Below are 49,951 nucleotides of genomic sequence, written 5' to 3'. Positions count from 1 at the left end.
TTTTTGCAACTTTTAAATTTTTATTGCAACAATATTTTTAATCGAACATTGAAAATTACTTTTTGAGGGTTGACTAATTAATTGAAGTCTATCAGCAAGTTGCTTCGCATACAGCATAGGTTATTTATAGAATCATTTTTCAATTTGTCGTGCCTTGCAGCAGTTTTTCAATTGCTGGCAACCGGCTCTTTATTACCTTTGCAACATTGTTGGTACAACACACCAATGTTATTCTTACAATTTAAGCAATGGAAATAACAGTTACTACTGCAAAACAACTTCGTTTAACAGAAGATGAATTTGCGCTTATTCAACAAAAACTTGGAAGAATCCCCAATTTTACAGAGCTCTGCTGCTTTAGTGCCATGTGGAGCGAACACTGCAGTTATAAAAACTCTATCAAATGGCTAAAAACACTGCCCAGAGAAGGAGGGAGGATGCTGGTTGCTGCCGGTGAAGAAAATGCAGGGTTAATGGATATGGGAAACGGATACGGCGTTGTATTCAAAATTGAAAGCCACAATCACCCCTCTGCTATTGAACCTTTTCAAGGTGCTGCAACAGGTGTTGGTGGAATACAGCGCGATATTTTTACAATGGGCGCCCGACCTATTGCTTCCTTAAACAGCCTTCGATTTGGGAATTTAAAAGATAAAAAAACGCAACGTTTGCTTTCAGGAGTCGTGAAAGGCATTGGCCATTATGGTAATTGTTTTGGCGTTCCTACAGTTGGGGGTGAAGTATATTTTGAAGATTGTTATCATACCAACCCATTGGTAAATGCCATGAGTGTTGGTATTATGAAGGCAGATAAAATGATTAGTGCTACTGCAAAAGGAACTGGTAATCCGGTGTTTTTTGTAGGTAGTGCTACCGGTAAAGATGGAATTGGTGGTGCCAGTTTTGCCAGTGCAGATATCACAGCCGATAGTACCGAAGAATTGCCGGCAGTGCAGGTAGGTGACCCCTTTCAGGAAAAAAAATTATTGGAAGCTTGTTTAGAAGTAATTGAAACAGGAGCCATTGTGGGTATGCAGGATATGGGGGCAGCCGGTATAATTTGCTCAACTTCAGAAATGAGTGCAAAAGGCGGAGTGGGTATGCGCATTGATTTAGAGAAAGTACCTACCCGGCAACAAAATATGAAAGCATGGGAATTACTTTTAAGCGAAAGCCAGGAACGTATGTTATTGGTAGTAGAAAAAGGAAGAGAAGCAGAGGTATTGGCCGTTTTTGATAAATGGGATTTAAGTGCCAGTAACATTGGTGAGGTAACCAATGACGGCTTATTGCAATTTTATTATCATGGAAAATTGGAAGCTGTAATTCCTGCAGAAGAACTTGTTTTAGGAGGCGGAGCCCCCCAATATACACGGGAATACAAAAAACCGGCTTATTTAAATAGAATACAAAGCTTTGACATTAAATCTATTAAAGATATAACAAATTTAAAATCTGTTGTTACTGAATTAATTCAAATACCCAATATTGCAAGTAAGAAATGGGTGGCCGAGCAATACGATAGTATGGTAGGTACTGCCAATGCCAGTACCAATGCACCCAGCGATGCTGCTGTAGTTTTAGCAAAAGGCACAGGGAAAGCGTTGGTCATGACGGTTGATTGTAATAGCAAATATGTATTTGCAGACCCTTATACAGGTTGTGCCATTGCTGTAGCAGAGGCTGCCAGAAATATTGTATGTTCCGGCGGCGAACCATTGGGGGTTACCAACTGCCTGAATTTTGGTAATCCTTATGATCCGGAAGTGTATTATCAGTTTGTAGAAGCCATTAAAGGTATGGGCGATGCATGCCGTGCATTTAATACGCCTGTAACAGGTGGTAATGTTAGTTTTTACAATCAGAACCCTGATGGTCCGGTTTATCCAACTCCTACTATTGGTATGGTTGGTGTGATTGATGATTTTAAAAACAGAATGACATTAGATTTTAAATCAGCGGATGATGTAATTGTTTTAGTTGGCAAACAGGTAAATGATATTGGTTCATCTGAATACTTGCATAAATTAAAAAAACACGAGTTCTCGAATGTTCCCTATTTTAATTTGGATGAAGAGTTGTTAATGCAGCAGTTTTTGTTGCAGTTAATTAAAAACCATTCCATTCAAAGTGCGCACGATATTAGTGAAGGCGGATTGATTACAACTTTGTTGGAAAAAGGATTTAACCGTTTACTCGGCTTTCAGGTAAGTGCAGAAGGATTTGAACACCTTCGTGCAGATGCGTTTTGGTTGGGTGAAGCACAGGGAAGAGCAGTGATTACTTGTTCTGCAACACAATGGCCGGGCATACAGCAATTGGCTCAACAATATAAAGTTCCCGTACATCAATTAGGTAAGGTAACTGCAGGCAACATTGCTGTAAACAATGAAGACTGGGGTGAGATTAACGAATGGAAAAATATATATGAAACTGCAATTCAAAAATTGATTCAATAATGGCAACAAAAATTTCAGCAAATAATCAGGATATTATTATTGTTACAGGAGCTGCCGGTTTTATTGGTTCTTGTTTGGTGCAGCAACTGAATGATACCGGTATTGAAAACATTGTAATGGTAGATGATTTTGGCGTGGAAACCAAGCGCCGGAATTGGGAATATAAAAAATTTATAGCAACTGTAGAAAGACTTTCTTTATTTGACTGGCTGGCAACACATCAACCTAACGTTGCCGCATTGCTGCATATTGGTGCAAGAACTGATACAACTGAGTTTGATTATGCTGTTCATGAAAAACTCAATGTACAATACTCAAAAGATGTTTGGAGTTACTGTACTGCACATAAAGTGCCCTTAATTTATGCTTCATCTGCTGCTACTTATGGGGATGGTAGTTTTGGTTACAATGATGACCACTCAGTTGTTGCGCAGTTAAAGCCCTTAAACCCATATGGCGTTAGCAAAAATGAATTTGATAAATGGGCATTGCATCAGGCATTTACTTTAGGTTCGCAGCCACCCTATTGGGCAGGATTGAAATTTTTTAATGTATATGGTCCGAATGAATACCATAAAGGAAGAATGGCCAGTGTTATTTTTCATGCCTTCCACCAAATTGCGCAACACAGTTTTGTAAAACTATTTAAAAGCCATCGGCCCGACTTTGAAGATGGTCAACAACTGCGAGATTTTATATATGTAAAAGATGTTGTTGCCGTAATTTTTTGGATGATGAAGCAGATGTTACAAAAAAAATGGTTGCCAACAAACAATGGACTTTACAACCTGGGCACTGGACAAGCCCGTAGTTTTTATGATTTAGCTGTTGCTACTTTTGATGGATTGGATAAAACAGCCGATATTAAGTTTATTAATATGCCGGAAGATATTAGGGATAAATACCAGTATTTTACCGAGGCCAATATGCAAAAACTTAGAAATATTGGTTATCAACAACCCTTTTATTCTTTAGAAAAGGGTGTGGATGATTATGTGCGCCATTATCTTAAACCACAAAAATTTTATTAGGCAACTTAAAATAATTCATAAGTATTTATCCTACTAATTTTTTATTTCAACATATAAATATGCAAATACAAGCAAAAATTGCAATTATAGGAGGTGGTAATCTGGGTTCTGCCATTGCAGAAGGGCTGCTGAACAGTGGCTTTATTTTGCCCGAGAACTTATGTATTACTAAACGAAATATTGAAACCCTTGGTTCTTTCAAAGAAAAAGGCGTGCATGTATTTTCAAACAATAGTGATGCAATTCATTTTGCCGACTACATCATCTTTGCTATAAAACCATTTCAAATACGAGAAGTATTACAACAACTGCAACCGCTTTTGCAACCCAATAAACATGTTCTAATTAGTGTGGCAACCGGCGTTTGGATTAAGGATATTCAGAAAATGGTTGGCAATCAGTTTACTATTTTCAGGGCTATGCCCAATACAGCCATTGCCATTCAGCAAAGTTTAACCTGTATCAGTGCCTTTCAGGCTTCTGCTGCACAAACGGCTTTTGTAACCGAATTATTTAATAAGCTGGGTAAAACAGTATTTATTGAAGAAAAATTGATGGATGCGGCTACAATATTGGGCGCTTGTGGTACAGCTTATGCCATGCGCTACATTCGTGCCAATATTCAGGGAGGGATTGAAATTGGTTTTAGCGCATCAGTTGCCTCATTAATAGCAGCACAAACAGTGAAAGGTGCTGCCGAATTATTATTGCAAAAAAATACACATCCTGAACAGGAAATAGATAAAGTAACTACACCAAAAGGTTGTACGATAGCCGGATTGAATGAAATGGAACACCAAGGCTTTAGCTCCTCGCTTATTAAAGGTATTGTTACAAGTTATAAAAAAATATTAGACGACATGTGAAGCGTTTTTACTATAAAAGGTATTTTATTAGGTTAGGCTTAACAACTAAATACTTAAACATATAGCCAGTTTAATTGTCTTATTTAAAAATAATCCTGTTTGCGTAAATTATATTATACTTCTCTATTGATTTTTATTTGGTGTATACAGGTTAATGCACAAACCATTTTTAATTCGGGGGCTGCAGTTCATTCTGTTTATACAGGTGTAGATAGCTTATTGGAAAGAGATTTGGTAGATGTTACGCATCATCTTTTTCATAAAAAAAATAAACTTTCAACAGATACCACACAAAAAAACGAACAACATCATAAATACAATTTGGCCATTGTACCTGCTGTTGGGTATACTTTACAAACTGGTTTTGCTGGAATATTAAGCGCTAATATTGGCTACTTCAATACCGGATCTAATAAAATATCCAGTATTACTACCAGTATAACTTACTCACAATACCAACAAACTATAGTGCCATTGGTATTAAATATATGGACAAAAAATGATAAATATAATATTGTATCTGATAACCGGTTTATTGATTATCCCTCCAGCATTTACGGTTTAGGGGGTAGAACAGACCCCAATAAAGGACACACGATTGATTTTGTTGGGTTAAAATTGCATGAAAGTATTTTAAGGTCGGTTGGTAAAAATATATATGCGGGTGTAGGATATTATTATGATCAGTTTTGGAATATCAAAGCAATTAATCTAGGTACAAGGCGTATTAATACAATTATAACTAAAGAGCTGGGTTACGATGAAATCGCATCCGGTCCGGTATTAAAGTTTTTATATGATAACCGGGAAAATCAAATCAATCCTACCCAGGGCTTATATGCCAATTTTGTATTAAGAAATAGTTTTACATTTTTGGATGGTGATCAAAATTTTAAGTCGGTATTAATCGATGTAAGAAAGTATCTTCCTTTCCCACATAAATATTCTAAAAATACATTGGCATTGTGGAGTTATAACTGGCTAACACTCTCCGGAACACCACCTTATTTATTATTGCCCAGTACCGGTTGGGACGATCAGTACAATACCGGAAGAGGGTACATACAAGGAAGGTTTCGCGGCAGAAACATGGTATATCTGGAAGGTGAATACCGCTATCGTATTTCTAGAAACGGATTAATTGGCGGTGTGGTTTTTGCCAATGTTGAAAATTTTTCCGGCGATCTCTCACAACAATATAATACCCTGTTACCTGGCTATGGGTTAGGTATTCGCGTTAAATTAAATAAACATTCCGGCACCAACCTTTGTGTAGATTATGGTTTTGGTAAGAATGGTTCAGGTGGTTTTTATGTAAATATTGGCGAAGTGTTTTAATTCCTACCTTTATTCCTTCAATGTAATTTTTCCTAAACAGGCTGTAAGCTTTATAAGCTTTGTATAGCAATTTGCAGTGTTGTTTTTGAATGATTGGCTCATTTTTTAATTGTAACCTTATGAAGTATCTCATCCTTAGTACAATGGTTGGAATGGTATTTTTTTTGACTGCCTGTAATAATTCTGCCACAGAACAACATGTTAAAACCGATAGTATGGCCTCCAAAAAAGACTGGTGGAAAGAAGTAGTAGTATACCAGATTTACCCACGAAGTTTTAAAGACAGTAATGGAGATGGAGTAGGCGATTTAAAAGGTATTATTTCTAAATTAGATTATATTAAAAGCTTAGGAATTGATGTGGTTTGGCTGAATCCAATATTTGAATCGCCCAATAAAGACAATGGCTATGATATTAGTAATTATGAAGCCATTATGAAAGATTTTGGAACCATGGCCGATTTTGATACCCTGTTACATGGCATGCATGAGCGGGGAATAAAGTTGGTATTGGATTTGGTGGCTAACCACAGCAGCAATCAAAACAAATGGTTTATTGAAGCACGCAAAAGTCGTAAAAACCCATATTATAATTATTACCATTGGTGGCCTGCAGAAAAAGGCAAACCGCCGTTCCGTCAGGGTTTTTTTGATATAAACGGCAGTGCATGGACTTTTAATCCGGCAACCAATTCTTATTACCTGCATTATTTTAGCCAATACCAACCCGATTTAAACTGGGAAAATCCAAAAGTGCGTGAAGAAATATTTGATATGATGAAGTTCTGGTTTAATAAAGGTATTGATGGCTTTAGAATGGATGTTATCCCATTCATATCGAAGGATACCAGTTTCCCGGTAATAACGCCTGAAATTTTAAAAGAAAAATACAATGGCGATTGGGCACAATACTATGCCAGTGGTCCCAATTTACATGAATATTTACACGAAATGAATGCACAGGTGCTGAGTAAATACACTGATATGTCGGTAGCCGAAGGTGCCGGCGTTACTTTAGAAACAGCGAACAAATTTGTTGATGCCGACAGACATGAATTAAATATGCTATATAATTTTGATGGGGTAAGTTATGGTTATGTACCCGGTAAATTTAAAACGCCGGAACCGGATGGATACAAACTTCCCGGATTTAAACAAATTTATACCCGTTGGGATAGTGTTTTTGCTACTAAAGGCTGGGGTACCATCTATTTGGGAAACCATGATCAACCCCGTATGGTAACGCGTTGGGGCAATGATAGTCCCGAATTTAGAGAGCCATCTTCTAAAATGCTCACCACATTTTTACTTTCTATGCGGGCTACTCCTTATTATTATTTTGGCGATGAGTTGGGCATGTGTAACATAAAATTCGATAAAATTGATGATTATCGAGATATTGAAACACTCAATATGTACCAGCAAATTAAAAATAAAGGCGGCAATTTGCAAGAATTTTTAAATGCACAAAAAATATCGGCAAGGGATAATGGTAGAACACCATTTCAATGGAGTAATGCACCCAATGCCGGTTTTACTACCGGTACGCCGTGGATTAAAGTAAACCCCAATTATGCAACCGTAAATGTGGAAGATGAGGCAAAAGAGCCTAATTCATGTTTGAATTACTTTAAGAAAATGGTGTTACTTCGTAAAACATATAAAGATGTTTTGGTGTACGGAAAATATCAATTATTAGATCCTGATAATCCAAAAATTTATGCTTACACAAGAGGTGATGGCGCTAATAAGGTTTTGGTTATTTTAAATTTTAGTAAAGACCATGTGGGTTGGGATATTCCTGAAGGCATGCAGGTAAAACCAACCCCGCTTATTAATAACTACAATTCTTTCTTGCCCGGCAAAACCATTTCAATGGAGCCTTATCAGGCAGTAATTGTTGGTTTACAATAAATACAAATCTATTCAATAAAAATATCCGGTAACTTCAAAAGCTGCCGGGTATTTTTATTTTGTTCTTCCTCAATAGCTATTAATGCAATTTTAAAAAAGCCAAAGCTTTTGCATTGGCATCATCTGTAGCTGCCTTATTATAGATGGGGTTAGATGGGTTGGCAAAACCATGTCCGGCATTGTATCTGTACACAGTTAATTTTTTTCCGGCAGCTTTCATGTTTTCTTCAAAGCGGGTAACTACTTCCGGATTAATACCCTGATCCTGATTGGCAAAGAAACCAATCACATCACAATTTAAACCTTTTAAGCGCTCAATATTGTTTTCGGGCCTGCCATAATACATTACACATCCTGCTGTCTGCTTCCCGGCTAATAATGCGGCTTGTAAACTCCAGCCACCACCAAAGCACCAGCCAATGGTATAAATTTTAGCATCCTTTCCTGCATAAGCTATAGCACCAGTTACAATTGCATCTAATCTGTCTGCATTGGCATTACGCATATACACCATCGCACTATCGGGTGTAGTGGCTACTTTTCCATCGTACATATCCGGCGCCAATACATTTACATCCCCTAATTCAGTATACAGTTTATCGGCTTCATTTTTAATATTATCATTTAAGCCCCACCATTCCTGAAAAACCAATACCCATTTTTTGGTTGGATTTTTTGCTTTAATCAAATAGCCGGAAGCCATTTTGCCGCCTGTAGTTGTATATTGAATGGTTTTGCCTAATGCTTTAAAATATTTTAATATGATGGGGTTGGGGTGCAATTTGCCAAAACCTGGTTTGGCTGCATCTAACTCAATTAATTGGCGGGTTTCTGCATTAAAACAACTAATGTAACATTCAGGAGTTAAAGGATCAGGTTCTTTTTGTTTAAAAGTTGCACTTAGTAAAACTGCAGCAACAAGTGCTGTGCCGGCAAGTAACATAAGTTTTTTCATAAATTTTTTTTGGTTTGTGAACGATGTACCAATTCATTCCGTTTTTATTGGCACGATTGGTATTCTTTAAAATTAAATAAAACTTCTTTTATTTAAATTTTGTTCGCTTGTTAACACAAAATACAATGAACTGTTTAATTTTTCTACAGCCATTTTTTAGAGAGAAAAAATTGCCGTAGGTTTGTGCGACCTCCAAGAGTTATCATTTCAACTTTTTTCAATTCTCTTAAGGTCTGTTGGTTACACAAAAGCCGGCTTTTGTTAATGAAAGGTGTAATTGTATTCATTTTTTATGTAATGTTATTTGCTGAAACGCTTTTTGTGCAGGTAAAAGTTTAAAACAACATCCATTTTTTATGGCCAAATATATATTTGTTACCGGAGGGGTAACAAGCAGTTTAGGAAAGGGTATTATTGCAGCCAGTCTTGCAAAACTTTTGCAGGCTCGTGGTTTTAGCGTAACTATCCAAAAATTCGATCCATACATCAATGTAGATCCCGGAACTTTAAACCCTTATGAACACGGCGAGTGTTTTGTTACCGAAGATGGTGCAGAAACCGATTTGGATTTAGGTCATTATGAGCGGTTTTTAAATATTTATACCTCACAAGCCAATAATGTTACAACGGGTAGAATTTATCAAACCGTTATTAATAAAGAAAGAGCCGGCGATTTTTTAGGAAAAACCGTACAGGTAGTACCACATATTACCGATGAAATAAAACGCAGAATGTTATTGTTGGGTAAGGATGGTAAGTTTGATATTGTAATTACCGAAATAGGTGGTACCGTGGGCGATATTGAAAGCCTGCCTTTTATTGAAACTGTACGTCAAATACAATGGGAACTACCTGAAGAAGATGTGGTGGTAGTTCATTTAACTTTAATACCCTATTTAAAAGCTGCAAAAGAACTGAAAACAAAACCAACACAACATAGCGTTAAAATGCTTAGTGAAACAGGTGTGCATCCAGATATTATTGTATGTAGAACGGAAGAAGCACTGAATGATGATATAAAACGCAAAATTGCTTTATTCTGTAATGTAAAAAAAGAAGCAGTAATTGAAGCCATGGATGCTGCTTCTATTTATGAAGTGCCACTGTTAATGCAAAGTGAGGAATTAGATGTGATATGTATGAATAAATTACAAATTACTTCTAAACAGGAACCTAAATTAGATGAATGGATTTCTTATATAGATAAAATAAAATATCCAAAAGGGAAAGTAACGATTGGGCTTATTGGCAAATATATTGAGTTACAAGATGCTTACAAATCCATTCTAGAAAGTTTTATACATGCCGGTGCAGCGAATGAAGTAAAAGTACAGGTTGTAAATGTGCATAGCGAACATATTACAAAAGAAAATGTAGCCGAAAAATTGGAGGGTCTGGATGGGCTGTTGGTTGCGCCAGGATTTGGTAATCGCGGTATTGATGGAAAAATTTTTGCCGTGCAATATGCCCGGGAAAATAAATTGCCATTTTTTGGTATTTGTTTAGGAATGCAAATGGCAGTGATAGAATATGCACGAAACGTATTGGGTGTTAAAGATGCACATTCGTTAGAAATGGAACCCAATACCCTTAATCCGGTTATTAATTTAATGGAAGATCAAAAACAAATTACCTCAAAAGGAGGTACCATGAGGCTGGGTGCGTATCCTTGTGCTATTAAAGAAGATACTTTGGCTTTTGATATTTATAAACAAACTTTAATTAGTGAAAGACATCGGCACCGTTATGAATTTAATAATGCTTACAAAGAAATTTTTGAGCAAAATGGTATGATTGCGAGTGGAATTAATCCTGAATCAGGGCTTGTAGAAATTGTGGAGTTACCGGCACATCCTTTCTTTATCGGTGTACAATACCACCCCGAATTAAAAAGTACTGTAGAGAAACCGGCACCACTATTTGTACATTTTGTAAAGGCGGTAAAAAAATATCATGAAGCAAAAAAACAATTGAAGTTAAATTCTCCAGCCATACAGGATGCATTGATATAAATATTCAATTTTTTTAAATACTTGAACGTGCAATATGTTAAATCATATTGTTCGTTTTTTTTGAGGAACATTTAAAATGATATTTGCTTTCAACGAATATCATTATATTGTTGTGTGAAAAAGAGTAGGATGAAATTGGTTAGATAAATTTATTTTATATGAAAACATTTTTTTTATTTTTTCTTTTCTTTATTTCATTCAATTTAATGGCACAGCCTCCTCAGGGCATTCATTGGAATAAAGCAGGAAACACAATTTTTACCGTGCAGGATAATAATATTGTGGCTACGCAATTCCCTGCCATGGAAAGCAGTACTTTAATCAGCGCTGCCGAATTAACTCCAACAGGTGCAACTGAACCACTTGCTGTTCGCAATTTTTTCTTTAGCAATGATGAAAAAAAATTGTTGATTTATACCAATTCTAAAAAAGTTTGGCGCTATGATACCAGAGGCGATTATTGGGTGTTGAATCTGATAAACAAAAAACTAACCAAATTAGGAAAAGGGAGGCCGGCATCTTCACTCATGTTTGCAAAATTTTCACCCGATGGCAATAAAGTGGCCTATGTTTGTGAACATAATATATATGTGGAAGATTTAAATACAAATGCTATTAAAGCCTTAACAACTGATGGTAATTATTTCTTAATCAATGGTACATTCGATTGGGCTTATGAAGAGGAATTTTTTTGCAGAGATGGTTTTCGTTGGAGCCCGGATGGTGCTAAAATTGCCTACTGGCAAATCAATGCAAAAAATACCAGAAATTATTTAATGATTAATAATACCGATTCAAGTTACCCTTTCATAAAACCCGTAGAATACCCCATTGCAGGTCAGGCACCTTCACCTTTTAAAATTGGTGTGGTTGAAATTGCCACAGCTAAAACAAAATGGATGCAGATTCCTACAGATCCTGTGTTGCAATCATATGTTCCTCGAATGGAATGGGCAAACAATAATGAAGAATTGATTTTGCAGCATTTAAACAGAAAACAAAATGTTTCTGATATTTTACTTTGCAATATAAAAACAGGCCAGCCCAAAACCATTTATCATGAAACCGATAGTGCGTGGATTGATATTTTGGCACTATGGGATGAAGATTATTCTTATGGCGGATGGGACTGGCTCAATAACGGTGATGCATTTTTGTGGGCCAGTGAGAAAGATGGATGGCGTCATTTATACAGTATTCGTAAAAATGGTAAATCAGAACTAAAAATTACAAATGGTAATTATGATGTAATGGGTATTAGCGCAATTGATCAAAAAAATGGATACGTCTATTTTTTGGCTTCCCCTTTCAATGCAACTCAAAAATATTTATACAGAACAAAATTAGATGGAACTGGAACGGCAGAGCGTTTATCGCCCGAAAACCAAAATGGTTTTCATGAATATGCAGTTTCACCAACAGCTCTTTTTGCTGAACATATTTTTTCGAACCATTATACACCTTTTGTACGCGAATGGATTTCATTACCCCATCATCAGGGTTTAGATGGTAATTTGGTGAATACTGCTATTGCACAGGCCAATCCTGCTAATTCTAATGTTCAATTTTTTAAGATAAAAAATAAAGATGGGATTGAGATGGATGGTTGGAAAGTGATGCCAGAACATTTTGATTCTACCAAAAAATATCCGGTTGTATTTTATGTATATACCGAACCCTGGGGTCAAAATGTAAAAGATGAATATGGCATTGCCCGTAATTTTTTGTATAATGGAAACATGTCAAAAGATGGTTATATATACATCTCCATCGACAATAGGGGTACTCCTGTGCCGAAAGGCCGTGAATGGCGGAAATGTATTTATAGAAAAATTGGCCGCTTAAATATCAGCGATCAGGCAGATGCTGCCAGCCAAATTTTACAATGGCCTTATGTTGATACTTCCCGAATTGCGGTATGGGGTTGGAGCGGGGGCGGTTCGGCTACTCAAAATTTAATGTTTCAGTATCCAAATATATATAAAACCGGTATTGCAGTAGCAGGCGTTGCCAGTCAGTTTACTTACGATAATATTTATCAGGAACGTTATATGGGTTTGCCACAGGAAGATAGCGCCGATTTTGTTGCCGGTTCTCCTATTACTTATGCAAAAAATCTACAGGGTCATTTGTTATTGATTCATGGTACAGGCGATGATAATGTACATTATCAAAATATGGAACTGCTTGTAAATAAATTGGTGAAATATGGTAAACAGTTTGATATGATGAGTTATCCCAACAGAACGCATAGTATTTCTGAAGAGCCTGGAACCAGAGAACACTTAATTCATTTGTATACCCGCTATTTGCAGCAGTATTGTCTTCCGGGGCCACGCTAAAAAGCAATAATTGTACAATTTTTAAATGGATATTATAAAATTGTAAATTTTGGTCATAATTGCCTGATCAATGAATATTTAGGGAATAGCCTAAGCGCATTCAGTTGTCAATCCCTACCTTTGCCGCTCAATATTTTTTCAATATGAATTTTGACAAGAATACGATTATTGGTTTTGGTTTGTTAGCAATTTTATTTATTGCGTTTTTTTGGATGAATAATCAGTCTCAGCAGGAAATGCTGAAACAGCAAAAACATGTGCAGGATTCTATTGCACGGGTCAATGCGCTTCGGCAAACCCAAGATCCGGAGACCATTGTAAAAGATTCATTGAAACAGGATTCATTGATTAAATTATCAACTGCAGGAAATTTTGCAACCGCAGCCATTGGCAAAACATCATTCGATACAGTTGAGAACGATGTTATGAAAATTGTATTCTCCAATAAAGGTGGAAGAATTGAATCTGTAATATTAAAAAATTACAAATCATACAACGGCCAACAGGTTATGTTGGGTTCAACGAATGACATTTTAGGTTATAATATCAATACCGGTAACAATAGCTCAGCCAACACCAATGATTTATATTTTACTCCATCTGCTATTATAAAAAATACTGATGGCACACAAACCATTCAATACACTTTAAGTGATGGTGCAGGACAAAGTATTGTACACAGTTTTGTGATTCAGCCTAATAATTACATGGTGAATTGGAATATTACTATGCAGGGAGCCAATCGTTTGTTAACGGGCAATGAAATGAATTTTATGTGGGTTGATCATGCTCAGCAAATGGAACGCTCTGCACACTATGAACGGATAACCAGTAATTTATGCTTTTATGAAGGTGGAAATTTTGATTATATATCTTCAAAAGAAACCCACCAATTCGAAAAACCGGTAAGCTGGTTTTCTAATGTACAACAATTTTTTAATGTAACATGGGTTGCAAAAAACGATTTTAGCGGGGGTGAAGTAAAGTGGAAGAGAGAAACGGATGACTCTTCAAAAACTTTATTTACCAGCACCGCTAACCTGCACATGAAAATACCTGCAGAGGCATCTGTAACAATTCCCATGCAATTGTATTATGGACCCAATGAATATGCCATATTAAAAAAAGAAGCCAAGGGCATGGACCAAATTGTTAACCTGGGTAGAAGTTTATATGCTTTTGTAAGACCTATTAACTTATATGTTATTATGCCTGTATTTAACTTCTTTGCCGGGTTTATTAGTAATTACGGATGGGTTATTTTCTTATTAACGCTTTTTATACGTTTAATCACTTCTCCATTAACCTATAGCAGTTATTTAAGTGGTGCAAAAATGAAAGTTTTAAAGCCTGAGTTAGATGCACTGAAACAAAAATTTGGAACAGACCAGCAGGGATTTGCAATGGAACAAATGAAGTTGTATCGGGAGGCAGGCGTAAACCCATTGGGAGGATGTATTCCGGCGCTGCTGCAAGTGCCCATATTCTTTGCATTGTATAGTTTTTTTAATTCTAACATTGCATTGCGTGGACAGCCATTTTTATGGAGTAAAGATTTATCCTCTTACGATGTAATAGCCCGGTTACCTTTTAGTTTACCTTTTAATTTTGGTGATCACATCAGTTTGTTTACCATTACGGCTGTATTAACCAGTTTCTTTATTTCCATTTATAATATGGCATCTACGCCAACGCAGGATAATCCGGCACTAAAATACATGCCATATATTTTTCCATTTATGATGTTGTTTTTCTTCAATGGCATGCCATCAGCTTTAACATGGTATTATACCGTTTCAAATACAGTTACTTTAATATTACAGTTCATCATTCAAAAAAGGATTATTGACCACGATAAAATTTTAGCAAAAATTGATCAAAAACGTAAATCGCCGAAAGCCAAAACAAAAAGTAAGTGGCAGGAACGGTATGAACAAATGATGGAATCGCAGAAAAAAGTGCAGGAATTAAAAGAAAGAACTCAAAAGAAAAAATAGTAAAAATTTCTGTTAAGATAGTTTTAGAGACTGTTTGCAATAAGCCTTACAGTCTCTTTTTAATTTGAGATAAGTTAAGAAAATTGGCTTATTAAAATTTGTATTCAATTTTTACTTGCAGCTTACCTGGTTGGTTTATGAGCTGAATTAACAGCTTCTTTAAGTAAATCATTGTAATTTGTAAGTACATTAGCTTTGCATTATTCATTAACGCTGTATCAAATACATTTTATTTAAATTGAAAATTATGAAACTAATTTTGGTGGCTTTATTTTTTCCATCAATTTACATTTTTTCGCAGCAACGTACTGTTGCTGAATGTACCATTTATTTTCAAAATGTAATTGATGTAAATCAGTCTGCTAACCCTTATTCTGCAGCAAACGAAGTGGTACATAAAACGGTATACATAAAAGGGAATAACAGTAGGGTAAATGTGGTTAGTCCATCTTATCAAATTTCTACTATTATTGATCAGTCAACCGGCAAAGTAGTAGTGTTAAGAAGTTTTGGAAATAACAAGTACATGACTGTATTAACCAAAACACAATGGGTGGCTGCCAATAAAAAGTTTGCAGGCATTCAATTTGTTCCTTTACCCGATACCAAAACCATATTGGGATATAATTGTAAAAAAGCACAACTTTTACTGCAAGATAGTTCTGTATATACACTATACTATGCAACCGCTATAGTTCCATCAGTAAAAGATTTTGAATATGAATTTAAAGATGTACCCGGATTTGTACTTGAGTATCAAGCAGAAGACAATAAAAAGAATAAAGTACATTTTATAGCAACAAAAATCAGTTTAGATCCTGTGTTACTTTCAGAATTTGAATTGCCCACCAAAGGGTATAGAATTATCAATTATTAGTTAGCTATTGGAGAAGGTGTTTTAAACTTGGGAACATGCACTTTAAATTTATAAGGAAAAACATAAGTCGTATTTCCACTTTTGTATTGCATGATTGAATTTACCTCGGCACCCGAAGCGTAATTCTGAGTTTTAAGAATATGTGTACCATTGTATTCTAAACCAGCCTTAATAAGTGAAAGGGAGAAAGTTTTATGGCTGTAATGGCTTAAGTTTTTTAAAGAATACTTACTGCTGTTTTTTGATTCATCTGTTGTGCCACTAAATGTAATAGCAGCAACAGCACATTTCGTAACAATAATGAATAGTGTTAGAAAAGCCAGTTTAGATATGAATCTGTTGTTAAACATTTATACAAAATTATACATTTTTTACAATTTTTAACAATTTTCTTTTTATTAATTGATTTTTAACAAATTTCTTTTCCAAAATAATGCCAAAATTGTAAAACTTTTACTGTACATTAGATAAACGTTACATCTATGAGAGATCCATCCTACCACGACGAAGACAGAGATTCATTAAGAGAACTGCTACAGCAGTATCAAAACTTAAAAACAGGTCGGGGCCATTCTTTTCTGGAAGAGGAGGCATTTGAAAAAATTGTGGATTACTATGACGAAAGGGATGATTTGAATGAAGCATTTAAAGCCGTTGAAACCGGCTTAGAACTGTATCCATACTCATCCCACCTGATGATTAAGAAAGCAGACTTGTTAATTGCCCGCAGAAAGTATGCCCAATCGCTTGAATTATTGGAAAAAGCGGAATTGTTTGATAGTACAGACATCAATTTATATATTCTAAAAACAGACGCGTATCTGGCACTAGATCAACAACCTAAAGCAGTAGAGCTTTTGGAAACAGCCCTTCATTTATTTGAAGGAGAGGAAAGAATTGATTTATTGTTTGAGTTGGCCGATGTTTATGATGATTATGAAGAGTTTGATAAAGTATTTGACTGTCTGCAGCTAATTTTGGAAGAAGACCCAAACAATGAAGAAGCACTGTATAAAATTTGTTTTTGGACAGATTTTACCGGAAGGAATGAAGAAAGTATCAAAATCCACCAAAAAATTATCGATAATTATCCATACAATGAAATTGCCTGGTTTAATTTGGCAGCAGCATTTCAGGGGCTGAAGTTGTATGAAAAAGCCATTGATGCTTATCAATATGCATTGGTGATTGATGAAAAGTTTGAATATGCATACAGAAATATGGGCGATGCATATTTACGCTTACACAAATACAAGGAAGCAATTGAAGCACTGGAAAAAGTATTGGAATTGTCTCGCCCGGAAGACGTAATTTATGAAGCCATTGGGCATTGTTACCATAAAATGGGTCATACTGCGCAAGCCCGGTTCAACTATAAAAAAGCGGTTCATCTCAATACAGATGATAGCAAGCTGCATTTTAAAATTGCCACCACCTATATGCAAGAAGGGCAATGGAATAATGCCATCAAACATTTAGAAAATGCACTGCGCATACAACGCAATGTGGCAGAATATAATTTGGCTATGGGTGAGTGTAAATTGCACCAGCAGCAATTTAAAGAAGCCTTGTTTTATTTTGGTTATGTAGTAAAACATAAACCCAAAAAAATAGCCGGTTGGGAGGCTTTAATTCGTTGTCTGTACATTGCCGGTTATTATGAAGAAGCTGCAGGGCAATGTTTACAGGCCATGAAAGCTGCAGAACAAAAGCCATTGTTTATATTTTATCAGGCAGCTTGTTCATTTGCGCTAAACAGAGGCAAGGAGGGACTTTTATACTTGGAGAGTGCTATGGAAAAAGCACCCAGGCAACTGAAAAAGTTGATTGAACTGGCCCCATCGTTATTACAAAACAGTAAGGTGATTGATATTATTGCCAGATACAAAAAAGGGAAAAGATTTTAACTATTCTATTCCAATTTTCAATAATTAAAGCAATTCACTTACCCGAATTGCTTTAATTTTGCGCCCAATTAATAACAGCCCCATGAATTATAATCTAACGCAAATCCCTGAAAGGATGAAAAAGCCCCGTAATCATGGTATTACCATGGTAATGGATAAAGGCCTCAGTATGAATGAAGTTGAAAATTTTTTAAGCGTCGCGGGTCCACATGTTGATATTGTAAAATTAGGTTTTGGTACTTCTGCAGTTACGCCCAATTTAAAAGAAAAAATTAATTTATACCATCAATACAACATGCCCATTTATTTTGGGGGTACTTTGTTTGAAGCTTTTTTAATACGCAATCAAATAGATGATTATATTGCTATTTGTAAGGAATATAATATCACTTATATGGAAGTGAGTGATGGCTCCATTACCATTCCTCACGCTGAAAAATGCGGATATATTGAAAAATTAACCAAATATGGAACCGTTTTAAGTGAAGTTGGAAGTAAAGATGCTACCAATATTATGGCGCCATATAAATGGATTGAATTGATGCGTGCAGAATTAGAAGCAGGCGCTTCTTATGTAATTGCCGAAGCCAGAGAAGCCGGTAATGTAGGTATTTACAGAGACAGTGGAGAAGTTAGGCAGGGTTTAGTTGCTGAAATATTAACACAAATACCTGAGGAAAAAATATTATGGGAAGCGCCACAAAAAGCACAGCAGTTGTATTTTCTTCAATTATTAGGCTGTAATGTGAACCTTGGTAACATTGCTCCCAATGAAGTAATACCATTAGAAGCCATGCGAATTGGCTTAAGAGGCGATACTTTTGATTTATATCGTAACAAGTAATTGAGTGCATTAAATTCAACATTCATTATGCGCATATTTGGTTTAATTGGTTATCCATTATCGCATTCTTTTTCAAAAAAATATTTTGATCAAAAATTTGCATCAGAAAATATTACTGATGCAAATTTTTTTCTGTATCCTATTGAAAAAATTGAAGGCATTACTGATTTATTAAAAGCAACACCCAATTTGAAAGGGTTGGCTATTACCATTCCCTACAAAAAACAAATTATTCCTTATCTGCATGAATTGAGTCCTGCAGTTCAAAAAATGAATGCCTGCAATTGTATTCATATTCAAAATGGTTTGCTGAGTGGCTTTAATACAGATGTTATCGGGTTTAAAAATTCTTTTCTCAAAAAGAAAGCGGCACATCATACCAAAGCAATGATTTTGGGAACCGGTGGAGCCGCGGCTGCTGTAGCATTTGTATTGGATGAACTGTGTATACCGTATATATATGTTTCAAGAAAACCATCTGCTGCCAATAACAGCATTCATTATTCTGAATTAGATGATGCTATGATGCAGAACTATACAATCATCATCAATACTACACCGTTAGGCACATTTCCGAATATTCAATTTTTTCCGCCCATACCATATCATTGTATCAATGAGCACCATTATTTGTTCGATTTAATTTATAATCCGGCAGAAACGATTTTTTTACAAAAAGGCAGAGAAAATGGTGCCATTACGCAAAATGGGTATGATATGCTGGTGATTCAGGCAGAAGAAAACTGGAAAATATGGAATGGTTAATGACTCAGTTTTTCCAATGCTTTTGAAGGAATTGGCGCTAACTTCTTCAGCGCATAATGATAACACAACATGCCGGTTTTAGCAGTACCTGCCAATATCCATTCGTTTGCATTTTTGATAGAAATTTTATAAAACAAATCAAAACCCATAGCATCAATTCCGGAAGTTGCTACATCAATCTGAATGGTATCGCCATAATGCAGTTCCTTTTTAAATTCAATGACTGCATCACGCATTATTAGTCCAACACCTTCCATATCTAGTTCACTATAGCCTAGTGATTGCAGGTATTCCATTCTTGCTTCCTGTAGTAATGCCAAAAATCGGTCATTACCTACATGTCCACCATAATTCATGTCGGTTACTCGTATTTTCATTTCTGTGGAAAATGGAAATACATCCGGCAGTTGCAGTTTAACTCTTTTCATGTTGAAGGCTTTCTAAAAAAGCAACCATTTTATCGATGGCTTTTTTACGGTGACTAAATTTATTTTTTTCTGCTATATTCATCTCCGCAAAACTATGGTTACTCCCCTTTGGAATAAATATGGGGTCATATCCAAAACCCTGAATTCCTTTAGGTGCAAGTGCAATGGTGCCTTCACAAATTCCTTCAAAATAATGCACATGATTATCCATTATTAAACAAATTACTGTTCTAAATCTGGCAGTGCGATCATTTTTGTTAGCCAATTCCTGCAACAGTTTTTCATTGTTTTTTTTATAGTCTCTTTCAATGCCTGCATATCGTGCACTTTTTACACCCGGAGCACCCTCTAAGCTATCTACTTCTAGTCCGGTATCTTCACTAAAACAGTTTTTGCGTGTCATCTCAAAAATGGTATGGGCCTTTTTATGCGCATTTTCTTCCAATGTATCGTAGGGTTCTTCAATTTCGATTGTTATATCTGCTTCAAGTAAGCTCATTACAAGGTAAGGGGCCGGTAAAACTTTTTGTATTTCTTCAACTTTATGTTGGTTGTTGGTGGCAAATAGGAGCGTTTGCATAAAAATTGACAGGTTATTTTAAGTTAAACAGGTTCTTCAAACTTAACCAAAGTTTTCTTTTTTCTTCTTTTGTAATAGCATCATCAGGTAAATAAGTGCTGAGGGGCTTTGCCGGTAAAAAACTGCAATTGCTATGCTTTTGCATTCGATAGGCAGGTACAACAAATGGTAAATCAAGGGTCTGCATATCTGCTAAAAACATGATGCAATAATTCGACTGTAATGTTTGCTGTAATGCTTTGAAAGTTTGTATTGTTGTATACTGATTTACGATTGCTACATCCCCTATATTCAGTTTGCAGGCTAAAAGTATATTACTTAAAAATTGCAGCCATTCTTCTCTAATAAAAGGAACGGTTTCATCCCATACTAAAATGGCAATTTTCTTTTTATTCTCTCCTAAAAATGGCAATACAGTTGCATTGTCTAAATTATTGTCTGCCTGAACTACCTGTTTTTTGTTGGGTTGTAGTGTTGTTGTTGCAGTTTTTTCTTTCAGATGCTCCTGAATGGGTGCATTTTGTGGTTGGTCATTTATATTTGGATTATCTATAATTACCAATGTATCTTTGTACATGGAAGCAATATAGTCTGCAGGTAACTGTATATCTTCAAATTTCATCGGAATTAATTTTAAATAAACACTTGTTAGTTTTTTGTTTCTTTGCACCAAAAATATAAAGATATGATAAAGGCATCAGGCTTTCCTGTTACAAAAGTTGTGCACAGTAGGTTAAGCAATTTAAGTTTAGAGAATATCCCATTTGGGAAATACTTTTCTGACCATATGTTTATGGCTACTTATAAAAATGGGGCATGGCAGGATCCGCAAATTATTCCATATCAATCATTACAAATGGAGCCCTCCCTGGCCGCCTTGCATTATGGCCAGGCTATATTTGAAGGCATTAAAGCCTACAAACATGCTTCCGGAGAAGCCTTTATTTTTAGGCCTTACGATAATTTTATACGATTTAATTTATCGGCCGAAAGAATGTGTATGCCGGAAGTTCCTGAATATATTTTTATAGATGGCATGCATCAGTTACTGGCTATTGATAAAGACTGGATTCCGGCAAAGGCGGAACATGCGTTATACATTCGGCCGGTTATGTTTTCTACAGATGTTACACTGGGCGTAAAGCCATCTGAAAGCTATACTTTCATTATTTTATTAAGTCCAACAGGCCCCTATTATGCCAAACCCATGAAAATATTTGTGGAAGAAACCTATACTCGTGCTGCCCGCGGTGGCGTTGGTTTTTCAAAAAATGCAGGCAACTATGCCGGTAGCATGATGGCTGCCAAAAAAGCCAATGAAATGGGGTATGATCAGGTACTTTGGACAGATGCTGTTGAACACAAATGGCTACAAGAAGTGGGCATGATGAATGTGGTTTTTGTTATTAATAATATTGCCATTACACCTTCGTTAGAAGAAGGTACCATACTAAATGGCGTTACTAGAAACAGTGTTTTGGTGTTGTTGCAAGAAATGGGTATACCGGTGGAAGAAAGAAAAATAAACATAGATGAAGTAACGGTAGCCTATAAAAATGGAACATTACAAGAAGTATTTGGAACAGGAACGGCAGCAACCATAGCCCTTATAAAAGAATTACGTTATAAAAATGAGCAAATGGTTTTTGATACCGACAATTGGAAAATTGCCCCGGCCATTCGTGAAAAACTCAATCAATTACGCTATGGAAAAGTGGCAGATACCCATGGCTGGCTGTATAAAATTTAGCTTTTTATGCTGCTAACGCCATCTTTTAAATAAATTTTATCTTTTAAGATTTTTCTTTTTGGAATTTACGACAAGGGCTATTACCTTTGCCGTCCTAAAAATTAAATAAAGTAGAATGCCTACTATACAACAATTAGTTAGAAAAGGCCGCGAAATTATCAGGGCTAAAAGTAAGTCAAGAGCATTAGACGCTTGTCCACAACGTCGTGGTGTTTGTACCCGTGTATACACTACAACACCTAAAAAGCCAAACTCAGCTTTACGTAAAGTGGCCAAAGTACGGTTAACAAATAAAATTGAGGTAATTGCTTATATACCCGGTGAAGGTCATAACCTACAGGAGCACTCTATCGTTTTAATCAGAGGTGGTCGTGTAAAAGATTTACCCGGTGTTCGTTACCATATTGTAAGGGGTAGTTTAGATACTGCCGGTGTTAAAGACAGAAAAAAGAGCCGCTCTAAATACGGTACAAAGAAAGAAAAAGCAAAAAAATAAATCAGTTAAACAGCTAATTTTTATATAACATGCGTAAAGCACAAGCCAAAAAATTACCTATAGCACCCGACGGTAGGTTTAATGATAAACTAGTAAGCCGTTTTATCAATAATATAATGTGGGATGGCAAAAAAAGTACTGCCATTAATATATTTTACGATGCCATCGATAAAGTGTCTAAAATGACCAATGAAGATGGTTATGAAGTTTGGAAAAGAGCTTTAGCTAATATTACTCCTGCTGTAGAAGTACGCAGCCGTAGAATTGGAGGTGCTACTTTTCAAATTCCTTCTGAAGTGCGCCCCGACAGAAAAATATCTTTAAGTATTAAATGGATGGTGCGCTACAGCCGCGAAAGAAACGGTAGAACCATGGCCGATAAACTGGCTAATGAAATTATTGCTGCCAGCAAAGGGGAAGGAGGTGCATTCAAAAAGAAAGAAGATGTGCATAGAATGGCCGAAGCCAACAAAGCTTTCTCACATTTCAAAGTGTAAATAAAAAATAACATAGAAAAAGGCTGCCTGTATCAGGTGGCCTTTTTTATTGGTAGAAGCTATAAGAAATGATATTGGTTGCTAATTTCTTGACATATAGTCATTATTCTCAATAAAAAACATAGTTTCATTCCTCGAATTGCTTTACAGTTAACCCATCAATTGCATATTTGAGCAACTAATCATTAAATCTTTGATTAAAATCTTGTAGAAATTCCTAAATCCCTACCTTTGCCGCCTGAAAAAAAATAAACAATCACTTTATGGCGGATTTGAAATTTCAACGCAATTTTGGTATTGCCGCTCACATTGATGCCGGTAAAACCACAACTACCGAGCGTATCCTACGGTATACCGGTATGATACATAAAATTGGTGAGGTGCACGATGGCGCTGCCACTACCGACTGGATGGAACAAGAAAAAGAAAGGGGTATTACCATTACCTCAGCAGCAGTAAGCTGTCAATGGAATTTTCCAACCGTATTAGGTAAAGTTACCCCTGAAACAAAAAAATATTATTTTAATATTATTGATACTCCCGGACACGTTGACTTTACTGTAGAAGTAGAACGTTCAATGCGAGTATTAGATGGGTTGATTGCCTTGTTTTCGGCTGTGGATGGTGTAGAGCCACAATCAGAAACCGTATGGCGCCAGGCCAATCGTTACAAAGTACCTCGTATTGGTTTTGTCAATAAAATGGATCGTTCTGGTGCCGATTTCTTAAATGTGGTAAAACAGGTAAGAGAAATGCTCGGAGCCAAAGCTGTACCATTACAATTACCCATTGGGGCAGAAGATAATTTTAGAGGGGTTGTAGATTTAATTAAAATGAAAGGCATTGTATGGCATGCTGAAACAGAGGGAATGACTTTTGATGAAATTCCGGTGCCCGAAGATATGTTGGAAGAAGTAAATTTCTGGAGACAAAACTTAGTTGAAGCGGTTGCAGAATACGATGATCATTTAATGGAAAAATTCTTTGATGATCCGAATACCATTAGCGAAGATGAGGTTCATGAAGCCATTCGTAAAGCTACTATCGATTTAAGTATAGTGCCCATGATGTGTGGTTCTTCTTTCAAAAACAAAGGCGTACAAACCGCATTAGATGCCGTTTGTAGATATTTGCCTTCTCCTGTTGATATTGAAGCGGTAACAGGTATTAATCCTGATACCGGCTTAGAGGTAAGCCGTAAACCCGATGCCAAAGAGCCCTTTGCAGCCCTGGCTTTCAAAATTATGACTGATCCATTCGTAGGTCGTTTGGCTTTCTTCCGCTGTTATAGTGGCCATTTAGATGCCGGCAGCTATGTATTAAACGTAAGAAGCGGTAAAAAAGAGCGTATCAGCCGTATTATGAAGATGTTTGCCAACAAGCAAAACCCAATCGATTTTATTGAAGCGGGCGATATTGCTGCTGCAGTTGGTTTCAAAGAAATTAAAACCGGAGATACACTTTGTGATGAAGCGCATCCAATTGTACTGGAAAATATGTTTATTCCTGAGCCAGTTATTGCCATTGCCATTGAGCCTAAAACACAAGCCGATGTGGACAAAATGGGTATGGCCATTGCCAAATTGGTAGAAGAAGATCCTACTTTGCGTGTAAACACAGATGAAGATACCGGGCAAACCATTTTGCGTGGCATGGGAGAATTGCATTTGGAAATTATTCTTGACAGGATGCGCCGCGAATTTAAAGTAGAAGTAAATCAGGGTGCACCACAGGTAGCATACAAAGAAGCCTTCCAGGCAACCATTCAACATCGCGAAATATTGAAAAAACAAACCGGTGGTCGCGGTAAATTTGCCGATATTCAATTTGAAATTGGCCCCGCCGATGAAGAATGGTTAAAAGAAAATGAAGGAAAGAATTTCCAATTTGTAAACGATATATTCGGAGGTTCTATTCCCCGTGAATTTGTACCTGCTATCCAAAAAGGTTTTGAAACAGCAATGGGAACCGGTGTATTGGCAGGATATCCGGTTAATAACATGAAAATCAGAGTTTTTGATGGTAGTTATCATGACGTGGATTCAGATTCTATGTCGTTTGAACTATGTGCTAAGTCCGGATTCCGTGAAGCAGCCAAAAAAGCCAAACCGGTATTATTAGAACCCATTATGAAAGTGGAAGTATTAACTCCAGATCAGTACATGGGTGATGTAACCGGCGACTTAAACCGCAGAAGAGGAATGTTGGAAGGAATGGATAACCGTAACAATTTACAGGTAATTAAAGCCAAAGTTCCATTGAGTGAAATGTTTGGTTATGTAACCCAATTACGTTCTTTATCTTCAGGTCGTGCTACTTCCACCATGGAATTTTCTCATTATGCACCTGCTCCAAATAACGTAGCAGAAGAAGTAATGGCCAAAAATAAAGGGAAAGTAAAAGTAGAAGATTAGGATGTAGAACAAGTAAATACATCATAAAGAGCCACATTTTAAAGCGTGTGGCTCTTTTTTTTAGCAGCATTTATCCTAACAAAAAAATATTTCGCTTTTCTTATAAATATTTTTAAAAAAACTTTCTTTTTTCTTGCCCATTTAAACCTGTAGCCATACCTTTGCAACCCAATCGGAAAATTGGGTAAAGATTATGTCTCAAAGAATCAGAATAAAATTACAATCATACGATCACAATCTGGTAGATAAATCTGCCGAGAAAATTGTGAAAACTGTTCGTAGTACTGGTGCCGTTGTAACCGGACCTATTCCTTTGCCTACGCATAAAAGAATTTTTACTGTTTTGCGTTCACCCCACGTGAATAAAAAAAGCAGAGAGCAATTCCAGTTGTGTACGCATAAGCGGTTATTAGATATTTATACATCATCATCCAGAACGGTTGATGCTTTGAGCAAATTAGATTTACCTTCCGGTGTTGAAGTGGAAATCAAAGCTTGATAAAGTTGATTAAGTAGGCTATCTCCCAATCGTTATTGAAAAAGGAGCTCTGGCTTTTGAATATAAAATTTGACATATAAACAGGCCCTTCGAGGTTTGTTTACTTCCGGTACTTCCATCGTCTTTGAAGTGTATATTTCAAAGAGCAGGCAAAACCACCGGGTTTTGGTGGCAAAAGGGAAAAGGTCGGCAGCAAACAAGGATTGAATTTTGCTTCATGGCAAAATGTCCTCTACACCTTAGCGGGGCAAAAACCGCAAAACATGAAAGGTATTATTGGAAAAAAAATTGGAATGACCAGCATTTTTGCCCAAGATGGCAAACAGGTGGCATGTACCATTATTGAGGCAGGTCCTTGTGTAGTAACACAAGTGAAAACCAAAGAAACAGACGGTTATGAAGCTTTGCAATTAGGCTTCACCGATAAAAAAGAAAAACACTCCACTAAGTCTGAGTTAAATCATTTCGTAAAAGCTCAAACTGCTCCCAAAAGATTTATAAAAGAATTTCGCAACTATACCATTGAAAAAGCATTAGGCGAAACCATTACACTCGATATTTTTTCTGAAGGTGATGCTGTTGAAGTAATTGGCACCACAAAAGGAAAAGGTTTTCAGGGTGTTGTGAAACGTCATGGTTTTAGTGGTGTTGGTGAAGCTTCTCATGGTCAACATGACCGTTCAAGAGCCCCCGGTTCAATCGGTGGTTCATCTTATCCTTCAAGAGTTTTTAAAGGAATGAGAATGGCAGGTCGAATGGGTAATGACCATGTAAAAATGAAAGGATTGAAAATAGTAAAAATATTCCCTGAGAAAAATTATCTGTTAATCAGTGGTTCAGTACCGGGTCATAACGGTTCTATAGTTTATATCCAGAAGTAGTCACCTATAATTCACACAAATCATGCAATTAGAAATATTAAATATAAAAGGCGAAAAAACAGGCAGAACGGTTGAATTACCGGAAGATATTTTTGGTATTGAACCCAATGACCATGTTATTTATTTGGCTGTTAAACAACATTTAGCTGCTCAACGTCAGGGTACACATAAGGTAAAAACACGTGCTGAGGTACATGGTGCCAGCCGTAAATTACACAAACAAAAAGGTACCGGTGGTTCTCGTAAAGGTAATATCCGTAACCCTTTGTACAAAGGTGGTGGTACTATTTTTGGACCTAAACCACACGCTTATACTTTCAAATTAAACCGTAAAGTAAAAGATTTGGCAAAAATTTCTGCCCTTAGTTATAAAGCAAAAGAAAATGCCATTATTGTAGTAGAAGATATTGCAATGGATGCACCTAAAACAAAGGAAATTACCAATATCATGCGTGCTTTGCAGGTAGCTGAAAAGAAAGCAATTATTGTTTTGCCTGAGTATAATGATAATGTGTATTTAAGTTCCAGAAATATCCCGAATATTACCAGTACATTATTGGCAGATATCAATACCTATGATGTAATGAATGCAGATGTTTTGGTAATAACAGAAAATGCAGCGAAGATATTTGCAGAAAACGAAATGGTAGAAGCATAATTTACAAACGTTTCAAAAGAAATAGAATGAAACCAACTGATATTTTAATTAAGCCTATTTTATCTGAAAAGGCAAATGTCCAACAGGAAAAGTTACGCCGTTATACTTTTAAAGTAGTTCGTGCAGCAAATAAACTTCAAATAAAACAGGCAATTGAATCCTTTTATGGCATTACCGTAGTGGATGTTAACACTGTAGTAGTTCCAGGAAAAAACAAAACCCGTTACACAAAGGCTGGTTTTATCAAAGGGAAAAAATCATCTTATAAAAAAGCATTGGTAACAGTTGCTGAGGGTGATACAATTGATTTATACGCAAACATTTAGTTATAGTAGCGAAGCTGAAAATTTCGCATTAAAATTTAAGAAACAATGGCATTAAAAAAGTACAAACCAATCACTGCCGGCACTCGTTGGAGAATTGGCAATGCTTATGCTGAAATTACCACTAATGAGCCTGAAAAAAGCTTGTTAGAACCACTTAAAAAAACAGGTGGACGTAATGCTCAGGGTCGCAGGTCAATGCGTTACATAGGCGGGGGTCATAAAAGACATTACCGTATTATTGACTTTAAGCGCAATAAGCAAAATATTGAAGCAACTGTTGTATCAATTGAGTACGATCCAAACCGTACTGCTTTTATAGCGCTGTTACAATATGCAGATGGTGAAAAAAGATATATTCTGGCTCCTCAGGGTTTACAAGTAGGTGCCAAAGTTATTGCCGGCGATGCAGTTGCACCCGAAATTGGCAATGCACTTCAAATGAAGAATATGCCTTTGGGTACCAATATTCATAATATTGAAATGCAACCCGGACAAGGTGGAAAATTAGCACGTAGTGCCGGTGCATCTGCTCAATTAGCCAATAAGGAAGAAAAATACGCCGTATTAAAAATGCCTTCCGGAGAGTTGAGAAAAGTTTTAATTAACTGTTACGCAACTGTTGGAGTGGTATCTAATAGCGATCATAATTTACAAACTGCCGGTAAAGCAGGTGTAAATCGTTGGAAAGGAATCCGCCCAAGAGTTAGAGGTGTAGCCATGAACCCCGTAGATCACCCAATGGGTGGTGGTGAAGGTAAAGCTTCCGGAGGTCATCCACGCAGCAGAACCGGTAAATATGCCAAAGGTGAAAAAACCAGAACAAGAGGCAAAGCCAGTGATAAGCTGATTATTCAAAGAAGAGATGGTAAAAAAATTACCAAGTAACAATATTTAGATAAACGCACTAAATCGTAAATCCAAATGGGTCGTTCGATTAAAAAAGGTCCTTATGTTGACGCAAATCTTGATGAAAAAGTAACCGCCATCAACGAAGGTAAAATAAAGAAAGGGGTGATAAAAACCTGGAGCCGTCGCAGTACAATTACACCCGATTTTGTTGGGCATACATTTGCTGTACACAATGGTAACAAGTTTATACCTGTATATGTAACTGAATTTATGGTTGGACATAAATTAGGAGAATTTGCGCCTACCAGAAACTTCAAAGGTCACTCAGGACAAAAAAAATAAATTAATTCAGGGCAAACAGTAAAACAGTTTGCCGAATGATAGAAATCAAATCAAAATGGAAGCAGTAGCTAAACTGAAAAATTATCCCACTGGTCCGCTCAAAATGCGGTTATTAGCCGATGTGATCCGTGGAATGGAAGTAGAAAAGGCTTTGGCTATATTAGAATTTCACCCGCAACACAATGCTACCCCGTTAGCAAAACTGTTGAAGAGTGCCATTAATAATTGGGAACAAAAAAATAATGGAGCCAGTGCTGCAGATAGTAGTCTTATTGTAAAAACAATTTTTGTAGATGGTGGCCGCATTTTAAAAAGAATGCGCCCGGCACCACAAGGTCGTGGTTACAGAGTAAGAAAACGCAGCAATCATGTAACAATCATTGTAGATTCTAAAAACTAATTGAAACCATATTATGGGTCAGAAAGCAAATCCAATTGGTAACAGGTTAGGTATCATCCGCGGATGGGAAAGTAACTGGTATGGCAATAAAAAAGACTTTGCCGTTAAGTTAATTGAGGATCAAAAAATCCGTACTTACCTGAATGCCCGTATAAACAAAGGTGGTATAGCAAAAATAGTTATTGAGCGTACGCTTGGTAAACTTATCGTTACCATTCATACATCAAAACCAGGTATTATTATCGGTAAAGGTGGTGGTGAAGTAGATAGTATTAAAGAAGAATTGAAGAAATTAACCGGTAAGGATGATGTTCAAATCAATATTCTTGAAATACGTCGTCCTGAATTAGATGCAACCATTGTTGGCGATACTATTGCACGGCAAATTGAAAACCGTATTAACTTTAAGCGTGCCATTAAAATGGCCATTGCCTCAACACTCAGAATGGGTGCAGAAGGTATTAAAGTAAGGGTGAGCGGACGTTTAGGCGGTGCTGAAATTGCTCGTAGTGAAGAATTTAAACAAGGCCGTGTACCATTGCATACTTTACGTATGGATATTGATTATGCAAGTGTATTTGCACAAACTGTATATGGTAAAATCGGTATCAAAGTGTGGATTTGTAAAGGTGAAGTATTAGGTAAACGCGAATTGAACCCAAATTTTGTTGGCGGAAAAAATGACCTAAGCGATAGAAGAGAGAGAACCGGTGGAGATGACAGACGCGGAGGCGGTAATCGCGGAGATCACCGTGGCGGTGGAAGGAACAATGATTCCAGAGGACCAAGAAAACCACAGCATTAAAACAGGTACTAGCAATTTGCTATACTTTTTTTGAATACCACACAGTAAATACTGTGTAAAAACAACAAAAAAATGTTACAGCCAAAAAGAAGTAAACATAGAAAACAACAAAAAGGCCGCATTAGGAATGTTGCTAAAAGGGGCACCTCTATTGCTTTCGGTTCGTTTGCATTAAAAGCTTTAGAACCCATTTGGTTAACCAACCGTCAGATTGAAGCTGCCAGACAAAGTATGACACGTGCCATGAAGCGTGAAGGAAACGTTTGGATTAGGGTATTCCCCGATAAAATTATTACCCGTAAACCTTTAGAGGTAAGGATGGGTAAAGGTAAAGGTAACCCTGAATTTTGGGCTGCTGTAGTGGAACCGGGTCGTATTATTTTTGAGTGTGATGGTGTAAGTGAAACAGTTGCCAGAGAAGCATTGCATTTGGCAGCTCAAAAATTACCAATTGCAACCAAATTTATTGTAAGGAGAGACTTGCAAGCATAAAATAAACACTTTAATATTATTTGCAATGGCAAAAAAATTTGATTTTAATAAGAGCCTAAAGGAGATGACTGAATCTGACATTAAAGCCAGAATTGAGGAGGATACCTTAAGGTTAAAGAAATTGGAATTTGCACACGCAATTTCTCCGTTGGAAAATCCAATGAGTATTCGTGAGTTAAGAAAAGATATTGCCCGTTTAAAAACGGCATTACATAACAGAGCTATGGCTTAATAACCAATAAATTGCTAACAATGGTTGAAAGAAATTTGCGTAAAACAAGAATTGGGGTGGTAACCAGTAATAAAATGGCTAAAACCATTACCGTTGCTGTAGAAAGAAAAGTAAAACACCCTATTTATGGAAAGTTCGTTAAGAAAACGACTAAGTTCCATGCACACGATGAAAAAGATGAGTGCACAATTGGTGATATGGTTAAAATAATGGAAACCCGCCCACTAAGCAAAACCAAACGTTGGAGATTAGTTGAGGTGATTGAAAAAGCCAAATAAAATTATTATCGATAGCCTGCTTATAGCAGCCTGTTAACTATCAAATTATTAAACAATGATCCAGCAAGAAAGCAGACTAAATGTAGCTGATAATAGCGGTGCCAAAGAAGTACTTTGTATTAAAGTACTTGGAAATAGTGGCCAGGATTATGCCAAAATTGGCGATAAAATTGTGGTAACCGTTAAAGATGCCATTCCTGCCGGTGGTATTAAAAAAGGTACCGTATCCAAAGCCGTAATTGTAAGAACCAAAAACAAATTACGCAGAAAAGATGGTTCTTATATTCGTTTTGATGATAATGCTGTTGTGTTATTAAACAATGCTGATGAGCCACGTGGAACTCGTATTTTTGGGCCGGTTGCCCGTGAATTAAGAGATAAAGGCTACATGAAAATAATTTCATTGGCACCTGAGGTTTTATAAATCGCTCCGTAGCGTAACAACTGTACAAGTACAAGTGTGCGACGCAACGAAGCTGAATATAGATTAAAAGCTGGTAACAAAACAAATAACTAACCTTTTAAAAAAGGGTTATATAAAAGGGTAAAACACCATGAGTAAAAGATTTAAACCCAAATTTAACATCAAAAAAGGCGATACTGTTGTAGTAATTGCCGGTGAAGACAAGGACTTGAAAAAACCCAGAAAGGTATTAGAAGTTCTGATTGATGAAGCACGAGTTGTTGTAGAAGGGGTAAACATTGTTACAAAACATACCAAACCCAATGCTCAAAATACAAAAGGTGGTATTGTTAAAATAGAAGCTCCTGTGCATATCAGTAATGTAATGCTTTGGGATGCAAAAGCCGGCGGCCCTGCAAAAATTAAAAAAAGCCGAGAAGAGGGTAAATTAATTAGAATATCAAAAAAATCAGGGGAGGTTATTAAATAATGAGTACAACTAAATACACTCCAAGAATGGCGGAAAAATATCGCCAGGAAGTAATTCCCGTATTGATGAAGAAGTTTGCTTATAAAAGTGTAATGCAGGCTCCTAAAATCGAAAAAATTTGTATTAACCGTGGCGTGAACGGTGCTGTTACCGATAAAAAATTGGTAGATGTTGCCGTAAACGAATTAGAACAAATTACAGGTCAAAAGGCCGTACCTACTTATTCTAAAAAAGACATTTCTAATTTTAAATTACGTAAAGGCATGCCCATTGGCGCAAGAGTTACTTTACGTGGCGAAAAAATGTATGAATTTTTAGACAGGCTGGTATCTGTAGCATTACCCCGGGTACGTGATTTTAAAGGAATTAGTGATAAAGCTTTTGATGGGCGTGGTAACTATACTTTAGGCGTAACTGAACAAATTATATTTCCGGAAATTGATATTGATAAAGTTAATAAAATTACCGGTTTTGATATAACCATTGTTACAACTGCGCAAACCAATGAAGAAGCATATGAGCTGTTGAAAGAATTGGGAATGCCTTTTAAAAGTGCAAAAAAAGAAAATAATTAAAATATAAATGGGCAATTTGCCCATTCAGAATCAACATTAAAATTATGGCAAAAAAATCAATCATAGCCAGACAAGCAAAAAGAGAAGCAATGGTGGCCAAGTACGCAGAAAAACGTGCTGCTCTGAAAGCTGCAGGTGATTATGCTGCTTTAGATTTATTACCCAAAAACGCTTCACCGGTACGATTAAAAAATCGTTGTCAGTTAACCGGCAGACCTCGTGGATATATGCGTTATTTCGGTGTATCCAGGGTAATATTCAGAGACATGGCTTTAAATGGTAAAATTCCTGGTGTAACAAAAGCCAGCTGGTAATTTTAATCCGTTTAGTAAACAAAATTTAGAACAGCATTTAATTAATATACAATGGTAACTGATCCTATTGCAGACTTTTTAACAAGGATTCGTAATGCTCAAATGGCCGGTCACAGACTGGTAGAAATTCCCGCCTCTAATTTAAAAAAGCGGATGACTGAAATTTTATATGAGCAGGGTTATATTTTAAAGTACAAATTTGAAGAAAATACCAAACAAGGTATTATCAAAATTGCACTGAAGTATGATCCTACGAGTAAACAACCTGCTATTCGTTCCTTAGAAAGAATTAGCAGACCAGGTTTACGTCAATACGCAAAACCCGCTGATATGAAACGTGTTATTAATGGGTTGGGTATTGCTATCATCAGCACCTCTAAAGGCGTATTAACCGACAAACAGGCAAAAGCGCAAAATGTTGGTGGTGAAGTGCTTTGTTATATTTATTAATCACTTTTTGATTTAAGTAGATAATTAAGCCTTTTAGTCGGGGCTGAACACAACTTAAATTGTAATTATAAAAAACGAAACGACTATGTCTAGGATTGGAAAACAACCCGTAATACTTCCCAAAGGCGTTACTGTTACACTTGGAAAAGATAACGTAATTACAGTGAAAGGGCCTAAAGGTGAATTAAAGCAAGCAGTTGACAGAGATATTGTGATTGAAATTTCTGACACTGTAGTGAATTTAAAAAGACCTACTGATCAAATTCGCCATCGTGCCATGCATGGTTTGTACCGTTCTTTGGTATCTAACATGGTAAAAGGTGTAACAGAAGGATTTAGAAAAGATCTGGAATTGGTGGGTGTGGGTTTTAAAGCTGCGAATCAAGGTAATACATTGGATTTATCATTAGGTTACTCTCACAACATTATTTTTGAAGTGCCTAAAGAGTTGAAAGTTGCCACTGCTACTGAAAAAGGTAAGAACCCAACCATTACTTTAGAAAGTATTGACAAACAATTATTAGGACAGGTGGCTGCTAAGATACGCGGATTACGTAAACCTGAACCATACAAAGGAAAAGGTGTAAAATATAGCGATGAAATTATCAGAAGAAAAGCTGGTAAAGCTGCTGGTAAATAACAATTATAAATGACACTTCCGGCAGTATCGGAAGACAAAATAAATAGAAATGAATAGTAAACTTGTTCAAAGACAAAAAATTCGGTACCGTATCCGTAAAAAAGTTGCCGGTACAGCTACTAAACCCCGTTTATCGGTTTTTAGAAGTAATGCAGAAATTTATGCTCAATTAATTGATGATGACAATAGCGTAACACTGGCTGCTGCCTCTTCAAGAGATAAACATTTAGTTGCTCAAAAAGTTACAAAAATTGAAAAAGCTAAAATGGTAGGTGTAGCTATTGCACATAAAGCAAAAGAATTAGGTATTACCACCTGTGTTTTTGACAGAGGCGGGAACTTATACCATGGCAGAGTGAAAAGTGTAGCAGATGGTGCCAGAGAAGGTGGTCTTCAATTCTAATCTAAACAAATACTTAATAATTTAGGTCCATGTCTAAAATAACTGAAAATAAAGTAAAGCTAACCGGCGAAATTGAACTGAAAGAAAAAGTAGTTGCGATTAACCGTGTTGTAAAAACTACAAAAGGCGGACGTACTTTTAGTTTCTCTGCTTTAGTAGTAGTTGGTAACGAAAAAGGAATTGTTGGCCAGGGTTTGGGAAAAGCAAAAGAAGTTCAGGAAGCTATAGCAAAAGGTATTGATGATGCAAAAAAGAACTTGGTAAAAGTTCCTGTAATGCATGGAACCATACCACACGAACAATGGTCAAAAGCCGGTGCAGCCAAAGTATTAATTAAACCCGCAGCACACGGAGCCGGTGTAATTGCTGGAGGCAGCATGCGTGCTGTTTTGGAAAGTGCAGGTGTTACCGACGTATTGGCCAAAAGTCTTGGTTCTGCCAATCCTCATAATGTTGTTAAGGCTACCATTAAAGCTTTAACCGAATTACGTGAGCCAATTCAGGTTGCCAAAAATCGTAACGTAAAATTAAATAAAGTTTTTAACGGGTAAACTTTAGCATATTTTGCTGAGGTTAAAATTCTGAAGATTATGAAAAAAATTAAAGTTACTCAAATAAAAAGTGGTATCGACAGGTCTGAACGTCAAAAAAAAACCTTAGAAGCCCTTGGTTTAAATAAGTTAAATGCATCACGTAAAGTAGAAGCAACTCCTCAAATTGTTGGCATGATCAATAAAGTAAGCCACTTAGTGAAAGTTGAAGAAGTAAAGTAATTCAATCATTGAATGCTAAATGATATGTGAATTAATTTCGCATATCATTTCGCATTTATCATTTATTCATCAAGCGAGGGGCGATTCCCCGATAAGTACAAAATCAAATACAATGAAATTACACAATTTAAAATCCGCAGAAGGCGCAACGCACAAACAAAAAAGATTAGGCAGAGGTGAAGCATCTGGTAAAGGTGGTACATCTACAAAAGGTAACAAAGGTGGACAAAGCCGTGCCGGTTACCAACGTAAAAATGCTTTTGAAGGCGGTCAGATGCCTATCCAACGTCGTTTACCAAAACGTGGCTTTAAAAATATTAATCGTGTTGAATACAAAGTGTTCAACTTAGGTCAAATAGAAACATTGAATGAAAAATATGCTTTCTCAGAATTTTCATTGGAAAACTTATACATCAACGGATTGGTAAACAGGACTGATAAAGTTAAAATTCTGGGTAATGGAGAATTAAAAACTAAATTGAATTTTAAAGTAAATGCCATTAGCGATAAGGCAAAAGCTGCCATTGAATCTATTGGCGGTACAGTAGAGCTAATTAAATAATTTACTGTATATTGCCTCCCGCATTCATTAGCGTTTGAAATGCTTTAGGTTTTAATCTCTTAACAACAGTATTTGTGAAAAAATTCATCAAAACAATTAAGAATATTTGGGGTATTGAAGAGTTGCGTGATAAAATTATTGTAACGCTTGCTTTAATATTAGTATACCGGTTTGGTACCCATGTAGTATTACCCGGAATTGACCCGAATTTATTAGATCAGGCAAAATTAAATGCTGCAAATAAAGGTTTGTTAGGTTTGTTCGATACTTTTGCAGGTGGAGCTTTTACACAAGCTTCCATTTTTGCATTGGGCATTATGCCTTATATATCTGCCTCTATTTTTATGCAGTTAATGACCATTTTAGTGCCTCAATTACAAAAAATTCAAAAAGAAGGTACCAGCGGTCAGAATAAAATTAACCAATGGACTCGTTATTTAACTGTAATTGTAACCGCTTTTCAGGCAGGTGCTTATGTTGCTTATTTAACTAACCCACAGGGCGGCTATGCACAGGCTATCTTATTAGACAGAACAGTATTTACAATTACCACTGTTATCACACTTTCAGCAGGAACTTTGTTTGTAATGTGGTTAGGAGAAAGAATCCAGGATAAAGGTTTGGGGAATGGTACCTCTATTATTATCATGGTGGGTATATTAGCACGTTTTCCACAGGCAACCATTCAGGAATTTTCTGCCAAAAGTGAAAAAGCGGGTGGTGGTTTATTAATTTTCCTGATTGAAATTGCCATTCTGGTTGCTGTCATTATGAGCTTAATTATATTGGTGCAAGGTGTACGTAAAATACCTGTGAATTATGCCAAACAAATTATAGGCAATCGTCAGTTTGGCGGTGCAAGACAATTTTTACCGGTAAAAGTGAATAGTGCAGGTGTAATGCCTATCATCTTTGCACAGGCAATTATGTTCTTACCTACATTGGTTTCTTTCACTAATATTGAATCTGCAAAAGGAATTATAAAAATATTCAATGATCACAGTAACCCTTGGTACATGCTGATTTATGGTGTTATGGTAATTGGATTTACCTTTTTGTATACCGCTTTAATATTCAACCCCAAACAAATTTCTGAAGATTTAAAACGTAATAACGGTTTTATACCCGGTGTTAAACCCGGCCAACCTACAACAGACTTTATAGGCGCTATTATGGATAAAGTAACCTTACCCGGTGCCATTTTTCTTGCAATTGTAGGTATCATGCCAGGTTTTGCTCAAAAATTAGGTGTAACCAGTTCATTCAGTACGTTTTATGGAGGTACCTCTTTGTTAATTATGGTAGCGGTAATTTTAGATACGCTGCAACAAATAGAAACTTATTTATTAATGCGTCAGTACGATGGATTAATGTCTGGTGGCGGTAGAATACAGGGAAGGCAAGGTGTAACATCTTCTGTATTATAATATTGAAGAATTGCTTTTTAAATATTAACCTGTTGGGCCTTGGCTCAGCAGGTTTTCTTTGGTTTTCTTTTTATTGACGTTCCATTTATACTTTAGATAATAGCACTAATTTAAATTGAATCAATTAATTTTATTTTCAAATGTCACGAAGAAATAATGTAAATATGATGTATGCTAAAACTGAACAGGAAATTGCATTGATGAAAGAAGCCGCTTTGCTGGTTAGTAAAACATTAACGGCTGTTGCTACATTTTTAAAACCCGGCGTTACTACCTTACAAATAGATAAACTTTGTTTTGAATTTGTGAAAGATCATCAGGCTATTCCTTCATTTCTAAATTATCACGGATATCCATACTCAGTATGTGCTTCGGTGAACGACGTGGTGGTACATGGTTTTCCGAATCATACTCTAATTAAAGAAGGTGATATTGTTTCAATTGATATGGGTGTCATTTTAAATGGATGGCATGGCGATCATGCGTATACCTTTATTGTTGGAGAGGTTGCACCTGAAGTATTGCAATTGGTAAAAATTACAAAAGAAAGCCTTTATAAAGGAATTGAAAAAGCAATAGCCGGTAACAGAGTAGGTGATATTTCTTTCGCCATTCAAGAACATACTGAAAAGAAAATGGGTTATGGGGTAGTGCGTGAATTAGTAGGTCATGGATTAGGACGTTCATTACATGAAGAGCCACAAGTGCCTAATTATGGTAAACGCGGTAATGGGCCAAAACTGAAAGAAAATCTTGTGTTGGCTATTGAACCGATGATTAATTTAGGTACCAAAGACGTGTATACAGAACAAGATGGCTGGACGGTTAGAACAAGGGATGGCAAAGTTTCTGTACATTTTGAACACGATGTTTGTGTGAAGAAGGAGCATCCGCTCATTCTATCTGATTACAGCATTATAGAAGCTGCTGAAAAAAGCAATACGAATCTAAATACCAGTTATTACGCATAATCTGTTTCAGTACTTGATTTTATTCTAAATAATCCAGAAAATCAAGTGCATGGTGTATTTAATTGTGTTTTAACCTGGCTGCAATATAATGCATTGACTGTATTGTTACATACTATAAAATAAATACATGAATAGATTGAATATTTTATCGTTTGCTTTTTTTTTAGCCCTCATGCAAGTGCAGGCACAGCAAAAGCATCCATTGCCTTGGTTCAAAGATTATCAACAGCAAAACAAAGCCACTATTCTGCAGGATTATATTGATTTTATTGCCATCCCTAATATTGCAGTAAATAAGATTGCCTTGCAGAATAATGCGGAATATTTAATGCGGCTAATGCAATCTGCCGGTATTGAACATACCCGTTTTCTTTTTCCTGAAGATGAATCAGCACCACCGGTAGTATATGGAGAAATAATAGTACCCGGAGCCAGGCAAACTATTGTATTTTATGCCCATTATGATGGACAGCCCGTTGATAGCGCTAACTGGCATATCGGTTTACATCCCTTTCAACCTGCTTTATACAGTAATAAAATTGAACTTGGCGGTAAGCCATTGACGAAAGATGAATTTATTAATAATTTGCAGGATGAATTTCGAATTTATGCTCGTGGTGCTGCCGATGATAAAGCCGGTGTAATGGCAATCATCAATGCCTACATTGCTTTAAAAAAGAAAAATATTGCGCCTGCAGTAAATGTAAAGTTCTTTTTTGAAGGGGAAGAAGAAGCCGGTTCGCCACATTTGGCTGAGGTATTATTCAAATACAAAAATCTGCTTCGCTCTGATGTTTGGATTATTTGCGATGGCCCACAACCCTCATCCGGAAAAAATTTGATATCATTCGGTGTTCGGGGCGATACGCATATAGACATCACTTTGTATGGAAGCAAATTCCCATTACATAGTGGTCACTATGGCAATTGGGCACCCAATCCTGCATGGAATCTGGTTCGCTTATTATCTTCCATGAAAAACGATAGTGGTTATGTTACCATCAAAAATTTTTATAGTGATGTGACACCCTTATCCAATCTGGAGAAAAATGTATTGGCACAATTAGATCAAAATGATACAGAATTGAAACACCAATTCGGTTTTATTATGCCGGAAATGAAAAATATTGCTTTATCTGAAGCCATTCTTTTACCCACTTTAAATATCAATGGTATCGAAAGCGGAAAGTTTGGTGCATTGTCTACCAATAGTATTCCTGCTACCGCTTCTGTAAGTTTAGATTTACGTTTGGTGCCCGGAAACGATTACAAAGTACAGCAGGAAAGAGTCATTAAGCATATTCAAGATAAAGGTTATTACATCATTAACAGAGATCCTACTGATGTGGAACGAATGGCTCATCCATTCATTGCCAAAATTATTTGTAGTGATGGGTATAATGCGCAAAAAACACCAATGGACTTAGCAGTTTCGCAGCAAATCATTCGTGCACTTGCTGCAACTTCAACAAAGGGGTTAGTAATCATGCCTTCTACAGGTGGCAGCTTGCCTTTGTATGTTATTGAACAACAACTCAATGCCAAAGCCATTTCTATACCCATTGCCAATTACGATGATAATCAACATGCGTCCAATGAAAATATCCAAATGGGTAATTTTTGGAATGGTATTCAAGAAATCATTTCAATTATGATAATGCAATAAATGCGTAATTCAAAATCTTTAATAGTAATTGGAGGAGGTGCTGCCGGTTTTTTTTGTGCGGTAAACACTGCGCGGATGAACCCTGATTTGCGGGTAATGATTGTTGAAAAATCAGATAAAGTGCTTTCAAAAGTAAAAATTAGTGGTGGTGGGCGTTGTAATGTTACCCATGCATGTTTCGAACTCAATCAGTTTTTTCAATATTATCCACGTGGTGCGCAGTTTTTAAAAAAATGTTTTCATTGGTTTAATGCAAAACATACGGTTGAGTGGTTTAAAGAGCGCCATGTAAACCTGATTGCAGAACCAGATGGGCGGATGTTTAGCGATACCAATACCTCTCAAACAATTATTGATTGTTTGTTAGGCGAAGCAAAACGTTATGAGGTTAATCTTCTGTTGAAAACAAATATTATCAAAATTTTGCCTGTTAAAAATTATTTCAAATTAACTGCTGTAAATGGAAAAGAAATGGTAGCAGATTATGTATGTATTACAACAGGTGGTTTTCCTAAATTATTGCAGTGGAATTGGTTGGCCGATTTAGGTCATACTATTGTTCCGCCTGTACCCTCGTTGTTTACATTCAACCTTTCTTCGCATCCTATTCATGAATTAACAGGTATTAGTATTCCTGCTGTTGCAATAAAAATTAACGGAACAAAATGGAAACAAACAGGCCCTCTGTTAATTACCCATTTTGGTTTCAGCGGACCTGCCATTTTAAAGCTTTCGGCATGGGGTGCCCGTTATTTGGCTGAAAAAAATTATATTTTTGATATACTTATTAATTGGATTCCTGAAATGAATGAGCAGGTATTGCGAAATACCCTGAATGGTTTCAGAATGAATGCATCCCGGCAAATGATTGGTTCTAAATGCTATTTCTCTTTTCCTCTAAGGTTGTGGCTTTATTTCTTAGAACAAATCCATCTTTCACCTCAAAAAAAATGGGCCGATATCAGTAATCATCAAATCAATCAACTGGTATTGAAATTGCAGCAGGATAAGTATACCATTCAGGGCAAAACTACTTTTAAGGATGAATTTGTTACGGCTGGCGGCATCGATTTATCTGAAGTAGATGCCAATACTTTAGCAAGTAAAAAAATACCTCATTTGTTTTTTGCCGGTGAAGTGTTAGATATTGATGGTATAACAGGCGGATTTAATTTTCAAAGCGCATGGACAACAGCATTTATGGCAGCGAAAGCCATTGCTGCAGATAGTTCAGCAAGTGCATAAAAAAACTGCTCACTGAAACAACAGGAACAGTTTATTATTTCATAGCAATATTTATCCTTTCTTCTTTTTGTCGGCGGGCTTATTGGCTTTATACCGCATATCCGGTGTTCCATCTTTTTTCATTGGGCCGGCTGCCTCTTTTTTGCCTTTATTTTCTTTGTAACGCATATCGGCAGTACCATCTTTTTTAACATGGGTTGTTTTAGGCGCTGTCATTTCTTTTTTCTCTTTTTTAGGCTGAGTTTTAGCTGCCTGCGCAAAAGATGCTGTTGAGAAAATAGCTAAAGCCAGCACCAGTGCAAAAATTCTTTTCATTTTTTTGTGTTTTTAGTGAATAAAGTAGTTGAATGCAGGGTTTATCTGTTTTGAATAACCCGGTTAAATTTAAATAAAATTTTAAATCAATAAACATTTATTCCTCTTTTAATATTTTATTAATGTCTTGGTTATTAACGTTGCTATGAGGTATCAGATTGGTAAAAAAACTGCTATAAAATCAGTTTTTTTGGCTTGAAATACATACTTTTGCAGCCCGAATTAAAACAATCGGGCACTATTATGATTTCTATTAACAAACAATTAAACGCTGATGCACAGGAGAATGTATCCGGTGCTGCTCAGGAAGCAGTACAGGAACAATCTGCAGCGACAACAAATGCACCTGTAGCTGAGCCGGTTGAAGAAGTGGCAACTGCTCATGATGATTTTGACTGGAGTATTGATAAACGCAATGTAAGTTTGTACACTCCTGATGAAAAAGCCAAATACGACAAAGTGTATGAAAACACTTTTGTGCAAATTGAAGATGGCGAAATTTTACAGGGTGATATTGTTGGCTTAACCAAAACAGATGCTGTTATTAATATCGGGTTTAAAAGTGATGGTTTAATTTCTCTCAATGAATTCCGCGATACACCCGGTTTGAAAATTGGTGATAAAGTGGAAGTAATGGTGGTAGAAAAAGAAGACAGAGATGGCAATCTTCATTTAAGCCGCAAATCTGCCCGTATTTTCCGTGCTTGGGAAAAAATTGTAGAAGTACACAAAACCGGTGAAGTTGTTACCGGAACTGTTACCTCTAAAACCAAAGGCGGATTGATTGTTGATGTTTTTGGTATGGAAACCTTCCTTCCTGGCTCTCAAATTGATGTGAAACCGGTTACTGATTATGACCAGTTTGTTGGAAAAACAATGGAATTTAAAGTAGTTAAAATTAATGAAACCATTAAAAATGCCGTTGTATCACACAAAGCATTGATTGAAAGTGATATTGAAGCTCAAAGAGCTGAAATTATGAGTAAATTAGAAAAAGGTCAGGTATTAGAAGGTACTGTAAAAAATATTACAGACTTTGGTGCATTTATGGATTTAGGTGGATTAGATGGCTTATTATATATTACCGATATTTCATGGGGAAGAATTTCTCACCCATCAGAAGTGGTAAAAATGGATCAAAAATTACAGGTGGTTGTATTAGACTTTGATGATGACAAAAAACGCATCAGTCTGGGTCTGAAACAATTAACGCCACATCCATGGGATGTATTACCTGCTGATTTAGCAGAAGGTGCAGTTGTAAAAGGTAAAGTGGTGAATATTGAAGATTATGGTGCTTTCTTAGAAATTCAACCCGGTGTTGAAGGCCTGGTACACGTTTCTGAAATTACCTGGGCAAATACACCCATCAACGCAAAAGAGTTCTTTAAATTAGGTGATGAGTATGAAGCTAAAGTGGTTACTTTAGATAAAGAAGCACGCAAAATGAGTCTTTCTATCAAACAAATGACAGAAGACCCATGGAGCACCATTGAAATCAAATTTGCAGAAGGCAGCAAACACAAAGGATTAGTGAAAAACATTACGCCTTATGGTGTGTTTGTTGAATTGGAAGCAGGAATTGGTGGAATGATCCATATTAGTGATTTAAGCTGGTTAAAACGCTTCAATCATCCCAGTGAATATGTAAAAGTGGGCGAATATATTGATACCATCATTTTAGGTATTGATAAAGAAAACCGAAAATTACAATTGGGCCACAAACAATTGGAAGAAGATCCCTGGAATGCACTGGAAGAAACCTTTGGCGTTGGAACTGTTCATGAAGGAACTGTGATTCGTAAAGATGATAAAGGTGCCGTAGTGCAACTGTCTTATGGTTTAGAAGGTTTTGCTCCTAACCGTCATCTGGTTAAAGAAGATGGAAAATCTGTTGGTGCCGATGAAACTGCACAATTTGTGGTAATTGAGTTTGATAGAAATGAAAAAAGAATTGTGTTGAGCCATAGCAGAATTTGGGAACAGGCGCAGGCTGAAGAAAAAGAATCAGTGAAGAAAGAAGCCAAAGCCGAAGCTGAAAAAACCAAAAAAGCCGTAAAGAATATTCAGAGCAAAGTTGAAAAAGCAACTTTAGGCGATTTAGGTGCATTGGCCGATATTCGTGCCAAATTAGAAGGCGACGAAAAAGAAGGAGATAGCAAATAAATAAATCCTTTTTTCGAATAAGTTAACGTCTCATGTTGAACCCGACATGGGACGTTTTTTTTTGAAGAACATTTAATTTTTAACCAATTATACAGCAGTGTATCATTCGTGAAACGGTCGGCTCGGATACAGTTAAAAGGCTTCTTTAAGGGTATCTTCTTTTTTTACTTTCCTTGTACTTATTGTAAATAATTTCACTCATGGTTTTGTGATATACCTTCGATTCAACCCATGAAATAATATCCAGGTAGGCAAATGCACGGGTTTCAAAACGGTTCTTTTCAAGATGTTTTATTTTAGAAAGTAAAATAACCAGTTCGGGTTGTAATTTTTCTTCAGCTACATAAAAGGATCTCCGTAAGAAAGCAAAAATTTCTTCTTCAACAATGGTTAAATTTTGCATGCGGGCCATATACCGGTATACCGATTTTATTAAAGAATCAATAATATCATTATTACCCATTTCGTAATGTGCTAATAAATGCATTAAACGGGCATAACATTGCAGGTCATTTCGTAAAGAAAAATTATCATTAATTATTTTTTGCAAATAGTCAATACAGGTGGCAAATTGCCGGTTGCCAAAGTATAATGAGGCTATTTTATAGTTAAATACCAGAATACGGTGTGCATCAATAAATCGCCCATATTGATGTAATTGAGCCTCAATAAAAGGAACGATGGTTAACCCTTCTGAAAAGGTACCGGCCATTAAATGCCAGTTAATTTTTGCGCTATGAATATAGATAAAGGTTTGAATTCTGAAATTGTCGTGCTGGTTAGCCAAATCAGTTGCAGCAAAAGCTTCAAAACGTTGCAATATCAATTGAAACTTATCAAAATTTCTTAAATCAAAATGAGCATTGAGTAAGTTGTGCAATCCTTTAATGTAATGGCCGGTTTCAACTGCAATCATATTCGGCTGCTCATCAAATAAACCCAGCCATTTTTCACTGTAACGATAATACATTAAAAAATCTTGCCGAATAAATGCATACCAGGTATAGCTTTGGTATAGGTACAAACGTTCATAAAACCCTTTTAAAATATAGGCATTTGCAGGAAGGTTTTCTTTAAAGAATAGTTTTACATCTGCCTCATCCTGTTCATTTCTGGCATGTCCGTTTTTAATATACCAGGTATACAGGTGTAAAGCCAGGTTGGATAATGCAGCAACCTGTGTAACATGCTCACTTACTTTTATTGATTCGGAAGTGATTTGCATGGTTTTACCAGGCATGCTTCGGGTAATATGGAGGGTTTCAATTTTTTTTTCCAGTGAAAGTACCTGCGTCATGAAATTGAACTTATTGGCAGTTTTGGCCATTTCCTTTGCTCTTTCTAAAATTTTAAGGCTTTGTAAAAAAAGGCCTTTATTGTACAATATTCTGGCATAATCTAACTGCTCATTCAATTGTAAATCAATACTGTCAGTACTTTTTAGTAAACGCAAACTGGCTAAAACCTGTTTGTACAGATGTGTTTTTAAATTGGCTAATTGTGGTTTATTAATATTATTTAAACGCTTCAGTAAAGTTTTTTCATCATAATCCTGCATTTTTTCCAATGCATCGAATAATTGTACAATTTTTAGTTCGTCTTTATTAGAACTTCTTTTAATATAAAGTTTAAAATGCCTTTTTTCTGACTTTTGTAAGGATTGAATTAATAGAAATAATGGGTCTGAATTTCTGTTGGACATCATGTATTTTTTTTTATGAAACACAGTCTCTACGCGGTTTTTTCGTATTTTAATTACGGTTTAAGGTAATAAAATCGTGCCTAAATTGATTTCTACCAATAAAAAACCCACCTTACTTTTGTTAAAGAAAGATGAGTTAAAGGCAATAAGCAATCGTTAGAGTGGCAAATCGTTAGAGGCAAAATTTTAAGGTAATACTTTTTGTACCTACCTTTCAGGAATAAGACTCAAGAATTTTCATATGGCAAGCAATCGTTAGAGGTCGTTCTGTTTCTACGGGATGACCCTTTTTTTTATTCGGCACAGCAAGTTAAAGATAATTTAACAATCACCAATTTTTTTCACAATTTTTTTTAAAAATTATTGATTGAGCACATTCAGATGCAGTGCCCCAAAATTTTGCAAAGAACTTAATTTTAAATCTGCAGACCTCCACCGCTCTTCTTTTTGCTGATGATACATTGGGATTACTACACATTTCATTCTGGCAGCTTTCGCTGCAATCATGCCATTAAATGAGTCTTCAAAGCACAGACATTCAGTTGGAACTGAGTTGAGTGCTGACGCGCAATTTAAATACACTTCCGGGTGCGGTTTCCCATATTTTAAATTACCTGCCGAAGCCGTGGCCATAAGGTAGGGGGCAATGTTTATTTGTTGTATTACCTGATCTATAATAAATTGTGGAGATGAGGAGGCCAGCCCAATTTTAAAATGATGTGATTGGAAAAATTCAAAAATATACCCAACGCCGGGCATTGTTTCGCCTTTTTCTGCAATTTTATAACTAACAACCTCTAATATTTTTGTTTCAGCAATACTTATTTCAGTATCTGGAATTTTAAATTTGGAAAACCAAGTAGCTACAAATTCATTGGTACGTAAACCCGTAGTAGTATGGTATTCAGTTTCGGTTAGTTGAATATTATAGTGCAAAAAAACTTCATCTGCTGCTTCTTTCCATAATGGCTCACTATCAATTAATAAACCATCCATATCAAATATTACAGTATTTAGTGCCATTATTTTTTTGCGCAAAGGTATTCTAATGCAATAAATGATGAGTGATAAATTCAATGCTCATTCACTTCTATCAAACAAAGAAAATTTAATAACAATGTTTATATTGTGCAGTTTTGTTTTTAAAATACTTGTACTTGTCTTTCATAGAAAAAATAAAACATTTTAAGATAGTTCGCATATGTATTTATATCATTGTTGGTTTGAAATCTTATCCGAGAATTGCCATTTTTAACCCACCTAAAATTGGGTACTGAATATCTGGAACAGTTGCCTGAAAATAATGTTTTATTTGTAAGCAATCATCAAACATATTTCGCAGATGTTATTGTTTTTATACACATATTTTTTGCAGTAAAATGGCGCAGATATAATAGATTAAGATTGCCGTTTTACTTATTCAATCCATTTATACCTGTTTATTTTGTTGCTGCTGAAGATTCCGTGCGTAGCAGTGGATTATCGTTTATTTATTTTAGGCGGCGCTTTGACTGTTAAACGTACCTGTCGTCGGCATGAAGCAACAGAAGTAAGAAGAGGGCTTGATCTTTCTGATACCAGAAAGATCCATCGTGCATTTGAAAAGAACTGGGTAATTACTTTTCTTCAGAGAACAACAAAGCCCTTTGCACCCGGCAGAAAAGGAACTGCCTATATCATTAAAAATAACCGGCAAATTGTGATACCTGTTGTGATTAATGGATTTTGGCGAGCTTTTACTATACAAGGATTGCAGTTTAAAAAAAGAGGTGTTTTGCTATGAGTACAATTTAAACCACCCTTACAAATTGATTATGATGCTGGTGTCGATATAATTTTAGAACAGGTAATGGATGCAATAGAACAAAGCAGACAATTTATGCTGAAAGGTCTGCATCATCATTCAGGGCTACAATAATTTTATTTGCCAAACAATGCTTTTAATTCATTGGCATCATCGGGTTTCATTTTACCTGCCAATATTAACCTTAATTGCCTTCTTCTTAATGCCCCTTCAAATAATTTAATTTCTTCTTCTGTTTCTGGTATTAATGCCGGTACAGGTCTGGGCTTACCGTTTGGATCTAATGCAACAAATGTAAAATAAGCTTCATTGCTTTCATATTGGTATTGATGCAGGCTGTCTTCCCCCCATACCTTTAAAAATATTTCCATAGATGTGTTGAAAGCTCTCGTAACCTTTGCCTCAATATGAACAATATTTCCTAATTTAATGGGATTTTTAAAACTAATATTATCTACACTCGCAGTCATGCAGGGTGTATTGCTGTGCTTCATGGCCGAGAGCGCAGCAGCAATATCCATCCAATACATTAAACGACCACCCATTAAATTGCCAAAGCTGTTGGTATCGTTTGGTAATACCAATTCATTCATAATGGTAAAACTATTGCTTGCTTTTCTGCCTTGCATGATGGATTGATTTGGGTGCTAAGATAGTACAATAGCCCCTTGCAGTAAAAAAAGCAATTTTAAATTGTGGTACTTTCCAGTGCGTTCAGGTAGCTTTCATCTACCGTTGCACCAATACCGGGTGCCTCAGTAGCGGTAAGTTGTAATCCATTATAGGTTACACCACCCAAAACAGGATCTTCTAAATGTCCTAACAAGCATGTATCTATATCATAAAAATGAATATTATTGTGTGCAATTGCAAAATGTACCATGGCAGTTAATGCCAGCCTGCTTTCTAACATTCCCCCCATCATACAAGGTATGCTATGTGCAGCAGCTGTCTGGTGAATTGCTTTTGCTTCCAGTATACCCCCGCTTTTAGAAAATTTGATGTTAATGGAATGGCAGGATTTTGTTCTGATAATTCTTTCCGCATCATGTTGTGTAAATACACTTTCATCTGCCATTATTGGAATAGGCGAACCGGCACATAATGCAGGCAAAAAGTCATCATTGTATTTGGCCATGGGTTGTTCGCAAAATTCAATGTGGTAGGGGGCAAGTGCATGTAAAATTGATGATGCATCAGCAGGGCTCCATCCCTGATTGGCATCAATTCTTAAGGTAATTGCATTGCCAATTGCGTTGCGTATTTGGTTGATTCGCTCAATATCGTCCATTCTGGTTTTTCCTAATTTTACTTTAATACAACGCACACCCTTTTGTGCAAATTTGAATGCAGTTTCAGCCATAGCTTCAGGGGTATCTATCCCAATCGTTAAATCGCTTTCAATCGTTTTATTCTTACCTCCAAGAAATGCATAGAGTGGTACCTGTTGGTATTGAGCAGCTATATCATATAAAGCCATGTCAAATGCACTTTTAATGGTATAATTACCGGTGATGTGTTGATGCAATTCCTGCATCCTGCATTCAATGTCAAGTGGGTCTTTGTATTTCCATAAAAGTGCAAAATCTTTCGCCAGTGTATAGCAGGAATTTTGATTTTCTCCAACAATCATTGGAAATGCTGAGCATTCACCCAGCCCTGTAATGCCTTCATCCGTAAATATTTTAATTAAAATATTCTGAGCAAAATGCATGGTGCCGGTGGCAATAGTGAAAGGTACCATGGGAATTGAATACTTGTAAATTGAAATATATTTTATTTTCATCTTGATCTGTTCAGGTATTTTGTGAGGCCTAAATTTATACAATGTTCGCTGAAAAAATAAAAACCAGCATTTATAGAGGCATATATGGCAGTATACAAGTTGCATCATTTTAAATGATGTTGCTGTAGTTTTAAAAAAGAAAATAGATATTTGTACAATGGATACAATTCAACTGAAACAAAAAGCTGCTGAAAAGGCCATTACTTATGTAAAAAGTGGAATGACTGTTGGTTTGGGCACCGGTAGCACAGCTTATTGGGCTATTCAATTTTTAGGAGAAAAAGTGAAGCAGGGACTGGCTATTCAATGTATTGCTACTTCACAACAAAGTGATGAATTGGCCCGTTCATTGGGCATACCAATGACGAATTTTGCCGAAATCTCAAAAATTGATATTACCATTGATGGGGCGGATGAAACCACCCGTGATCGTCAATTAATAAAGGGTGGTGGTGCTGCATTGCTTCGTGAAAAAATTGTAGCTGCTGCAACAGAATTTTATATCATTATTGTTGATGAACATAAAGTAGTAGATAAATTGGGTAAGTTTAAAGTGCCAATTGAAGTGGTACCTTTTGGATACGAATTTACCATTCGTAAAATTCAGGCTTTGGGCGCAATTGCCACACTACGCCTAACAAAAAAAAACAATATATTGATAACCGATAATCACAATTATATTGTAGACGCTGATTTTGGTTTAATTGAAGATGCATCTTCATTGCATAACCGTATTAATGATATTGTTGGTGTGGTTGAAAATGGTTTATTTATCAATATGGCTTCAATTGTAGTTGTGGCCCATTCGGATGGAAATATAGCTTTTTTATAGTAAGCAATTCGTTCCTCAGTATATTAGATGAATATTAGTATACACTTTGATAATTTATTGAAAAAGTAAGCATTTTTATTAAAAATAATATTTAATGTTTCAAGCGTATTTAATTTTTAGGATTAGGTAGAATAAGCGCAAAGGGATTTTAGATAATTGTAAGGATGTGGAATTTGATTCATCAATCTTTCCAC

The 49,951-nt window shown here is 36.2% G+C and carries 54 protein-coding genes; 44 read left to right on the top strand and 10 right to left on the bottom strand.

Annotation, left to right across the window (positions count from 1 at the left end; all coding sequences use genetic code 11):
- The first annotated feature begins 248 nt into the window (after window positions 1–248).
- The 5 genes from purL to JK139_RS12980 all read left to right on the top strand — a co-directional run bounded on the left by purL (window position 249) and on the right by JK139_RS12980 (window position 7,607).
- The gene (gene purL / locus JK139_RS13000; RefSeq protein WP_218331450.1) at window positions 249–2,459 is read left to right on the top strand and encodes a phosphoribosylformylglycinamidine synthase subunit PurL; all 2,211 of its coding nucleotides are present in this window, start codon (window positions 249–251) and stop codon (window positions 2,457–2,459) included.
- Window positions 2,459–3,490, top strand: coding sequence for an ADP-glyceromanno-heptose 6-epimerase (gene rfaD, locus JK139_RS12995; RefSeq protein WP_218331449.1), 1,032 nt, complete (start codon window positions 2,459–2,461; stop codon window positions 3,488–3,490). Before purL ends, rfaD begins: the two co-directional genes overlap by 1 nt.
- Before the next feature lie 59 nt (window positions 3,491–3,549).
- Window positions 3,550–4,356 (top strand): pyrroline-5-carboxylate reductase, encoded by an 807-nt coding sequence (gene proC / locus JK139_RS12990; protein ID WP_228733226.1) that lies wholly within the window; start codon window positions 3,550–3,552, stop codon window positions 4,354–4,356.
- 99 nt (window positions 4,357–4,455) lie between these two features.
- On the top strand, window positions 4,456–5,694 hold the full coding sequence (locus JK139_RS12985; protein ID WP_143439236.1) for a BamA/TamA family outer membrane protein: 1,239 nt from the start codon (window positions 4,456–4,458) through the stop codon (window positions 5,692–5,694).
- Window positions 5,695–5,813: 119 nt separating this feature from the next.
- Window positions 5,814–7,607 (top strand): glycoside hydrolase family 13 protein, encoded by a 1,794-nt coding sequence (locus JK139_RS12980; protein WP_228733225.1) that lies wholly within the window; start codon window positions 5,814–5,816, stop codon window positions 7,605–7,607.
- Window positions 7,608–7,686: 79 nt separating this feature from the next.
- On the opposite strand, the gene JK139_RS12975 is transcribed toward JK139_RS12980, so the two are convergent.
- Window positions 7,687–8,562, bottom strand: a complete 876-nt coding sequence (locus tag JK139_RS12975) for a dienelactone hydrolase family protein (RefSeq protein WP_218331448.1) — start codon at window positions 8,560–8,562, stop codon at window positions 7,687–7,689.
- 356 nt (window positions 8,563–8,918) lie between these two features.
- On the opposite strand from JK139_RS12975, the gene JK139_RS12970 reads away from it, so the two are divergent.
- From JK139_RS12970 to JK139_RS12955, 4 genes are all read left to right on the top strand, one after another.
- A complete protein-coding gene (locus tag JK139_RS12970; protein ID WP_218331447.1) occupies window positions 8,919–10,574 on the top strand; it encodes a CTP synthase in 1,656 nt (551 codons plus the stop codon).
- 158 nt (window positions 10,575–10,732) lie between these two features.
- Window positions 10,733–12,916, top strand: a complete 2,184-nt coding sequence (locus tag JK139_RS12965; protein ID WP_218331446.1) for a S9 family peptidase — start codon at window positions 10,733–10,735, stop codon at window positions 12,914–12,916.
- Between the two features lie 143 nt (window positions 12,917–13,059).
- A complete protein-coding gene (gene yidC / locus JK139_RS12960) occupies window positions 13,060–14,913 on the top strand; it encodes a membrane protein insertase YidC (RefSeq protein ID WP_218331445.1) in 1,854 nt (617 codons plus the stop codon).
- A 247-nt stretch (window positions 14,914–15,160) separates the two neighbouring features.
- Window positions 15,161–15,790 (top strand): hypothetical protein, encoded by a 630-nt coding sequence (locus tag JK139_RS12955; RefSeq protein WP_218331444.1) that lies wholly within the window; start codon window positions 15,161–15,163, stop codon window positions 15,788–15,790.
- Here JK139_RS12955 and JK139_RS12950 read toward each other — a convergent pair.
- Complete coding sequence (locus JK139_RS12950; RefSeq protein WP_218331443.1) at window positions 15,787–16,140, bottom strand: hypothetical protein; 354 nt, start codon at window positions 16,138–16,140, stop codon at window positions 15,787–15,789. The genes JK139_RS12955 and JK139_RS12950 overlap by 4 nt on opposite strands.
- A 132-nt stretch (window positions 16,141–16,272) precedes the next feature.
- Here JK139_RS12950 and JK139_RS12945 point away from each other — a divergent pair, with 132 nt between their 5' ends.
- The 3 genes from JK139_RS12945 to JK139_RS12935 all read left to right on the top strand — a co-directional run bounded on the left by JK139_RS12945 (window position 16,273) and on the right by JK139_RS12935 (window position 19,306).
- Window positions 16,273–17,697 carry a tetratricopeptide repeat protein gene (locus JK139_RS12945; RefSeq protein ID WP_218331442.1) on the top strand — a complete coding sequence of 475 codons (1,425 nt, stop codon included), beginning with the start codon at window positions 16,273–16,275 and terminating at the stop codon, window positions 17,695–17,697.
- A gap of 82 nt (window positions 17,698–17,779) precedes the next feature.
- Entirely contained in the window at window positions 17,780–18,541 is a 762-nt protein-coding gene (locus tag JK139_RS12940; protein ID WP_218331441.1) for a phosphosulfolactate synthase, read from the top strand.
- Window positions 18,542–18,568: 27 nt separating this feature from the next.
- Window positions 18,569–19,306, top strand: a complete 738-nt coding sequence (locus tag JK139_RS12935; RefSeq protein WP_218331440.1) for a shikimate dehydrogenase family protein — start codon at window positions 18,569–18,571, stop codon at window positions 19,304–19,306.
- Here JK139_RS12935 and JK139_RS12930 read toward each other — a convergent pair.
- The 3 genes from JK139_RS12930 to JK139_RS12920 are packed head-to-tail and all read right to left on the bottom strand — an operon-like array spanning window position 19,303 to window position 20,936.
- On the bottom strand, window positions 19,303–19,734 hold the full coding sequence (locus JK139_RS12930) for an acyl-CoA thioesterase (protein ID WP_075051461.1): 432 nt from the start codon (window positions 19,732–19,734) through the stop codon (window positions 19,303–19,305). The two genes, JK139_RS12935 and JK139_RS12930, sit on opposite strands and share 4 nt — an antisense overlap.
- Window positions 19,721–20,314: an RdgB/HAM1 family non-canonical purine NTP pyrophosphatase gene (gene rdgB, locus JK139_RS12925; RefSeq protein WP_075051462.1), complete on the bottom strand. Its 594-nt coding sequence runs from the start codon at window positions 20,312–20,314 to the stop codon at window positions 19,721–19,723. The genes JK139_RS12930 and rdgB overlap by 14 nt, the downstream gene beginning before the upstream one ends.
- A 13-nt stretch (window positions 20,315–20,327) precedes the next feature.
- Window positions 20,328–20,936 carry a hypothetical protein gene (locus tag JK139_RS12920; RefSeq protein ID WP_218331439.1) on the bottom strand — a complete coding sequence of 203 codons (609 nt, stop codon included), beginning with the start codon at window positions 20,934–20,936 and terminating at the stop codon, window positions 20,328–20,330.
- A 63-nt stretch (window positions 20,937–20,999) separates the two neighbouring features.
- Between JK139_RS12920 and JK139_RS12915 the strand changes: the two genes are divergently transcribed.
- The 29 genes from JK139_RS12915 (at window position 21,000) to JK139_RS12775 (ending at window position 41,152) form a co-directional block, all read left to right on the top strand.
- The gene (locus JK139_RS12915) at window positions 21,000–22,064 is read left to right on the top strand and encodes a branched-chain amino acid aminotransferase (protein WP_075051464.1); all 1,065 of its coding nucleotides are present in this window, start codon (window positions 21,000–21,002) and stop codon (window positions 22,062–22,064) included.
- 115 nt (window positions 22,065–22,179) lie between these two features.
- Entirely contained in the window at window positions 22,180–22,560 is a 381-nt protein-coding gene (gene rpsL / locus JK139_RS12910; RefSeq protein ID WP_068242627.1) for a 30S ribosomal protein S12, read from the top strand.
- A 29-nt stretch (window positions 22,561–22,589) separates the two neighbouring features.
- The gene (rpsG, locus tag JK139_RS12905; protein ID WP_068242621.1) at window positions 22,590–23,057 is read left to right on the top strand and encodes a 30S ribosomal protein S7; all 468 of its coding nucleotides are present in this window, start codon (window positions 22,590–22,592) and stop codon (window positions 23,055–23,057) included.
- 263 nt (window positions 23,058–23,320) lie between these two features.
- Window positions 23,321–25,471 carry an elongation factor G gene (gene fusA / locus JK139_RS12900; protein WP_075051465.1) on the top strand — a complete coding sequence of 717 codons (2,151 nt, stop codon included), beginning with the start codon at window positions 23,321–23,323 and terminating at the stop codon, window positions 25,469–25,471.
- Between the two features lie 193 nt (window positions 25,472–25,664).
- Window positions 25,665–25,970 carry a 30S ribosomal protein S10 gene (rpsJ, locus tag JK139_RS12895; RefSeq protein WP_068242832.1) on the top strand — a complete coding sequence of 102 codons (306 nt, stop codon included), beginning with the start codon at window positions 25,665–25,667 and terminating at the stop codon, window positions 25,968–25,970.
- A gap of 263 nt (window positions 25,971–26,233) precedes the next feature.
- Window positions 26,234–26,851: a 50S ribosomal protein L3 gene (gene rplC, locus JK139_RS12890; RefSeq protein ID WP_075051467.1), complete on the top strand. Its 618-nt coding sequence runs from the start codon at window positions 26,234–26,236 to the stop codon at window positions 26,849–26,851.
- Window positions 26,852–26,873: 22 nt separating this feature from the next.
- Complete coding sequence (rplD, locus tag JK139_RS12885; protein ID WP_218331438.1) at window positions 26,874–27,509, top strand: 50S ribosomal protein L4; 636 nt, start codon at window positions 26,874–26,876, stop codon at window positions 27,507–27,509.
- A gap of 26 nt (window positions 27,510–27,535) precedes the next feature.
- On the top strand, window positions 27,536–27,835 hold the full coding sequence (gene rplW, locus JK139_RS12880; protein WP_075051469.1) for a 50S ribosomal protein L23: 300 nt from the start codon (window positions 27,536–27,538) through the stop codon (window positions 27,833–27,835).
- Between the two features lie 45 nt (window positions 27,836–27,880).
- Window positions 27,881–28,720, top strand: a complete 840-nt coding sequence (gene rplB / locus JK139_RS12875; protein WP_068242609.1) for a 50S ribosomal protein L2 — start codon at window positions 27,881–27,883, stop codon at window positions 28,718–28,720.
- 36 nt (window positions 28,721–28,756) lie between these two features.
- The gene (rpsS, locus tag JK139_RS12870; RefSeq protein ID WP_075051470.1) at window positions 28,757–29,026 is read left to right on the top strand and encodes a 30S ribosomal protein S19; all 270 of its coding nucleotides are present in this window, start codon (window positions 28,757–28,759) and stop codon (window positions 29,024–29,026) included.
- Between the two features lie 55 nt (window positions 29,027–29,081).
- Entirely contained in the window at window positions 29,082–29,426 is a 345-nt protein-coding gene (gene rplV, locus JK139_RS12865) for a 50S ribosomal protein L22 (protein WP_074419560.1), read from the top strand.
- A gap of 13 nt (window positions 29,427–29,439) precedes the next feature.
- Window positions 29,440–30,231: a 30S ribosomal protein S3 gene (rpsC, locus tag JK139_RS12860; protein ID WP_074419559.1), complete on the top strand. Its 792-nt coding sequence runs from the start codon at window positions 29,440–29,442 to the stop codon at window positions 30,229–30,231.
- Between the two features lie 72 nt (window positions 30,232–30,303).
- Window positions 30,304–30,723, top strand: coding sequence for a 50S ribosomal protein L16 (rplP, locus tag JK139_RS12855; RefSeq protein ID WP_068242597.1), 420 nt, complete (start codon window positions 30,304–30,306; stop codon window positions 30,721–30,723).
- Window positions 30,724–30,748: 25 nt separating this feature from the next.
- Window positions 30,749–30,955, top strand: coding sequence for a 50S ribosomal protein L29 (rpmC, locus tag JK139_RS12850; RefSeq protein ID WP_068242592.1), 207 nt, complete (start codon window positions 30,749–30,751; stop codon window positions 30,953–30,955).
- A gap of 20 nt (window positions 30,956–30,975) precedes the next feature.
- Window positions 30,976–31,233 (top strand): 30S ribosomal protein S17, encoded by a 258-nt coding sequence (gene rpsQ / locus JK139_RS12845; protein ID WP_068242590.1) that lies wholly within the window; start codon window positions 30,976–30,978, stop codon window positions 31,231–31,233.
- 55 nt (window positions 31,234–31,288) lie between these two features.
- A complete protein-coding gene (gene rplN / locus JK139_RS12840) occupies window positions 31,289–31,657 on the top strand; it encodes a 50S ribosomal protein L14 (RefSeq protein WP_068242586.1) in 369 nt (122 codons plus the stop codon).
- Between the two features lie 130 nt (window positions 31,658–31,787).
- A complete protein-coding gene (rplX, locus tag JK139_RS12835; RefSeq protein WP_074418249.1) occupies window positions 31,788–32,126 on the top strand; it encodes a 50S ribosomal protein L24 in 339 nt (112 codons plus the stop codon).
- Entirely contained in the window at window positions 32,126–32,701 is a 576-nt protein-coding gene (gene rplE, locus JK139_RS12830; RefSeq protein WP_068242580.1) for a 50S ribosomal protein L5, read from the top strand. Before rplX ends, rplE begins: the two co-directional genes overlap by 1 nt.
- Before the next feature lie 44 nt (window positions 32,702–32,745).
- On the top strand, window positions 32,746–33,015 hold the full coding sequence (gene rpsN / locus JK139_RS12825) for a 30S ribosomal protein S14 (protein WP_068242576.1): 270 nt from the start codon (window positions 32,746–32,748) through the stop codon (window positions 33,013–33,015).
- Window positions 33,016–33,066: 51 nt separating this feature from the next.
- Window positions 33,067–33,465 (top strand): 30S ribosomal protein S8, encoded by a 399-nt coding sequence (rpsH, locus tag JK139_RS12820; protein ID WP_068242573.1) that lies wholly within the window; start codon window positions 33,067–33,069, stop codon window positions 33,463–33,465.
- 85 nt (window positions 33,466–33,550) lie between these two features.
- The gene (gene rplF, locus JK139_RS12815; protein WP_074418248.1) at window positions 33,551–34,105 is read left to right on the top strand and encodes a 50S ribosomal protein L6; all 555 of its coding nucleotides are present in this window, start codon (window positions 33,551–33,553) and stop codon (window positions 34,103–34,105) included.
- A 49-nt stretch (window positions 34,106–34,154) separates the two neighbouring features.
- Entirely contained in the window at window positions 34,155–34,508 is a 354-nt protein-coding gene (gene rplR / locus JK139_RS12810; protein WP_074418247.1) for a 50S ribosomal protein L18, read from the top strand.
- A gap of 29 nt (window positions 34,509–34,537) precedes the next feature.
- Window positions 34,538–35,059, top strand: coding sequence for a 30S ribosomal protein S5 (rpsE, locus tag JK139_RS12805; RefSeq protein ID WP_068242564.1), 522 nt, complete (start codon window positions 34,538–34,540; stop codon window positions 35,057–35,059).
- Between the two features lie 39 nt (window positions 35,060–35,098).
- Window positions 35,099–35,281 (top strand): 50S ribosomal protein L30, encoded by a 183-nt coding sequence (gene rpmD / locus JK139_RS12800; protein WP_074418246.1) that lies wholly within the window; start codon window positions 35,099–35,101, stop codon window positions 35,279–35,281.
- Between the two features lie 112 nt (window positions 35,282–35,393).
- Window positions 35,394–35,843 (top strand): 50S ribosomal protein L15, encoded by a 450-nt coding sequence (gene rplO, locus JK139_RS12795; RefSeq protein WP_074418252.1) that lies wholly within the window; start codon window positions 35,394–35,396, stop codon window positions 35,841–35,843.
- Between the two features lie 74 nt (window positions 35,844–35,917).
- Window positions 35,918–37,270, top strand: a complete 1,353-nt coding sequence (gene secY / locus JK139_RS12790; protein ID WP_068242557.1) for a preprotein translocase subunit SecY — start codon at window positions 35,918–35,920, stop codon at window positions 37,268–37,270.
- 164 nt (window positions 37,271–37,434) lie between these two features.
- Entirely contained in the window at window positions 37,435–38,241 is an 807-nt protein-coding gene (gene map, locus JK139_RS12785; RefSeq protein ID WP_068242554.1) for a type I methionyl aminopeptidase, read from the top strand.
- 127 nt (window positions 38,242–38,368) lie between these two features.
- Window positions 38,369–39,907, top strand: a complete 1,539-nt coding sequence (locus tag JK139_RS12780; RefSeq protein ID WP_218331437.1) for a M20/M25/M40 family metallo-hydrolase — start codon at window positions 38,369–38,371, stop codon at window positions 39,905–39,907.
- Entirely contained in the window at window positions 39,908–41,152 is a 1,245-nt protein-coding gene (locus JK139_RS12775; protein WP_218331436.1) for a BaiN/RdsA family NAD(P)/FAD-dependent oxidoreductase, read from the top strand.
- Window positions 41,153–41,203: 51 nt separating this feature from the next.
- Here the strand turns inward: JK139_RS12775 and JK139_RS12770 are convergent, their stop codons facing one another.
- Complete coding sequence (locus JK139_RS12770) at window positions 41,204–41,467, bottom strand: hypothetical protein (RefSeq protein WP_068242822.1); 264 nt, start codon at window positions 41,465–41,467, stop codon at window positions 41,204–41,206.
- Window positions 41,468–41,662: 195 nt separating this feature from the next.
- Between JK139_RS12770 and rpsA the strand changes: the two genes are divergently transcribed.
- The gene (gene rpsA / locus JK139_RS12765) at window positions 41,663–43,633 is read left to right on the top strand and encodes a 30S ribosomal protein S1 (RefSeq protein WP_228733224.1); all 1,971 of its coding nucleotides are present in this window, start codon (window positions 41,663–41,665) and stop codon (window positions 43,631–43,633) included.
- Between the two features lie 145 nt (window positions 43,634–43,778).
- Here rpsA and JK139_RS12760 read toward each other — a convergent pair whose 3' ends face one another.
- On the bottom strand, window positions 43,779–45,338 hold the full coding sequence (locus JK139_RS12760; RefSeq protein WP_317196307.1) for a hypothetical protein: 1,560 nt from the start codon (window positions 45,336–45,338) through the stop codon (window positions 43,779–43,781).
- Between the two features lie 357 nt (window positions 45,339–45,695).
- Entirely contained in the window at window positions 45,696–46,358 is a 663-nt protein-coding gene (gene hxpB, locus JK139_RS12755; RefSeq protein WP_074418978.1) for a hexitol phosphatase HxpB, read from the bottom strand.
- A 421-nt stretch (window positions 46,359–46,779) separates the two neighbouring features.
- Between hxpB and JK139_RS15560 the strand changes: the two genes are divergently transcribed.
- A complete protein-coding gene (locus tag JK139_RS15560) occupies window positions 46,780–47,118 on the top strand; it encodes a hypothetical protein (protein ID WP_228733229.1) in 339 nt (112 codons plus the stop codon).
- Between the two features lie 137 nt (window positions 47,119–47,255).
- On the opposite strand, the gene JK139_RS12745 is transcribed toward JK139_RS15560, so the two are convergent.
- Window positions 47,256–47,768, bottom strand: coding sequence for an acyl-CoA thioesterase (locus tag JK139_RS12745; protein ID WP_068242537.1), 513 nt, complete (start codon window positions 47,766–47,768; stop codon window positions 47,256–47,258).
- A gap of 59 nt (window positions 47,769–47,827) precedes the next feature.
- Window positions 47,828–48,883 (bottom strand): mandelate racemase/muconate lactonizing enzyme family protein, encoded by a 1,056-nt coding sequence (locus JK139_RS12740; protein ID WP_228733223.1) that lies wholly within the window; start codon window positions 48,881–48,883, stop codon window positions 47,828–47,830.
- Between the two features lie 199 nt (window positions 48,884–49,082).
- Here JK139_RS12740 and rpiA point away from each other — a divergent pair, with 199 nt between their 5' ends.
- Entirely contained in the window at window positions 49,083–49,757 is a 675-nt protein-coding gene (gene rpiA, locus JK139_RS12735; RefSeq protein WP_228733222.1) for a ribose-5-phosphate isomerase RpiA, read from the top strand.
- The last annotated feature ends 194 nt before the right edge of the window (window positions 49,758–49,951 follow it).

The sequence above is a fragment of the Hydrotalea lipotrueae genome, from assembly GCF_019249625.1.
Classification (GTDB): Bacteria; Bacteroidota; Bacteroidia; order Chitinophagales; family Chitinophagaceae; genus Hydrotalea; species Hydrotalea flava.
The sequence above is the reverse complement of the archived record's forward strand: the minus strand, read 5'-3'. Positions and strand labels throughout refer to the sequence as shown.

Excerpts from the sequence above, each read along its gene's own strand:
- rplE (WP_068242580.1), top strand. The coding sequence starts at position 32,126 with ATGAGTACAACTAAATACACTCCAAGAATGGCGGAAAAATATCGCCAG.
- rpmD (WP_074418246.1), top strand. The coding sequence starts at position 35,099 with ATGAAAAAAATTAAAGTTACTCAAATAAAAAGTGGTATCGACAGGTCT.
- JK139_RS12965 (WP_218331446.1), top strand. The coding sequence starts at position 10,733 with ATGAAAACATTTTTTTTATTTTTTCTTTTCTTTATTTCATTCAATTTA.
- purL (WP_218331450.1), top strand. The coding sequence starts at position 249 with ATGGAAATAACAGTTACTACTGCAAAACAACTTCGTTTAACAGAAGAT.
- rpiA (WP_228733222.1), top strand. The coding sequence starts at position 49,083 with ATGGATACAATTCAACTGAAACAAAAAGCTGCTGAAAAGGCCATTACT.
- JK139_RS12780 (WP_218331437.1), top strand. The coding sequence starts at position 38,369 with ATGAATAGATTGAATATTTTATCGTTTGCTTTTTTTTTAGCCCTCATG.
- JK139_RS12955 (WP_218331444.1), top strand. The coding sequence starts at position 15,161 with ATGAAACTAATTTTGGTGGCTTTATTTTTTCCATCAATTTACATTTTT.
- rpsS (WP_075051470.1), top strand. The coding sequence starts at position 28,757 with ATGGGTCGTTCGATTAAAAAAGGTCCTTATGTTGACGCAAATCTTGAT.
- rpsQ (WP_068242590.1), top strand. The coding sequence starts at position 30,976 with ATGGTTGAAAGAAATTTGCGTAAAACAAGAATTGGGGTGGTAACCAGT.
- JK139_RS12945 (WP_218331442.1), top strand. The coding sequence starts at position 16,273 with ATGAGAGATCCATCCTACCACGACGAAGACAGAGATTCATTAAGAGAA.
- rplN (WP_068242586.1), top strand. The coding sequence starts at position 31,289 with ATGATCCAGCAAGAAAGCAGACTAAATGTAGCTGATAATAGCGGTGCC.
- rpsN (WP_068242576.1), top strand. The coding sequence starts at position 32,746 with ATGGCAAAAAAATCAATCATAGCCAGACAAGCAAAAAGAGAAGCAATG.
- fusA (WP_075051465.1), top strand. The coding sequence starts at position 23,321 with ATGGCGGATTTGAAATTTCAACGCAATTTTGGTATTGCCGCTCACATT.
- rplX (WP_074418249.1), top strand. The coding sequence starts at position 31,788 with ATGAGTAAAAGATTTAAACCCAAATTTAACATCAAAAAAGGCGATACT.
- JK139_RS12930 (WP_075051461.1), bottom strand. The coding sequence starts at position 19,734 with ATGAAAAGAGTTAAACTGCAACTGCCGGATGTATTTCCATTTTCCACA.
- JK139_RS12740 (WP_228733223.1), bottom strand. The coding sequence starts at position 48,883 with ATGGTACCTTTCACTATTGCCACCGGCACCATGCATTTTGCTCAGAAT.
- rpsH (WP_068242573.1), top strand. The coding sequence starts at position 33,067 with ATGGTAACTGATCCTATTGCAGACTTTTTAACAAGGATTCGTAATGCT.
- rpsL (WP_068242627.1), top strand. The coding sequence starts at position 22,180 with ATGCCTACTATACAACAATTAGTTAGAAAAGGCCGCGAAATTATCAGG.
- JK139_RS12920 (WP_218331439.1), bottom strand. The coding sequence starts at position 20,936 with ATGAAATTTGAAGATATACAGTTACCTGCAGACTATATTGCTTCCATG.
- rplC (WP_075051467.1), top strand. The coding sequence starts at position 26,234 with ATGAAAGGTATTATTGGAAAAAAAATTGGAATGACCAGCATTTTTGCC.
- JK139_RS12935 (WP_218331440.1), top strand. The coding sequence starts at position 18,569 with ATGCGCATATTTGGTTTAATTGGTTATCCATTATCGCATTCTTTTTCA.
- rplB (WP_068242609.1), top strand. The coding sequence starts at position 27,881 with ATGGCATTAAAAAAGTACAAACCAATCACTGCCGGCACTCGTTGGAGA.
- rdgB (WP_075051462.1), bottom strand. The coding sequence starts at position 20,314 with ATGCAAACGCTCCTATTTGCCACCAACAACCAACATAAAGTTGAAGAA.
- rplW (WP_075051469.1), top strand. The coding sequence starts at position 27,536 with ATGAAACCAACTGATATTTTAATTAAGCCTATTTTATCTGAAAAGGCA.
- JK139_RS12770 (WP_068242822.1), bottom strand. The coding sequence starts at position 41,467 with ATGAAAAGAATTTTTGCACTGGTGCTGGCTTTAGCTATTTTCTCAACA.
- rfaD (WP_218331449.1), top strand. The coding sequence starts at position 2,459 with ATGGCAACAAAAATTTCAGCAAATAATCAGGATATTATTATTGTTACA.
- JK139_RS12915 (WP_075051464.1), top strand. The coding sequence starts at position 21,000 with ATGATAAAGGCATCAGGCTTTCCTGTTACAAAAGTTGTGCACAGTAGG.
- JK139_RS12950 (WP_218331443.1), bottom strand. The coding sequence starts at position 16,140 with ATGTTTAACAACAGATTCATATCTAAACTGGCTTTTCTAACACTATTC.
- hxpB (WP_074418978.1), bottom strand. The coding sequence starts at position 46,358 with ATGGCACTAAATACTGTAATATTTGATATGGATGGTTTATTAATTGAT.
- JK139_RS12940 (WP_218331441.1), top strand. The coding sequence starts at position 17,780 with ATGAATTATAATCTAACGCAAATCCCTGAAAGGATGAAAAAGCCCCGT.
- yidC (WP_218331445.1), top strand. The coding sequence starts at position 13,060 with ATGAATTTTGACAAGAATACGATTATTGGTTTTGGTTTGTTAGCAATT.
- rpsG (WP_068242621.1), top strand. The coding sequence starts at position 22,590 with ATGCGTAAAGCACAAGCCAAAAAATTACCTATAGCACCCGACGGTAGG.
- map (WP_068242554.1), top strand. The coding sequence starts at position 37,435 with ATGATGTATGCTAAAACTGAACAGGAAATTGCATTGATGAAAGAAGCC.
- rpsC (WP_074419559.1), top strand. The coding sequence starts at position 29,440 with ATGGGTCAGAAAGCAAATCCAATTGGTAACAGGTTAGGTATCATCCGC.
- rplP (WP_068242597.1), top strand. The coding sequence starts at position 30,304 with ATGTTACAGCCAAAAAGAAGTAAACATAGAAAACAACAAAAAGGCCGC.
- JK139_RS12760 (WP_317196307.1), bottom strand. The coding sequence starts at position 45,338 with ATGATGTCCAACAGAAATTCAGACCCATTATTTCTATTAATTCAATCC.
- rplF (WP_074418248.1), top strand. The coding sequence starts at position 33,551 with ATGTCTAGGATTGGAAAACAACCCGTAATACTTCCCAAAGGCGTTACT.
- JK139_RS12745 (WP_068242537.1), bottom strand. The coding sequence starts at position 47,768 with ATGCAAGGCAGAAAAGCAAGCAATAGTTTTACCATTATGAATGAATTG.
- rplR (WP_074418247.1), top strand. The coding sequence starts at position 34,155 with ATGAATAGTAAACTTGTTCAAAGACAAAAAATTCGGTACCGTATCCGT.
- JK139_RS12975 (WP_218331448.1), bottom strand. The coding sequence starts at position 8,562 with ATGAAAAAACTTATGTTACTTGCCGGCACAGCACTTGTTGCTGCAGTT.
- rpmC (WP_068242592.1), top strand. The coding sequence starts at position 30,749 with ATGGCAAAAAAATTTGATTTTAATAAGAGCCTAAAGGAGATGACTGAA.
- proC (WP_228733226.1), top strand. The coding sequence starts at position 3,550 with ATGCAAATACAAGCAAAAATTGCAATTATAGGAGGTGGTAATCTGGGT.
- JK139_RS12775 (WP_218331436.1), top strand. The coding sequence starts at position 39,908 with ATGCGTAATTCAAAATCTTTAATAGTAATTGGAGGAGGTGCTGCCGGT.
- rpsJ (WP_068242832.1), top strand. The coding sequence starts at position 25,665 with ATGTCTCAAAGAATCAGAATAAAATTACAATCATACGATCACAATCTG.
- JK139_RS12970 (WP_218331447.1), top strand. The coding sequence starts at position 8,919 with ATGGCCAAATATATATTTGTTACCGGAGGGGTAACAAGCAGTTTAGGA.
- rplD (WP_218331438.1), top strand. The coding sequence starts at position 26,874 with ATGCAATTAGAAATATTAAATATAAAAGGCGAAAAAACAGGCAGAACG.
- rplV (WP_074419560.1), top strand. The coding sequence starts at position 29,082 with ATGGAAGCAGTAGCTAAACTGAAAAATTATCCCACTGGTCCGCTCAAA.
- JK139_RS12980 (WP_228733225.1), top strand. The coding sequence starts at position 5,814 with ATGAAGTATCTCATCCTTAGTACAATGGTTGGAATGGTATTTTTTTTG.
- rpsE (WP_068242564.1), top strand. The coding sequence starts at position 34,538 with ATGTCTAAAATAACTGAAAATAAAGTAAAGCTAACCGGCGAAATTGAA.
- rplO (WP_074418252.1), top strand. The coding sequence starts at position 35,394 with ATGAAATTACACAATTTAAAATCCGCAGAAGGCGCAACGCACAAACAA.